This window comes from Planktotalea sp. (assembly GCF_018607995.1).
Lineage (GTDB): Bacteria > Pseudomonadota > Alphaproteobacteria > Rhodobacterales > Rhodobacteraceae > Planktotalea.
This window is the reverse complement of the sequence record NZ_JABBAL010000015.1, coordinates 184,137-240,434: the sequence shown is the minus strand read 5'-3', so window position 1 is coordinate 240,434 and position 56,298 is coordinate 184,137. Positions and strand designations below refer to the sequence as shown.

The 56,298-nt window shown below is 55.0% G+C and carries 59 protein-coding genes and 1 riboswitch (2 of these 60 running past the window's edge); of the genes, 36 read left to right on the top strand and 23 right to left on the bottom strand.

From position 1 onward, the window contains the following. Window positions 1-1,200, bottom strand: the 5' portion of a protein-coding gene (locus QZ280_RS05195) for an acyl-CoA dehydrogenase family protein (RefSeq protein ID WP_293441516.1). 36 nt of this gene lie to the left of the window's left edge; the window shows 1,200 of its 1,236 coding nt (coding positions 1-1,200); the start codon lies at window positions 1,198-1,200; its stop codon lies off the left edge, out of view. Window positions 1,201-1,299: 99 nt separating this feature from the next. Between QZ280_RS05195 and QZ280_RS05190 the strand changes: the two genes are divergently transcribed. Continuing rightward, complete coding sequence (locus tag QZ280_RS05190) at window positions 1,300-2,310, top strand: phosphotransferase family protein (protein WP_293441515.1); 1,011 nt, start codon at window positions 1,300-1,302, stop codon at window positions 2,308-2,310. On the opposite strand, the gene meaB is transcribed toward QZ280_RS05190, so the two are convergent. Beyond that, complete coding sequence (meaB, locus tag QZ280_RS05185) at window positions 2,307-3,284, bottom strand: methylmalonyl Co-A mutase-associated GTPase MeaB (protein WP_293441514.1); 978 nt, start codon at window positions 3,282-3,284, stop codon at window positions 2,307-2,309. The genes QZ280_RS05190 and meaB overlap by 4 nt on opposite strands. Window positions 3,285-3,370: 86 nt before the next feature. Between meaB and hrpB the strand changes: the two genes are divergently transcribed. The 5 genes from hrpB to QZ280_RS05160 all read left to right on the top strand — a co-directional run bounded on the left by hrpB (window position 3,371) and on the right by QZ280_RS05160 (window position 8,860). After that, complete coding sequence (hrpB, locus tag QZ280_RS05180) at window positions 3,371-5,800, top strand: ATP-dependent helicase HrpB (RefSeq protein ID WP_293441513.1); 2,430 nt, start codon at window positions 3,371-3,373, stop codon at window positions 5,798-5,800. Between the two features lie 68 nt (window positions 5,801-5,868). After that, on the top strand, window positions 5,869-6,327 hold the full coding sequence (locus tag QZ280_RS05175; RefSeq protein WP_293441512.1) for an NUDIX hydrolase: 459 nt from the start codon (window positions 5,869-5,871) through the stop codon (window positions 6,325-6,327). Between the two features lie 110 nt (window positions 6,328-6,437). Beyond that, window positions 6,438-7,919: an inorganic phosphate transporter gene (locus QZ280_RS05170; RefSeq protein WP_293441511.1), complete on the top strand. Its 1,482-nt coding sequence runs from the start codon at window positions 6,438-6,440 to the stop codon at window positions 7,917-7,919. Window positions 7,920-8,147: 228 nt separating this feature from the next. After that, window positions 8,148-8,423, top strand: a complete 276-nt coding sequence (locus QZ280_RS05165; protein ID WP_293441510.1) for a hypothetical protein — start codon at window positions 8,148-8,150, stop codon at window positions 8,421-8,423. Continuing rightward, window positions 8,420-8,860, top strand: a complete 441-nt coding sequence (locus tag QZ280_RS05160; protein WP_293441509.1) for a transferrin-binding protein-like solute binding protein — start codon at window positions 8,420-8,422, stop codon at window positions 8,858-8,860. Before QZ280_RS05165 ends, QZ280_RS05160 begins: the two co-directional genes overlap by 4 nt. A gap of 14 nt (window positions 8,861-8,874) precedes the next feature. Here QZ280_RS05160 and argF read toward each other — a convergent pair whose 3' ends face one another. Together argF and QZ280_RS05150 are read right to left on the bottom strand one after the other, a co-directional pair. Further along, window positions 8,875-9,801 (bottom strand): ornithine carbamoyltransferase, encoded by a 927-nt coding sequence (gene argF / locus QZ280_RS05155; protein ID WP_293441508.1) that lies wholly within the window; start codon window positions 9,799-9,801, stop codon window positions 8,875-8,877. Between the two features lie 80 nt (window positions 9,802-9,881). Then, on the bottom strand, window positions 9,882-11,057 hold the full coding sequence (locus QZ280_RS05150) for an aspartate aminotransferase family protein (RefSeq protein WP_293441507.1): 1,176 nt from the start codon (window positions 11,055-11,057) through the stop codon (window positions 9,882-9,884). A gap of 265 nt (window positions 11,058-11,322) precedes the next feature. Here QZ280_RS05150 and QZ280_RS05145 point away from each other — a divergent pair, with 265 nt between their 5' ends. Next, the gene (locus QZ280_RS05145; protein WP_293441506.1) at window positions 11,323-12,207 is read left to right on the top strand and encodes a DMT family transporter; all 885 of its coding nucleotides are present in this window, start codon (window positions 11,323-11,325) and stop codon (window positions 12,205-12,207) included. Here the strand turns inward: QZ280_RS05145 and QZ280_RS05140 are convergent. Then, on the bottom strand, window positions 12,197-13,015 hold the full coding sequence (locus tag QZ280_RS05140) for an ABC transporter permease (RefSeq protein ID WP_293441505.1): 819 nt from the start codon (window positions 13,013-13,015) through the stop codon (window positions 12,197-12,199). The two genes, QZ280_RS05145 and QZ280_RS05140, sit on opposite strands and share 11 nt — an antisense overlap. A 131-nt stretch (window positions 13,016-13,146) precedes the next feature. Between QZ280_RS05140 and QZ280_RS05135 the strand changes: the two genes are divergently transcribed. Continuing rightward, window positions 13,147-13,722, top strand: coding sequence for a GcrA family cell cycle regulator (locus QZ280_RS05135; protein WP_293441504.1), 576 nt, complete (start codon window positions 13,147-13,149; stop codon window positions 13,720-13,722). 52 nt (window positions 13,723-13,774) lie between these two features. Here the strand turns inward: QZ280_RS05135 and aspS are convergent, their stop codons facing one another. Then, on the bottom strand, window positions 13,775-15,550 hold the full coding sequence (gene aspS / locus QZ280_RS05130; protein ID WP_293441503.1) for an aspartate--tRNA ligase: 1,776 nt from the start codon (window positions 15,548-15,550) through the stop codon (window positions 13,775-13,777). A gap of 198 nt (window positions 15,551-15,748) precedes the next feature. On the opposite strand from aspS, the gene carB reads away from it, so the two are divergent. Continuing rightward, the gene (carB, locus tag QZ280_RS05125; RefSeq protein ID WP_293441502.1) at window positions 15,749-19,084 is read left to right on the top strand and encodes a carbamoyl-phosphate synthase large subunit; all 3,336 of its coding nucleotides are present in this window, start codon (window positions 15,749-15,751) and stop codon (window positions 19,082-19,084) included. Between the two features lie 70 nt (window positions 19,085-19,154). Here carB and QZ280_RS05120 read toward each other — a convergent pair whose 3' ends face one another. The 3 genes from QZ280_RS05120 to QZ280_RS05110 all read right to left on the bottom strand — a co-directional run bounded on the left by QZ280_RS05120 (window position 19,155) and on the right by QZ280_RS05110 (window position 20,414). After that, the gene (locus QZ280_RS05120; protein ID WP_293441501.1) at window positions 19,155-19,319 is read right to left on the bottom strand and encodes a DUF465 domain-containing protein; all 165 of its coding nucleotides are present in this window, start codon (window positions 19,317-19,319) and stop codon (window positions 19,155-19,157) included. A gap of 107 nt (window positions 19,320-19,426) precedes the next feature. Further along, window positions 19,427-20,221: a methyltransferase domain-containing protein gene (locus QZ280_RS05115; RefSeq protein ID WP_293441500.1), complete on the bottom strand. Its 795-nt coding sequence runs from the start codon at window positions 20,219-20,221 to the stop codon at window positions 19,427-19,429. Continuing rightward, window positions 20,199-20,414 carry a DUF2007 domain-containing protein gene (locus QZ280_RS05110; protein WP_293441499.1) on the bottom strand — a complete coding sequence of 72 codons (216 nt, stop codon included), beginning with the start codon at window positions 20,412-20,414 and terminating at the stop codon, window positions 20,199-20,201. Before QZ280_RS05110 ends, QZ280_RS05115 begins: the two co-directional genes overlap by 23 nt. A gap of 55 nt (window positions 20,415-20,469) precedes the next feature. Between QZ280_RS05110 and QZ280_RS05105 the strand changes: the two genes are divergently transcribed. Continuing rightward, window positions 20,470-21,471: a polyprenyl synthetase family protein gene (locus QZ280_RS05105; RefSeq protein ID WP_293441498.1), complete on the top strand. Its 1,002-nt coding sequence runs from the start codon at window positions 20,470-20,472 to the stop codon at window positions 21,469-21,471. On the opposite strand, the gene QZ280_RS05100 is transcribed toward QZ280_RS05105, so the two are convergent. Beyond that, window positions 21,464-22,291: a 4-(cytidine 5'-diphospho)-2-C-methyl-D-erythritol kinase gene (locus QZ280_RS05100; RefSeq protein WP_293441497.1), complete on the bottom strand. Its 828-nt coding sequence runs from the start codon at window positions 22,289-22,291 to the stop codon at window positions 21,464-21,466. The genes QZ280_RS05105 and QZ280_RS05100 overlap by 8 nt on opposite strands. Beyond that, the gene (locus QZ280_RS05095; RefSeq protein WP_293441496.1) at window positions 22,281-23,990 is read right to left on the bottom strand and encodes a tetratricopeptide repeat protein; all 1,710 of its coding nucleotides are present in this window, start codon (window positions 23,988-23,990) and stop codon (window positions 22,281-22,283) included. Before QZ280_RS05095 ends, QZ280_RS05100 begins: the two co-directional genes overlap by 11 nt. A 414-nt stretch (window positions 23,991-24,404) precedes the next feature. On the opposite strand from QZ280_RS05095, the gene QZ280_RS05090 reads away from it, so the two are divergent. Both QZ280_RS05090 and QZ280_RS05085 read left to right on the top strand, forming a co-directional pair. Then, entirely contained in the window at window positions 24,405-24,875 is a 471-nt protein-coding gene (locus QZ280_RS05090) for a hypothetical protein (RefSeq protein ID WP_293441495.1), read from the top strand. After that, window positions 24,876-25,010: a hypothetical protein gene (locus QZ280_RS05085; RefSeq protein WP_293441494.1), complete on the top strand. Its 135-nt coding sequence runs from the start codon at window positions 24,876-24,878 to the stop codon at window positions 25,008-25,010. A gap of 143 nt (window positions 25,011-25,153) precedes the next feature. Here the strand turns inward: QZ280_RS05085 and QZ280_RS05080 are convergent, their stop codons facing one another. Further along, window positions 25,154-26,791: an electron transfer flavoprotein-ubiquinone oxidoreductase gene (locus QZ280_RS05080; protein WP_293441493.1), complete on the bottom strand. Its 1,638-nt coding sequence runs from the start codon at window positions 26,789-26,791 to the stop codon at window positions 25,154-25,156. Window positions 26,792-27,056: 265 nt separating this feature from the next. Between QZ280_RS05080 and greA the strand changes: the two genes are divergently transcribed. Beyond that, window positions 27,057-27,527, top strand: a complete 471-nt coding sequence (greA, locus tag QZ280_RS05075) for a transcription elongation factor GreA (RefSeq protein WP_293441492.1) — start codon at window positions 27,057-27,059, stop codon at window positions 27,525-27,527. A gap of 33 nt (window positions 27,528-27,560) precedes the next feature. After that, window positions 27,561-28,577 carry a hypothetical protein gene (locus QZ280_RS05070; RefSeq protein WP_293441491.1) on the top strand — a complete coding sequence of 339 codons (1,017 nt, stop codon included), beginning with the start codon at window positions 27,561-27,563 and terminating at the stop codon, window positions 28,575-28,577. On the opposite strand, the gene QZ280_RS05065 is transcribed toward QZ280_RS05070, so the two are convergent. From QZ280_RS05065 to QZ280_RS05045, 5 genes are read right to left on the bottom strand one after another with little or no spacing between them, the layout of a single operon-like run. Beyond that, the gene (locus QZ280_RS05065; RefSeq protein WP_293441490.1) at window positions 28,574-28,957 is read right to left on the bottom strand and encodes a VOC family protein; all 384 of its coding nucleotides are present in this window, start codon (window positions 28,955-28,957) and stop codon (window positions 28,574-28,576) included. The genes QZ280_RS05070 and QZ280_RS05065 overlap by 4 nt on opposite strands. Window positions 28,958-28,972: 15 nt before the next feature. Then, entirely contained in the window at window positions 28,973-30,232 is a 1,260-nt protein-coding gene (glp, locus tag QZ280_RS05060) for a gephyrin-like molybdotransferase Glp (RefSeq protein WP_293441489.1), read from the bottom strand. Beyond that, a complete protein-coding gene (mobB, locus tag QZ280_RS05055; RefSeq protein WP_293441488.1) occupies window positions 30,225-30,719 on the bottom strand; it encodes a molybdopterin-guanine dinucleotide biosynthesis protein B in 495 nt (164 codons plus the stop codon). The genes glp and mobB overlap by 8 nt, the downstream gene beginning before the upstream one ends. Continuing rightward, window positions 30,716-31,324 (bottom strand): molybdenum cofactor guanylyltransferase MobA, encoded by a 609-nt coding sequence (gene mobA, locus QZ280_RS05050; protein WP_293441487.1) that lies wholly within the window; start codon window positions 31,322-31,324, stop codon window positions 30,716-30,718. Before mobA ends, mobB begins: the two co-directional genes overlap by 4 nt. Next, complete coding sequence (locus QZ280_RS05045; RefSeq protein WP_293441691.1) at window positions 31,321-32,154, bottom strand: formate dehydrogenase accessory sulfurtransferase FdhD; 834 nt, start codon at window positions 32,152-32,154, stop codon at window positions 31,321-31,323. Before QZ280_RS05045 ends, mobA begins: the two co-directional genes overlap by 4 nt. A gap of 120 nt (window positions 32,155-32,274) precedes the next feature. Here QZ280_RS05045 and QZ280_RS05040 point away from each other — a divergent pair, with 120 nt between their 5' ends. Together QZ280_RS05040 and QZ280_RS05035 are read left to right on the top strand one after the other, a co-directional pair. Next, window positions 32,275-32,982, top strand: coding sequence for an AzlC family ABC transporter permease (locus QZ280_RS05040; RefSeq protein ID WP_293441486.1), 708 nt, complete (start codon window positions 32,275-32,277; stop codon window positions 32,980-32,982). After that, window positions 32,979-33,305, top strand: a complete 327-nt coding sequence (locus QZ280_RS05035) for an AzlD domain-containing protein (protein WP_293441485.1) — start codon at window positions 32,979-32,981, stop codon at window positions 33,303-33,305. Before QZ280_RS05040 ends, QZ280_RS05035 begins: the two co-directional genes overlap by 4 nt. Before the next feature lie 75 nt (window positions 33,306-33,380). Here QZ280_RS05035 and smc read toward each other — a convergent pair whose 3' ends face one another. After that, window positions 33,381-36,836 (bottom strand): chromosome segregation protein SMC, encoded by a 3,456-nt coding sequence (gene smc / locus QZ280_RS05030; RefSeq protein ID WP_293441484.1) that lies wholly within the window; start codon window positions 36,834-36,836, stop codon window positions 33,381-33,383. Between the two features lie 205 nt (window positions 36,837-37,041). Next, a riboswitch (cobalamin riboswitch) is annotated at window positions 37,042-37,265 on the top strand. 37 nt (window positions 37,266-37,302) lie between these two features. Here smc and QZ280_RS05025 point away from each other — a divergent pair. Together QZ280_RS05025 and QZ280_RS05020 are read left to right on the top strand one after the other, a co-directional pair. Then, window positions 37,303-37,473, top strand: a complete 171-nt coding sequence (locus QZ280_RS05025; RefSeq protein WP_293441483.1) for a CbtB domain-containing protein — start codon at window positions 37,303-37,305, stop codon at window positions 37,471-37,473. A 33-nt stretch (window positions 37,474-37,506) separates the two neighbouring features. Beyond that, complete coding sequence (locus tag QZ280_RS05020) at window positions 37,507-38,178, top strand: CbtA family protein (protein ID WP_293441482.1); 672 nt, start codon at window positions 37,507-37,509, stop codon at window positions 38,176-38,178. A 4-nt stretch (window positions 38,179-38,182) separates the two neighbouring features. On the opposite strand, the gene QZ280_RS05015 is transcribed toward QZ280_RS05020, so the two are convergent. Further along, window positions 38,183-38,512: a DUF1636 family protein gene (locus tag QZ280_RS05015; RefSeq protein WP_293441481.1), complete on the bottom strand. Its 330-nt coding sequence runs from the start codon at window positions 38,510-38,512 to the stop codon at window positions 38,183-38,185. Window positions 38,513-38,546: 34 nt separating this feature from the next. Here QZ280_RS05015 and cobW point away from each other — a divergent pair, with 34 nt between their 5' ends. Then, window positions 38,547-39,626, top strand: a complete 1,080-nt coding sequence (gene cobW, locus QZ280_RS05010) for a cobalamin biosynthesis protein CobW (protein ID WP_293441480.1) — start codon at window positions 38,547-38,549, stop codon at window positions 39,624-39,626. Beyond that, window positions 39,623-40,087: a GNAT family N-acetyltransferase gene (locus QZ280_RS05005; RefSeq protein ID WP_293441479.1), complete on the top strand. Its 465-nt coding sequence runs from the start codon at window positions 39,623-39,625 to the stop codon at window positions 40,085-40,087. Before cobW ends, QZ280_RS05005 begins: the two co-directional genes overlap by 4 nt. 2 nt (window positions 40,088-40,089) lie before the next feature. Here QZ280_RS05005 and QZ280_RS05000 read toward each other — a convergent pair whose 3' ends face one another. Beyond that, window positions 40,090-40,317, bottom strand: coding sequence for a hypothetical protein (locus QZ280_RS05000; protein ID WP_293441478.1), 228 nt, complete (start codon window positions 40,315-40,317; stop codon window positions 40,090-40,092). A gap of 3 nt (window positions 40,318-40,320) precedes the next feature. On the opposite strand from QZ280_RS05000, the gene cobN reads away from it, so the two are divergent. The 9 genes from cobN to QZ280_RS04955 all read left to right on the top strand — a co-directional run bounded on the left by cobN (window position 40,321) and on the right by QZ280_RS04955 (window position 49,051). Beyond that, window positions 40,321-44,013, top strand: coding sequence for a cobaltochelatase subunit CobN (gene cobN, locus QZ280_RS04995; protein WP_293441477.1), 3,693 nt, complete (start codon window positions 40,321-40,323; stop codon window positions 44,011-44,013). Beyond that, window positions 44,010-44,360, top strand: coding sequence for a CidA/LrgA family protein (locus QZ280_RS04990; protein WP_293441475.1), 351 nt, complete (start codon window positions 44,010-44,012; stop codon window positions 44,358-44,360). Before cobN ends, QZ280_RS04990 begins: the two co-directional genes overlap by 4 nt. Continuing rightward, complete coding sequence (locus QZ280_RS04985) at window positions 44,357-45,070, top strand: LrgB family protein (RefSeq protein WP_293441474.1); 714 nt, start codon at window positions 44,357-44,359, stop codon at window positions 45,068-45,070. Before QZ280_RS04990 ends, QZ280_RS04985 begins: the two co-directional genes overlap by 4 nt. Window positions 45,071-45,081: 11 nt before the next feature. After that, window positions 45,082-45,687: a cob(I)yrinic acid a,c-diamide adenosyltransferase gene (gene cobO, locus QZ280_RS04980; protein ID WP_293441473.1), complete on the top strand. Its 606-nt coding sequence runs from the start codon at window positions 45,082-45,084 to the stop codon at window positions 45,685-45,687. 565 nt (window positions 45,688-46,252) lie between these two features. After that, the gene (locus QZ280_RS04975; protein WP_293441471.1) at window positions 46,253-46,600 is read left to right on the top strand and encodes a Lin0512 family protein; all 348 of its coding nucleotides are present in this window, start codon (window positions 46,253-46,255) and stop codon (window positions 46,598-46,600) included. Next, window positions 46,597-46,941 carry a Lin0512 family protein gene (locus QZ280_RS04970; RefSeq protein WP_293441469.1) on the top strand — a complete coding sequence of 115 codons (345 nt, stop codon included), beginning with the start codon at window positions 46,597-46,599 and terminating at the stop codon, window positions 46,939-46,941. The genes QZ280_RS04975 and QZ280_RS04970 overlap by 4 nt, the downstream gene beginning before the upstream one ends. 110 nt (window positions 46,942-47,051) lie before the next feature. Beyond that, the gene (locus QZ280_RS04965; RefSeq protein WP_293441467.1) at window positions 47,052-47,828 is read left to right on the top strand and encodes a FadR/GntR family transcriptional regulator; all 777 of its coding nucleotides are present in this window, start codon (window positions 47,052-47,054) and stop codon (window positions 47,826-47,828) included. Then, window positions 47,825-48,571: an SDR family oxidoreductase gene (locus tag QZ280_RS04960; protein ID WP_293441466.1), complete on the top strand. Its 747-nt coding sequence runs from the start codon at window positions 47,825-47,827 to the stop codon at window positions 48,569-48,571. The genes QZ280_RS04965 and QZ280_RS04960 overlap by 4 nt, the downstream gene beginning before the upstream one ends. Window positions 48,572-48,727: 156 nt before the next feature. Continuing rightward, window positions 48,728-49,051 (top strand): N-acetyltransferase, encoded by a 324-nt coding sequence (locus tag QZ280_RS04955; RefSeq protein WP_293441465.1) that lies wholly within the window; start codon window positions 48,728-48,730, stop codon window positions 49,049-49,051. Here the strand turns inward: QZ280_RS04955 and QZ280_RS04950 are convergent. The 3 genes from QZ280_RS04950 to QZ280_RS04940 all read right to left on the bottom strand — a co-directional run bounded on the left by QZ280_RS04950 (window position 49,048) and on the right by QZ280_RS04940 (window position 50,505). Further along, complete coding sequence (locus QZ280_RS04950) at window positions 49,048-49,521, bottom strand: tRNA (cytidine(34)-2'-O)-methyltransferase (protein ID WP_293441464.1); 474 nt, start codon at window positions 49,519-49,521, stop codon at window positions 49,048-49,050. The two genes, QZ280_RS04955 and QZ280_RS04950, sit on opposite strands and share 4 nt — an antisense overlap. 118 nt (window positions 49,522-49,639) lie before the next feature. Then, window positions 49,640-50,104 carry a GNAT family N-acetyltransferase gene (locus tag QZ280_RS04945; RefSeq protein ID WP_293441463.1) on the bottom strand — a complete coding sequence of 155 codons (465 nt, stop codon included), beginning with the start codon at window positions 50,102-50,104 and terminating at the stop codon, window positions 49,640-49,642. A 77-nt stretch (window positions 50,105-50,181) separates the two neighbouring features. Next, window positions 50,182-50,505, bottom strand: a complete 324-nt coding sequence (locus QZ280_RS04940; protein ID WP_293441462.1) for a metalloregulator ArsR/SmtB family transcription factor — start codon at window positions 50,503-50,505, stop codon at window positions 50,182-50,184. A gap of 220 nt (window positions 50,506-50,725) precedes the next feature. On the opposite strand from QZ280_RS04940, the gene QZ280_RS04935 reads away from it, so the two are divergent. From QZ280_RS04935 to QZ280_RS04905, 7 genes are all read left to right on the top strand, one after another. Beyond that, entirely contained in the window at window positions 50,726-51,055 is a 330-nt protein-coding gene (locus QZ280_RS04935) for an AtpZ/AtpI family protein (protein WP_293441461.1), read from the top strand. Window positions 51,056-51,058: 3 nt separating this feature from the next. Next, window positions 51,059-51,802 carry a F0F1 ATP synthase subunit A gene (locus QZ280_RS04930; protein ID WP_293441460.1) on the top strand — a complete coding sequence of 248 codons (744 nt, stop codon included), beginning with the start codon at window positions 51,059-51,061 and terminating at the stop codon, window positions 51,800-51,802. Between the two features lie 72 nt (window positions 51,803-51,874). After that, window positions 51,875-52,099, top strand: coding sequence for a F0F1 ATP synthase subunit C (locus QZ280_RS04925; RefSeq protein ID WP_005981269.1), 225 nt, complete (start codon window positions 51,875-51,877; stop codon window positions 52,097-52,099). 85 nt (window positions 52,100-52,184) lie between these two features. Then, window positions 52,185-52,730 (top strand): F0F1 ATP synthase subunit B', encoded by a 546-nt coding sequence (locus QZ280_RS04920; protein WP_293441445.1) that lies wholly within the window; start codon window positions 52,185-52,187, stop codon window positions 52,728-52,730. A 4-nt stretch (window positions 52,731-52,734) separates the two neighbouring features. Beyond that, complete coding sequence (locus tag QZ280_RS04915) at window positions 52,735-53,295, top strand: F0F1 ATP synthase subunit B (protein WP_293441443.1); 561 nt, start codon at window positions 52,735-52,737, stop codon at window positions 53,293-53,295. Window positions 53,296-53,401: 106 nt separating this feature from the next. Continuing rightward, a complete protein-coding gene (locus tag QZ280_RS04910; protein ID WP_293441690.1) occupies window positions 53,402-55,444 on the top strand; it encodes a CocE/NonD family hydrolase in 2,043 nt (680 codons plus the stop codon). A gap of 128 nt (window positions 55,445-55,572) precedes the next feature. Next, a protein-coding gene (locus QZ280_RS04905) for an ABC transporter substrate-binding protein (RefSeq protein ID WP_293441441.1) crosses the window boundary here: on the top strand, window positions 55,573-56,298 show its 5' portion. 858 nt of this gene lie beyond the right edge of the window; the window shows 726 of its 1,584 coding nt (coding positions 1-726); it begins with the start codon at window positions 55,573-55,575; the stop codon falls past the right edge of the window.

Here is a 56,298-nt window from a genome sequence, read left to right as displayed (position 1 = left end):
CCGCGCAACTTGACGGCGATGCACTGCATCCGGCCCATCAGCAAAGCGCAAGGCACGCTGCCATGTCCATGCCATCGCAAGCGGCGTGTCCTGCGAAATCCCTTGTGCGCCAAACATTTGCACCGCTTGGTCAATCACTTTGAGCGCCATATTCGGGGCCACAACTTTGATCTGCGAAATATAGGGGGCGGCGGAACGGCCATCGCCCTTATCCATCATCCAAGCCGCTTTTAGACACATCAAACGCGCTTGTTCGATCTCCATGCGGCACTCTGCGATTATATCGAAATTCGCGCCTAACTGCGCCAATGGTTTGCCAAAAGCCTCGCGCGCCAGCGAGCGTTTGCACATCATTTCCAGCGCTGATTCCGCTTGGCCGATAGAGCGCATGCAATGGTGAATACGCCCTGGCCCCAGCCGACCTTGCGCAATTTCAAATCCACGACCTTCGCCCAGCAACAGGTTCTCAGCTGGAACGCGCACATCGGTAAATCGAATATGCATATGTCCGTGCGGCGCATCATCATGGCCGTAAACCTGCATAGGTCGCAACACTTCGATACCAGCACTCTCGGCATCCACAACAATCATCGAATGGCGCTGGTGTTTGGGTGCATCCGCCGCACCTGTATTTACCATAACGATGTAGACCTTACACCGCGGGTCGCCTGCCCCGCTGGCCCACCATTTTTCACCGTTCAACACGTACTCATTCCCATCGCGCACGCACGACAGCGAAATGTTGGTCGCATCAGAACTGGCAACATCCGGCTCCGTCATCAAATAAGCAGAGCGGATCTCACCCGCCAAAAGTGGCGTTAACCACCGCTCGCGCAGCGCATCCGTGCCATAGCGTTCAAAGACTTCCATGTTGCCCGTATCAGGCGCAGAGCAATTAAACACCTCTGCCCCAAGCGGGGTGCGGCCCATTTCTTCGGCGAAATAGGCATAGTCTACTGTGGATAGGCCAAACCCGCGCTCACTATCCGTTAGCCAGAAATTCCAAAGACCCGCAGCCTTTGCTTTGGCCTTCAACCTCTCGAGGATCTCCGCTTGCCGCGCCGTGTAAGTCCAGCGATCATCCTTGCCGATCTCCGCGTGATATTCGTCTTCGAGCGGCATCACCTCATCACGAATCATTTCGCGCACGCACTGCAAAAGCGGTGCATGCACCTCGTTCAAGCCTAGGTTCATGCTCATATCGGCGGCATCCTTTCGCAAGGTAACAGTTGTGGGTTTGGCGAAAGGATTGCTTACTAAGAGGAAGCTTGTCCATGCCCACTGACGGAACGTAACGCGATGCACATATATGATCACGACGACCTACAACGCTATTTACAAGAGCATCTGGAGGATTTCGGCCCTCTAAAAAGCGTTGAAAAGTTTTCAGATGGGCAGTCCAATCCGACATATTTGCTAAGTTCGGGTGCGTCGAAATATGTTCTGCGCGCGAAACCACCAGGGAAATTGTTGAAATCGGCCCATGCGGTTGATCGTGAATTCCGCGTTATGCAAGCCCTAGCGGGCACGAACGTACCTGTTCCAAAGATGTTGCACCTCTCGGGCGATGAAAGCCCGATGGGCACGCAGTTCTTCGTGATGGAGTATCTCGACGGTCGCATCTTCTGGGACCCCGCTTTGCCAGAGCTCGCCCTGCATGATCGCGCCGCGATTTATGACGCGATGAACGCCACTTTGGCAGCGCTGCATTCGGTTGATCCTGCGAACATCGAGCTTAACGATTACGGCAAACCGGGCAATTATTTTGAGCGACAAGTATCGCGGTGGGGCCAGCAATACAAAGCGGCGGAAACCCAAACCCTCGACGATGCGGATTACGTAATGGACTGGCTAACCGCCAATATGCCCGACGATGACGGGGCCAGCGCAATTGTGCATGGCGATTACCGCATCGACAATATGATCTACGCGAAAGACAACCCCCAGATCCTCGCGCTGCTTGATTGGGAGCTGAGCACGCTTGGCCACCCCCTCGCCGATCTAGCCTATCAATGCATGCATTGGCGTTTGCCGAATGCGGCGGAGTTCAAGGGGCTCGCAGGCATGGATCGCGCGTCAATAGGGCTTCCGACAGAAGAAGAATATGTGACGAGATACTGTGACAGACGCGGCACGCAAGTCCCTGACAATTGGAACTTTTATCTGGTGTTTTCCTACTTTCGCTTTCTCGCGATTGTGCAGGGCGTGCTGAAACGCGCACGGGATGGGAATGCGTCAAACCCCAAGAACAACGATATGATTGCAGGGTTTGTCGCACTGCTCGCACGGGATGCGCGCAAGCTCACCTAACGAAACAGCAAGTCCTGCATCTGTTTCGCGGCCAAGGCGGATGTCACATCGCCGCGCGCAACCGCATCGCCCAAATCCGACATCGTATCACGCAGCGGTCCAACCTTGGTGAGCCGCGAAAGCAGGGCTTGGCGCACGTCCTCTTCAAACCAGAACCGTGCTTGCTCTGCGCGCGCGCGATCAAAGAAACAGTGTTCGCGCCGCCATGCGATCAATGTGCTCATTTCATCCCATGCGGTTTGCAACCCGTTCTCTTCCAACGCGGACACCGCCAAAGCCTTGGGGAAATCCTCTGGATCTTGCGCGCGCTTGCGAAGAAGCCGCAAAGCCCCTGCATAATCCGCCATCGTGCGTGTGGCCGCAGGTTTCAAATCGCCGTCCGCCTTATTGATCAAGATCAGATCCGCCATTTCCATGATGCCGCGTTTCACGCCCTGCAACTCGTCCCCACCTGCTGGGGCCAGTAAAAGCACGAACAAATCCGCCATTTGCGCCACCATCGTTTCGGACTGACCAACCCCAACAGTTTCGATCAAGACCACATCGAACCCAGCCGCCTCACACACGGCCACCGCCTCGCGCGATCGGCGCGCAACACCGCCCAAATGCGTTTGAGAGGGGGAAGGTCGAATAAACGCTTCAGGCACACGCGACAAACGATCCATGCGCGTCTTATCCCCAAGGATGGATCCGCCCGAACGGGTCGAACTGGGATCAACTGCAAGCACAGCCACACGCATACCCTGCGCAATCAAGCTCATCCCGAAGCTTTCAATGAAGGTCGATTTACCGACACCAGGCGTTCCAGACAGACCGATACGCAGGGCTTGTCGTCCGCCCAACGATAGCAGTTCCAGCAGTTCGGCCGCTTGCGCACGATGATCTGCACGCACACTTTCAACCAGCGTGATCGCACGCGCCAAAGCACGTCTTTCACCTAACTGGACAGACTGTGCAAGCGCGTGAATATCCATAATGGGACCTTCCGAAAATTGATTGGCCTTTTTTCAACGAGCATGCAGGCGTTGTCTAGCCCCGCGCTTTGAACGATAGAGGAAACATGCAAACCAAATTGCCCATTGATGCTGTCCTTCCTGAGTTGCTAAGTGCGCTCAAGTCCCATGGCATCGCGGTTCTGCAAGCGCCGCCCGGTGCAGGCAAAACTACGCTAGTGCCTTTGGCCGTCTTGGAGGCAGAGCTAGCCCGCGGCAAAATTATCATGCTCGAACCCCGTCGTTTGGCAGCACGTGCGGCGGCGGAGCGGCTTGCAAGTCAGCTTGGGGAAATGGTCGGTGAAACAGTGGGCTACGCCATGCGCGGCGCACGCAAATCCGGCCCCAACACGCGGATCGAAGTCGTCACCGAGGGCATTCTCACCCGCATGATCCAAACCGATCCTGAACTCGCGGGCATCAGCACCGTTATCTTTGACGAATTTCATGAACGCTCCCTCAATGCGGATCTTGGCCTTGCGCTTTGTATCGAGTGTCGCACGGCCCTGCGCGAGGATCTCAGCCTTATTGTTATGTCCGCCACGCTTGACGCAGCCCCTGTTGCGGCCCTCCTGGGGGACGCCCCTGTGATCACCTCCGAAGGGCGCAGTTATCCTGTAGAGCCTATTTTTCTCGCACGACCAACCCTTAAAGATCGCCACTTCGAAGCGAACATGGCTGATCTGATCCTAACCGCGCTGAATGAAACTCAAGGCGGCATCCTTGCCTTCCTCCCTGGTGAGGGTGAAATTCGCAGGACCGAAGCGCTTTTGGCAAAAAGCATCACCAAAGACGTCAATCTACGCCCCCTGTTTGGGGCCATGAAGTTCCAAGATCAACGCGCAGCGATCCAACCTGAAACACAGGGACGCCGCAAAGTTGTGCTTGCTACGTCGATCGCTGAAACTTCGCTAACAATAGAAGATATTCAGGTAGTTGTGGACAGCGGCCTTGCGCGTCGCACACGCTTTGATCCGGGCACAGGCATGTCGCGTCTTGTAACAGAACGCGCCTCGCGCGCAGAGGCGACCCAGCGCGCAGGCCGTGCAGGCCGTGTCGCGCCGGGCACCGCTTACAAACTTTGGGCAAAGGGCGAAAACGGCGCGTTGCCGGCTTTCGCCCCTGCTGAAATCGAAACCGCTGATCTGACAGGCCTGGCGTTAGAACTCGCGCTTTGGGGCGCGCCGCCTGAAGATCTACCGTTTCTCAGCCCGCCTGCCCCAATCGCGATGAAAGAAGCGCAGGGCCTTTTGCAAAGCCTTGGCGCATTGGACTTTGCGCGACGCATCACTGCGCATGGCAACGCGCTTGCGCGACTTCCCCTACATCCACGCCTTGGCCACATGTTGGCCCACGCGGGTCCGCAATCGGCGGAACTGGCCGCGATCCTGAATGAACGCGACGCTATGGGGCGCAGTACAGGCAGCGATCTTTTGCTGCGCGTGCGCGCTTGGCGAGATGGCCGTGTCCCAAAAGACTATGCGAGCCGCGTCAAACAGGAAATCACTCGCCTTAAAAAGCTTGCGCCATCCACTCAAAGCGATCCTTTGAGCCTTGGTGCGATGGCAGCACTCGCCTATCCGGATCGCATCGGACAAAGACGCAACGGCGATGTGCCGCGCTATATTCTGTCAGGTGGCAAAGGCGCTGTGATGGAGCCCAGCGATGTTTTGGGCAATGCGCCCTACATCATTGTCACCGACACGGACGGCAATCCGCGCGAAGCCCGCATTCGCCAGGCTGTCCAGATCGAGCTTAGCGAAATTCGCACGCTTTGTGACGATCAAATCAGCTGGATTGATGAATGTGCGTGGTCCAAGCGCGACAAGCGCGTGATTGCTTATCGCCGCGAAAAACTTGGGGCGCTGGTCCTCGACGAACGGCTTTGGAAAGATGTGCCTAAAGAGACAATCGCGCAGGCTATGCTTGAGGGAGTGCGCGCGCTCGGGATAAGCCTGTCACCCGATGAAGAACGTTTTCGCACGCGCGTCGCATTGCTGCGTAGCGCGGGAGAAGACTTACCTGACATGTCTGACGACAGCCTGCTTTCATCCGCGCAGGAGTGGCTATTGCCCTATCTTGGTGGGATCAAAACCGCGACCCAATTCAAAGCGCTCAATCTGCTTGAGCCTTTGAAATCCTTGCTGAGCTGGGAGCAATTACAACGGCTTGAACAGGCCGCGCCATCACATGTGGAAACGCCTTTGGGGCGGCGGGTTGCAGTAAATTATGAATACGGCACGCCTGAAATAGAGCTGCGTTTGCAAGAAATGTTTGGCACGGTTGTGCATCCGATTGTTGCCGGCCAAGCACTGCGCGTGACGCTTTTGTCGCCAGCTGGGCGACCTGTGCAAACCACTACGGATATTCCCACGTTTTGGGATACATCCTACGCCGATGTGCGCAAGGATATGCGCGGACGTTATCCGCGTCATCCTTGGCCAGAAAACCCTCGCGAGGCAAATCCAACCCTGCGTGCAAAGCGGCGTTCGCGCTGAAAGTTGAACATTTTCAATGTTCTGTTAGAGTTGTCATCATAAAAACAAAAAGTGGGTGGCAGGGTAAAATGGTTAACATGCTTAAAAAGGCTTGGACTGAAGTGGTGAAGCCGATGGTCCAACGCCCGGATCGGGTTCAAGTGGCTGCAATTTGCTTCAAAGGTACGGGCGCAGATCGCAAAGTGCTATTGATCACCAGTCGCGACACCAAACGCTGGATTTTGCCAAAAGGGTGGCCCATTGACGGGCTGGAAGCAAATGCTGCTGCGGCGCAAGAAGCTTGGGAAGAAGCGGGCGTTAAGGCTGCGAACATCAATCCTGAACCACTTGGCTCTTACGATTATGATAAGCGCATGGACGGCGGCGGAATCGTATCCTGCGCAACACAGGTTTTCGCGGTCGAAGTGGATCACCTCGAAGATAGTTTTCCAGAGGCGCAAGAGCGCACACGCAAGTGGGTAAAACCAACGGAAGCTGCAGAAATGGTGGACGAACCTGGCTTGCAAGCAATTCTAAAGCAGTTTTGATCACGGCGAATCCTGCATAAAAGCAGCGTCTTGCGTAATGAATCACTTGTCTTGAATCGATTTCGCAATTAATCGCTTTGCATCATTACAGTTTGCGAAAGAGATCGAGCATGGCGGAGAACCCCTTAGGCAGCCAGTGGAAAACACTGGACCGCGATCTTAATCGGATTGGTCAACTTGAAATGGCGACCAATTACGTGGCCCGCCCTATGGTCGGCCTCGGTATTGCCTTTGCCTTCATTCTTTTGGCGTTTCTTATTGCCGTTATCTGGTTCGGGGGCACCGAAGGTTCCCTGATCGTCGCTGCTGCCGCTGCTGTTGGTGCCTATATGGCGATCAACATTGGTGCGAATGACGTCGCAAACAATATGGGCCCCGCCGTTGGCGCGAACGCATTGACCATGGGTGGCGCGATTGCGATTGCCGCTGTGTGCGAAAGCGCAGGCGCACTTTTGGCAGGTGGTGATGTGGTTTCGACCATCTCCAAGGGAATTATCGACACGAAAGCGGTAGAAGACGGCCAAGTCTTTATGTGGGCCATGATGGCCGCGCTGATCAGTTCCGCGCTTTGGGTCAACCTTGCGACCTATGTCGGCGCACCGGTTTCCACGACGCATTCTGTGGTCGGCGGTGTCATGGGCGCGGGCATTGCAGCCGCTGGCATGGCGGCCGTGAATTGGCCAACGATGGGCACAATCGCTGCAAGCTGGGTGATTTCACCCGTCTTGGGCGGCCTAATCGCTGCCATGTTCCTTGCCTTGATAAAACACAAGATCATCTATCGCGAAGATAAGATTGCAGCAGCCCGTGTTTGGGTGCCGATTCTTGTCGGGATCATGGCGGGCGTATTTGCGACCTATTTGGCGATGAAAGGCCTCAAACGGATCGTCAAAATTGACCTGCAGACAGCGCTTCTCGTCGGAGCTGCGATAGGTGTGGCGACTTATTTCATCACTAAGCCTTTGATCCTCAAGCAGTCACAGGGCCTCGAAAATCGCAACAAATCGCTCAAAGTTCTATTCGGCATTCCTTTGGTGTTCTCTGCAGCCCTCCTGAGTTTCGCACATGGTGCCAACGATGTTGCGAACGCGGTTGGTCCGCTGGCAGCAATTGTACATGCCTCGGAGTTTGGCGACTTTTCATCCAAAGTCGCGATCCCGATGTGGGTGATGATCATTGGTGCCTTTGGTATCTCTTTCGGCCTGTTTCTCTTTGGCCCCAAACTCATCCGCATGGTGGGGAGCCAGATTACGAAACTGAACCCGATGCGCGCCTATTGCGTTGCTTTGTCGGCTGCGATCACTGTGATTGTGGCAAGCTGGTTGGGCCTTCCCGTTAGCTCTACACACATCGCGGTTGGTGGCATTTTTGGTGTTGGATTCTATCGTGAATGGCATATGGAGCGCCGTTTGCGCGGTCTGAAGGGCCCCGTGCCTGCAGCGAAAACCATCGCCCCGATTGAACGTCGTCGTCGCAAGCTCGTGCGTCGCTCGCACTTTATGACCATCGTTGCGGCTTGGGTCATCACCGTGCCTGCAGCCGCTTTGATGTCAGCGGGTATCTTCAGCGTCCTATATTGGTTCGCGATCTAAGCGCGATCCCCCCCGGAGCACCAAATACAGCTTTGCAATGCGCCCTTTCTTGTTAAGCTAGGGCGCATGTTTGCTCTTGTCTTCAAGCCCCACCGCCCCGTTGCGCATGCGCTGCAATCGCGCTTATCGGCGCTTTAACTGCGTGTAATTCTGTTGATAGCGGCACCAGTGGCGCAAACCTAAGTCCTAATTACGAGCACCTCGCTAGCGAAGCGAAGAAAACCAGCGTTGGAGGATGTCGCGATCAAGCTGCAAGCGATCCCCACAAATGCCACGCTCAGCACCTCCTCGGGCACGATAGTGCACAGCACAGGCGCTACCACGATCAACGACAGTACCTATAAGCTGGTTGATCCTGAAGGCTATACCGCAAACGGGTTGTTGACGGATGGGACCTGGACACTCATGTCGACCCTAGCGCAAGGCTTCACAAGAAATTATGACTATGTGTGCGCCTATCCTCATTCGTATTTCGTAAACACCGTGCCTTATGTGGCGTCGTGACAGCAACGGCAGATATGCCCAGCACAGGCAGCGCTGTCTTCAAAGGCGAAGCGCAAGCGAGCTATTTCAACACCACCAGCAATTTTGATCTTGGTGAAAGAAATTCAAAGGTCACCGCGAATTTTGCTGATGACACAGTTAATGTTGAGGTAGACAGCTTCACGATCACCAACCGCGAGACCAAAGTCTCCGCAAATGTTGGTTTCAACTGCGTGAAGATTAGCGGGATGCGAGTGTTTGGTAATCAGTTCTCAGGCGGCACAATCACGACTGAACGCAATGGCGCAGAGGTTGCAATCATCGAAGATGACACACAGCAAAGCGCGATTGGTCGCTTCTTCGGCCTAAAAAATGACGGCGTTCCTGACGAAGTTGGAGGGATTGGTTACCTTAAAGGTGATGATGGCACGCTGACGACGATCTTTATTGCCGATTGACCGCCGTCACTGGGCTATTTACCAAGGCACCACCGCATGATCGCCTTTTGCGCATGAAGCCGGTTCTCGGCCTCATCAAAGATCACCGAATTCGGCCCGTCCATGACAGCGCTCGTTGCTTCTTCCTCACGGTGTGCTGGCAGGCAATGCATGAACAACGCGTCTGGTTTGGCGTGTGACATCAGCTCTTCATTCACTTGATAAGGACGCAGCATATTGTGGCGGCGTTCCTTCGCAGATTGGCTGTCATGCATCGACACCCATGTATCCGCAACAACAAGATCCGCGTTTTCGACGGCCTTTTGCGCATCGCGTTCGATACTAACGCTGACACCTGCGTTGTGGGCAAGACCGATGAATTCGTCCTCGGGATCAAGCTGTTTGGGGCCCGTGAAAACCATATCAAACCCGAACTGCCCTGCTGCGTGTAAGAAAGACGCGCAGACGTTGTTGCCATCGCCGCACCACACAACTTTCTTACCTTTGATTGGTCCACGATGTTCTTCAAACGTCATCACATCCGCCATGATCTGGCAGGGGTGCGTGCGGTCCGTTAGACCGTTGATCACAGGCACATCCGCGTATTCGGCCATCTCAAGCAAGACACTTTCATCAAAGGTGCGGATCATGATCAGATCAACATAGCGCGACAGAACGCGGGCTGTGTCAGCGATGGTTTCACCGTGCCCAAGCTGCATATCAGAGCCGGAGAGCACCATCGTTTCTCCACCCATCTGACGCACACCAACATCAAAGGAAACGCGCGTGCGCGTGGAGGGTTTTTCAAAGATCAAAGCAACCATGTAGCCCGCAAGCGGTTGATCCACGTCAAGCGTGGCCTTGGGCAATCCAACGCGTGCGTCCTTCATACGGCGCGCATTGGTGATGATACCCGAGAGCGCGGAAGTGTCTGTTTTGTGAATGTCTAGAAAATGGTTCATATGTTTATACTTTTTGCTAGAGTCGGTGCGAGGGGCCGGCCCCTCGCGCTCCCCGAGGTATTTAAGGACCGAAGAACCTGTTAAGCTTTCTCGATTTGGGAGGCGGCAGCGCTTAGACGTTTGGCCGCTTCAGAAATATCGTCTTCCGTTATGTTGAGGGCAGGAAGCAGGCGGATCACATTTTCTGCGGCGGGGACTGTGATGACCTCATTGTCGTAGCCTGCATTCACGATATCCATGTTGGTTGCCTTGCATTTAAGACCAAGCATCAGGCCCGCACCTCGCACGCTTTCAAACACATCTGGGTGTTGCGCAATAAGCCCTTCTAGACTTTGGCGCAGCGCCCCTGCACGACGTGAAACATCCGCGAGGAAATCAGGCTCGGCAACTGTTTCAAGAACAGCGCAGCCCACCGCGCAGCCCAATGGGTTACCGCCGTATGTGGAGCCATGCGTACCCGCAGTCATACCACTTGCCGCGTTTTCTGTCGCAAGGACCGCGCCGAGCGGGAAGCCACCGCCAATGCCTTTGGCAACATTCATGATATCAGGTTCAATCCCTGCCCATTCATGTGCAAACAGCTTGCCTGTGCGACCCACACCGCATTGTACCTCGTCCAAAATCAAGAGAATACCGTGTTCGTCGCACAGATCGCGCAGGCCTTTCAGACATTGATCGGGCAGCGGGCGAATACCGCCTTCACCTTGCACCGGTTCGATCATAATCGCAGCGGTTTGATCCGTGATGGCCGCTGTCAGGGCCTCATGATCGTTCCAAGGCAGATGTTTGAAGCCACCAAGCAGAGGTCCAAACCCCTTGGTCATCTTTTCAGAGCCCGCCGCCGCAATACCTGCAGAGGAGCGCCCATGGAAAGAGCCCTCGAATGTAATGATTTCAACCCGCTCCGGCGCGCCTTTTTCATACCAGTATTTGCGCGCCATCTTCACCGCCAACTCGCAGCTTTCCGTACCGGAGTTGGTGAAAAAGACGGTATCCGCGAATGTCAGTTCTACCAACATATCTGCCAGCTTTTGCTGTTGCGGAATTTGGTAGAGGTTGGACACATGCCAGAGCGCATTCGCTTGATCCGTTAGTGCCGCGACCAAAGTCGGGTGTGCGTGGCCAAGTGCGTTCACCGCAATGCCCGCACCAAGATCAAGAAAACGTCGCCCGTCCGCTTCGATAAGCCAGCTACCCTCGCCTTTGACGAAAGACATGGGTGCACGTGAATAAGTCGGCAAAACAGAAGGGATCATGGAAGTATCCTTGGAAGTCAGAGGCCCCGTGAGTGCCTGAGCGGCAGGGCCAAGTCAATATTTTGGATGAAGCATGAAAGTTTGAGCCGTCATACACGGCTTGATCACACGCAGTTAAGCGCGGCGCATGTGTCGTCGGCGACGTTTATGAGCGATGGAGATCATTCCTTTTTCATACAGCCGCCACAGCATTACGCAAGCCCATTTGTATCGGATGTCAAATGGCAGCTTGCGCAACGTCGGTTTTGGGATCAGGTCTTGACGCATGAGCACTCTGCCCGAAACCAACCCACGCCTTGCTATTGTGCTGATGATTTGCGCGACCGCTTTCATCGCGGCGACCACGTTATTGGCCAAGGCGCTCGGCACTGGCACGTTAGGGGAACCACTGCATCCCTTGCAAATCACGCATGCTAGATTTTTGTTCGCGGCGCTGACGCTTGGCACTGCTGCGCTGATCATGCGACCCAAGTTTGGCACGGTAAATGTGAAACTGCACATGGTGCGAACGCTGTGTGGTGCGGCGGGCGTCACGCTGATGTTTGCGTCAGCTGCCTACATTCCCTTGTCGGATGCGACTGCGATTAGCTTTCTCAACCCTGTTTTTGCGATGATTTTCGCGATTTTTCTACTGGGTGAGAAGGTCGGCATAGTGCGGTGGAGCGCGGCAGGCATTGCAATGATCGGTGCTCTCATTCTTTTACGCCCCGGATCTGGGACAATCGCGCCTGGCGCGTTGCTGGCGCTTGGGGCGGCCTTGATTTTGGGGCTGGAAATCATCTTCATCAAGCGCCTGTCCAAACGCGAAGCCCCATTTCAGATCTTGCTTGTGAACAATGCGATTGGCTTAGTGATCGCCACGCTGGCCGTGATCTTTGTGTGGCAAGCACCGACGATGATGCAATGGCTCGCCTTGGCGGGGGTCGGAAGCCTTATGGCCGCCGCGCAAACCTGTTTTTTGAACTCACTCGCGCGCGCGGATGCGTCGTTTGTCGTGCCATTCAGCTACGGCACACTTTTGTTTGCAACCCTCTATGACGCTGCGATTTTTGGCGTCATTCCGACATCGGTGTCGCTTCTTGGTGCAGGTATTATCGTCGCGGGCGCCGCTCTATTGGCGTGGCGCGAAACAAGGCTTGCTAAGGCTTAAGGCGATATCCTGTGCGGAACATTTGCCACGCGATCCCTGCCACGATCAGGACGGAAACAGTGCAAATCAACATGCCAGACCACGGGTTACTGTCAGACACGCCAATCACCGCATAGCGCAGCCCATCAATCAAATAGAAAATCGGGTTGAAATATGTGATCTCTCGCAAGATCGGCGGCAAAACCGTGACGGAATAAAACGTACCCGAGAGCATGGCGAGCGGTGTCACGATGAAATTCGTGATCGCCGCCATTTGATCGAACTTGTTGGCAAACACACCTGCGATGATGCCAAGCCCACCTAGAAACGCGGAGCCAAGCACAACAAAGATCAACGCCATGATCGGATGTTGTACGCCAATGCCAAGGAACAAGAGCAAGCCCAGCCCAATCGCTATCGCAACAAATACACCACGCCCGATTCCGCCTGCGAGATACCCAATCACCATCTCAAGCGGCGACAAAGGCGGCATCAACGTATCGACAATGTTACCTTGCACTTTAGAGATCACAATCGAAGAGGTCACGTTTGCGAAGGCATTTTGGATGACAGTCATCATCAAAATACCCGGTGCGATGAAAGTGATGAAAGACACGCCCGTTACCTCGCCACGTCGCGGTCCAACGGCGAGGTTGAAAATCAGCAACAAAAGCCCAGCTGTCACAAGCGGGGCCAGCAGGGTCTGTGTCCAAACCGCAAGAAAGCGACGGGTTTCACGATGGATCAAAGTTTGTAAGCCCAACCAATTCACACGCCCAAAACGGCGCGCGCCCATCTGCGGTGTGTCCAATGCGTTGTTTTGTGTCATAGGTGACTAAAGCCTTTTGGAAGTGATTCGTCTGACTTGTATCTCAGGCGAGGCTGATTAGAATAGAGGCAAGCACCAAGATACCTAAAGCGGCACCAATGCGGGCCGATTTTTTCAATAAGGAAGCCGCAATGTCCTGGACAGATGAACGCGTTGAGACCCTAAAAAAGATGTGGGGCGAAGGCCAATCCGCAAGCCAGATCGCTAAAGAGCTGGGTGGCGTGACGCGCAATGCTGTGATCGGCAAAGTGCACCGTCTCGGCCTGTCGAACCGCACGACAACAAGCACCGCAAAAGCAGACGCAAAACCAAAAGCTGCGAAGGCGGAGCCGAAACAGAAGGTCGCGCCAAAGGCAGATGCAGCTCCTAAAGCTGTGACACCGATTGCAGAGCCGATGACGCCGACACCGCCACCCTCTCGTGCGAGGCGCGCGATTATTCCCGCAGGCCAACCTTTGCCACCGCAGCCGTCTGCTAACGAGATCAGCCCAGAAGCGCTCGCCAAGGTTTCTGAGGTCGAGAAAAAGTCAAAGAAGATCAGCTTGATGGAATTGACTGAGCGCACATGCAAATGGCCCGTAGGCGATCCTGCAACGGATGACTTCTGGTTTTGCGGATTGCCCGTGAAAGCCGGCAAGCCTTATTGCGAAGCCCATGTTGGCGTGGCGTTCCAACCGATGTCAGCACGCCGCGATCGTCGCCGATGATTAGAAGTAGAGTACAGTCGCCCCGTGTGCTGACACACAGGGCGACCTGAGCTCAGACCTGCGGGATAACGCGCAGGCCCAGTTCCATCATCTGATCGCTCATCGGCTCTGAGGGCGCGTTCATCATCAGATCTTCAGCGCGCTGGTTCATTGGGAACATAATAACTTCGCGAATATTCGCCTCGTCCGCCAGCAACATCACAATCCTATCGATTCCCGCAGCGCAGCCACCGTGGGGTGGAGCACCGTATTGAAACGCGTTGACCATGCCACCAAAACGCTTTTCGACTTCGTCCTTACCATAACCCGCAAGCTCAAACGCTTTGAACATGATGTCAGGCTGGTGGTTTCGGATAGCTCCCGAAATCAGCTCATAGCCATTGCACGCAAGGTCATACTGGTACCCAAGCACATCGAGAGGATCGCCATTCAGCGCCTCGAGTCCGCCTTGAGGCATCGAAAACGGATTGTGCGAGAAATCAATCTTGCCTGTCTCTTCATCCGCTTCATACATGGGGAAATCGACGATCCAAGCGAAGGCGAAACGATCTTCGTCAATCAACTTCAACGCTTGGCCAATCTCGTTACGCGCACGACCAGCTACGCTTTCAAACGCGCTTGGCTTACCGCCGAGGAAGAACGCTGCATCACCGACGCCCAGACCCAATTGTTGGCGGATCGCCTCTGTGCGCTCAGGTCCGATGTTCTTGGCCAACGGTCCTGCCGCCTCCATGCCCTCTCCCTGATCGCGCCAGAGAATATAGCCCATACCGGGCAGACCCTCTTTCTGAGCAAACGCATTCATGCGGTCACAGAATTTGCGTGACCCACCTGTCGGCGCTGGGATCGCACGGATCTCTGTACCTTCTTGCTCCAACAATTTCGCGAAGATCGCAAAACCGGAGCCAGCAAAATGCTCGGATACAACCTGCATTTTGATCGGATTGCGCAGGTCGGGCTTGTCGGAGCCATACCAAAGTGCCGCGTCTTTGTAGGAAATTTGCTCCCAAGTTTGGTCAACCTTACGGCCACCACCGAACTCTTCAAAGATGCCACCAACCACAGGTTGGATCGTGTTGAAAACGTCTTCCTGCTCCACAAAGCTCATCTCAAGGTCGAGCTGGTAGAAATCAGTGGGCGAGCGATCTGCGCGCGGATCTTCATCACGGAAACACGGCGCGATCTGGAAATACTTGTCGAAACCAGAGACCATGATCAGCTGTTTGAACTGCTGCGGTGCCTGCGGAAGCGCATAAAATTTACCAGGGTGCTGACGAGACGGCACAAGAAAATCGCGCGCGCCTTCAGGGCTGGATGCCGTGATGATCGGCGTTTGGTATTCGCGGAACTGGCGATCCCACATACGACGGCGCATCGACGCGACAACGTCTGAACGCAAAGTCATGTTGCGCTGCAATTTCTCACGGCGCAAATCGAGGTAGCGATATTTAAGGCGCGTTTCCTCTGGATACTCTTGCTCACCAAAAACCATCAGTGGCAATTCAGACGCGGTGCCCAGCACTTCGATATCGCGAATGAACACTTCAACTTCACCCGTTGGGATCTTCGGGTTTACTAAGCTATCATCACGCGCCATCACATTGCCATCAATGCGGATACACCACTCAGAGCGCACTTTTTCGATCTCAGCAAACACAGGGCTATCCGGGTCGGCCATGACTTGCGTGATACCGTAATGATCGCGCAGATCGATAAACAGCAAACCACCGTGATCGCGCACACGGTGTACCCAACCAGAGAGGCGCACGTTTTCGCCTACGTTAGATTTGTTCAGGTCGGCGCAAGAATGGCTACGATAGGCGTGCATGGCAAAGTTCCTTCGGAAAGGGCTATAAGTTTGGGCCGATACACCGCGCGTGGGCGCGAAAGTCAAGGGATGCTTGTGTGTAGGCCCATATGCCCCTTGAACCTGCGCCTGTCCTGTCTATAACCCACGGCAATTTGCACGCTGCCGCGACTCAGGGGTTTGCGCCCTTTTTGTGCGCGCTGAAAAAAGAGGTCTGCCATGCCCAAACGTACTGATATCTCATCCATCATGATCATCGGCGCGGGGCCAATTGTCATCGGGCAAGCCTGCGAATTCGACTACTCCGGCGCACAGGCTTGCAAAGCTCTGCGCGAAGAAGGTTACCGCGTCATATTGGTGAATTCGAACCCTGCGACGATCATGACTGACCCAGGCCTTGCGGATGCCACCTATATCGAACCGATCACGCCTGAGATTGTCGCCAAGATCATCGAGAAAGAACGCCCAGATGCGTTGCTGCCAACCATGGGTGGTCAAACGGGTCTGAACACATCCCTCGCACTTGAAGAAATGGGCGTGCTTGAGAAATTCAACGTCGAAATGATCGGTGCAAAACGCGAAGCCATTGAAATGGCAGAAGATCGTAAGCTGTTCCGCGAAGCCATGGACCGTCTTGGCATCGAGAACCCGAAAGCCACAATTGTTACTGCGCCAACGGATGAAAACGGCAAAGCCGACCTGAATGAAGGTGTGCGCCTTGCTCTCGAAGACCTTGAGGAAATCGGCTTACCCGCAATTATCCGCCCTGCATTTACCATGGGCGGCACAGGCGGCGGCGTTGCATATAACCGCGAAGATTACGAATTCTTCTGCCGCTCTGGCATGGATGCCTCACCGGTTAACCAAATTCTCGTCGATCAATCCCTGCTCGGTTGGAAAGAATTCGAGATGGAAGTCGTGCGCGACACCGCCGACAACGCCATAATCGTATGCGCGATTGAAAATATCGACCCTATGGGCGTGCACACAGGCGATTCGATCACGGTCGCCCCTGCCCTGACGCTGACGGATAAAGAATACCAAGTGATGCGCAACCACTCCATCGCGGTTCTGCGCGAGATTGGTGTCGAAACAGGCGGTTCCAACGTGCAATGGGCAGTGAACCCGGCGGATGGCCGCATGGTCGTTATTGAGATGAACCCACGCGTGTCACGTTCCTCGGCGCTTGCCTCCAAAGCAACGGGCTTCCCAATTGCAAAGATCGCAGCGAAACTAGCGGTTGGCTACACGCTGGATGAGTTGGACAACGACATCACCAAAGTGACCCCCGCGTCGTTCGAGCCAACTATCGACTATGTCGTCACCAAAATCCCAAAATTCGCGTTTGAAAAATTCCCAGGGTCCGAGCCTTACCTCACCACAGCGATGAAGTCCGTCGGCGAAACTATGGCGATTGGTCGTACAATCCACGAGAGTTTGCAAAAGGCACTCACCTCGATGGAGAGCGATCTCACAGGTTTCGACGAGATTGAGATCGAAGGCGCGCCAGAGAAATCCGCAGTTATCAAAGCCATTTCCAAGCAAACCCCGGACCGCATGCGCACTATCGCGCAGGCGATGCGTCACGGGCTTACGGACGATGAAATCCACGGCGTTACGGTGTTTGACCCATGGTTCTTGGCGCGTATTCGCGAGATTGTTGATGCGGAAGCTGGCGTGCGCGCCAATGGCCTTCCAAGCGACGAGGCAGGTTTGCGTCACCTCAAAATGATGGGCTTCACGGATGCGCGCCTCGCTAATCTGACAGGCTTCAAAGAAAAAGACGTGCGCAAAGCGCGTCACGCAGTTGGTGTAAAAGCCGTGTTCAAGCGCATCGACACATGCGCCGCGGAATTCGAGGCGCAAACGCCCTACATGTACTCCACATATGAAGCGCCTGCATTCGGCGAAGTAGAGTGCGAAGCGCGTCCCTCTGATCGTAAGAAGGTGGTCATTTTGGGTGGCGGTCCAAACCGCATCGGTCAGGGTATCGAGTTCGATTACTGCTGCTGTCACGCTTGCTACGCGCTGACGGCCGCGGGCTATGAGACGATTATGATCAACTGCAACCCCGAAACGGTTTCGACAGACTACGACACCTCTGATCGCCTTTATTTCGAACCTTTGACGTTCGAACACGTGATGGAAATCCTGCGCGTAGAACTAGAAGATGGCACGCTTCATGGCGTCATCGTTCAGTTCGGCGGGCAAACACCACTTAAACTGGCAAACGCACTCGAAGCAGAAGGTATTCCAATCCTCGGCACTACCCCTGACGCAATCGACCTCGCCGAAGATCGTGAGCGTTTTCAAGCTCTTGTGAATCAATTGAACCTGAAGCAACCCAAGAACGGTATCGCCTCTACAGACGCAGAAGCGCTCAGCATTGCAGAAGAAATCGGCTTCCCACTGGTCATTCGCCCATCCTACGTCTTGGGTGGTCGCGCGATGGAGATTGTGCGTGATATGGCGCAGTTGGAGCGCTACATCGCTGAAGCCGTGGTCGTTTCCGGCGACAGCCCTGTTTTGCTTGATAGCTACCTTTCTGGCGCGGTTGAGCTAGATGTTGACGCGCTCTGCGATGGCAAAGAGGTCCATGTCACAGGCATCATGCAGCATATCGAAGAGGCGGGCGTTCACTCCGGTGATAGCGCCTGTTCCTTGCCGCCTTATGCCTTGGCTGATGACGTCATCAAGCGCATTGAAGAACAAACACACGCACTGGCTTTGGCCCTCAATGTGGTCGGCCTGATGAACGTGCAGTTCGCGATCAAAGACGATGAAATCTACCTGATCGAGGTCAATCCGCGGGCCTCGCGCACAGTGCCTTTCGTCGCTAAAGCCACCGATTCAGCCATTGCCTCTATCGCTGCGCGCTTGATGGCGGGTGAGCCGCTTAGCAACTTCCCAAAGCGCGGTGCTTATCCAACCGATGCGATCCCCGGCTCGCAACCTATGCCGGATCAAATGACCTTGGCGGATTACAAAATGCCATGGTTCTCTGTGAAAGAGGCGGTTCTGCCCTTCGCGCGGTTCCCCGGTGTCGACACTATCCTCGGCCCTGAAATGCGCTCTACGGGCGAAGTCATGGGCTGGGACACATCCTTCGCGCGCGCCTTCCTCAAAGCACAAATGGGCGCGGGCGTGACATTGCCAAGCAGTGGAAAAGTATTCGTGTCGATCCGCGATGACGACAAGACCAACAAAACCTTAGAAGCGGCGCAAAAGCTTGCAGCACTTGGATTTACGTTCACAGCAACCCGCGGCACGCAAAGCTGGCTGTCTGCGGCAGGCATTACATGTGAGGTGGTCAACAAAGTCTATGAAGGACGTCCGAACATCGTCGACAACCTGAAGAACGAAGAGATCGCATTGGTGATCAACACCACGGAGGGCGCGCAAGCGGTGGAAGACAGCCGCGAAATCCGCTCTGTCGCGCTTTATGGCAAGATCCCTTATTTCACGACAGCGGCCGGCGCACAGGCCGCCACCCTCGCAATCGAAGCCCAAGTAAGCGATGACCTGGCGGTCATGTCGTTGCAGGGTGTTGGCTAGGTCCATTAAAAAACCAGCGGTGGGGATATCCTCAGCGCCGGTTAAAGTCACTTAAACTTCAGATCGCGCATCAACTCGAAAGGCGCGTAATCTCTTGTTTAAGTTGAAGTTTCTGTTTTTTGAGCTCTGCGATGTGAAGATCTTGCGTACCAGGGGCGCGTTGTGCGGCCTCCACTTCGGCAGACAGGTTGGAGTGTTTCTTCTTCAGTTGTTCCAGATGCGAACTCAAGCTCATCGAGGTCCTCCTCAGGTTAGATGTGCAAATCCACAGCAGCACAGAAAGATTCCTGTGTCACGCTGCAGTTGCATCATCTGGTTAGCAAAGGGTTAGATTTCGCAGGTTTAGAGAGTTCCACCAAAGGGTAAACCAGCACCACGGCGCAGGACCGCTTCGATTATCTCATTGTAATTCTTAGAATTCTCATCGTGACGTGGGCCCACATGCATCACAATTGGGGCATGTAAGCAAAAATCTGCCCGTCCCAATTTTTTTCCCCGCACCAGCACCAAATGAGCCGCACGCCCTCTGCGCGCGCAAAGCGGCTGCACCTCGATAGAGCCAAGATGCGCGTGAACCGCTGATAGCAAGTCCGCCAAACGATCTGCGCGCTGCACAAAATGCGCCTGCCCTTTCGGGGCCAAACGCTTGGACGCAACAGCGACCCATTTCTTCAAGGGCGTGTCTCCACCAAGCCCAGTTTCACGCCCTTTGTCTTGCGCAGGGACACTGTGCGCGCGGTCGTAATAAGGAGGATTTGCAAACACATGATCAAAGCGTTGGTCAAGAACTTCGAACGGAAGCGCGTTAATGTCTGCGTGCACAACGTTTAGATCAAGCGCGTTGCGCTCCGCATTGCGGCACGCCAGATCTGCATAGTTTTCTTGAAGCTCGACGCCCATCTGCGTCAATCCCGCCACACGCCACGCCAGACAGAGGGAGGCCACACCGCCTCCACACCCCAGTTCCAACACCGTCTCTCCCACTTTCGCGGGAATGCTCGCGGCCAGCAAAACCGGATCAACGCCACCACGATACCCCTTCAAGGGCTGGGCGATTTTCACTAAACCACCAAGGAAGTCATCGACGCTCAGATCGGCATCGTCAAAACGATCACTAATGGGGGAGTTCAACTTCATTGTCCGACAGTATCCGCATTACGCGATCATAGTCACGTTCCGCGACCATCACACGGCGCGGCAAAATGCCTATGGAGCCTTCGAGAACGCTCATATTTACGTCTAACTCAAACATCGGTATACCCGCCTCGTCAAGGAGGGCACGAACCAAGGCCGTCAGGGTTATATCATTGGTGCGCATCAATTCTTGCATACCAAACGAATTAAGCGCGGTGCCTTCAAATGTCGAGAGCAGGAACGAGAGTGTGATGAGTTTGGACGAGAATTCAATAAAACCGCATGATGCTATGGCTGCCTATTTGGCCGATGATTTTGACGCGGTGAATGTGTTGATTCGGCAGCGTATGGCTTCTGAGCATGCGCCCCGCATTCCAGAAGTCACGGCGCATTTGGTCGAGGCTGGCGGCAAACGTTTGCGTCCCATGCTCACGCTCGCCACGGCGCATTTGTGTGGCTACGACGGTCTCTATCATGTGCATCTGGCCGCGACGGTTGAGTTTATTCACACGGCGACGTTACTGCACGATGATGTAGTTGATGAAAGTGGCCAGCGCCGTGGTCGCCCGACAGCGAACCTCTTGTGGGACAACAAGTCTTCGGTTCTTGTGGGTGATTATCTCTTTTCGCGCGCGTTCCAATTGATGGTTGAAACCGGCTCCATGCGGGTGCTCGACATCCTCGCAAATGCATCTGCCACGATCGCGGAGGGAGAAGTTTTGCAGCTGACGGCCTCGCAGGATCTGTCCACGACGGAAGCCATCTATCTTCAGGTGGTGCGCGGCAAAACTGCAGCGCTTTTCTCAGCGGCGACAGAGGTTGGTGGCGTGATCGCAGGCGCAGATGAAGCCCATGTGAAAGCCCTGTTCGATTACGGGGATGCTTTGGGCATCGCCTTCCAAATTGTGGACGATCTGCTGGATATGTCGGGGGATGCAAGTGCAATCGGTAAAAACATCGGCGATGATTTCCGCGAGAAAAAATTGACCTTGCCGTTGATCAAAGCGATTGCAAAAGCCGACGCGGAAGAGCGCGCATTCTGGGAACGCACAATTGAAAAGGGCCGTCAGGAAGACGGTGATCTGGAAACTGCGATTGTCCTGCTTCACAAGCACGGTGCGCTGGATGATACACGTGATGAAGCGCTAGCATGGGCAGAAAAAGCGGTAAACGCGATAGATCACCTGCCCGCACATCCCGTGCGCGAAATGCTGCGTGATTTGGCGGACTACGTTGTGGCCCGGATCAACTAAATGTCGTCGCGACAACCCACCAATTAGGGTGCTCTGCGCGGATCTGTGCGGCCAATATCTCTGCCTGCTTTGCACTTTCACAAAGCCCAAAACAGGTAGCGCCAGATCCTGACATACGCGCAAGCAAAGACGGGTTTAACGCATCTAAAGCTTGCTCAATCACAGGTGCCAATTCAATCGCGGCCGCTTGCAAATCATTGCGTTGCATTGCGCACCAAGCCACGAACTCGCGCGCATCACGCCACTCTGGCATCTCACTCAGACCTGTATTATTTTTATTTTTCAATGCCTTGAAGACTGGAGGTGTTTCGACCGCGACGCGTGGATTGACCATCACAGCCCAAAGCGGCGGAAGCGGCGGAACGAGGGATAGATCTTCGCCAACTCCGCGCATGCGCAGCGCGATCGGGGCGAGACACACAGGCACATCGGCCCCCAATTGCACTACATTGTCGGGGATCGGCAGGTCCCAAAGCTCTGCCAACGCGAGCAAGGCAGCCGCCGCGTCTGCTGATCCACCCCCGATGCCAGCCGCATTCGGCAGGTTCTTCGTCAGGGTTATCGTTGCACCTTCTGGATGTTCGAAAAGCTTCGCAGCTTTCAGCACTAAATTGCGCCCATCTGTTGGAACACCTTCGCTTAACAGGCCATCAACATGCAGGCTCAGATGATCTGCAGGTGCGACATTCAACACATCCCCCACATCCGCAAAGCAGACCAGACTGTCCAATAGGTGATAGCCGTCCGCGCGCTGGCCCGTCACATGTAAGCACAGGTTTATCTTCGCGCGCGCGTGCCGCGTGACTACTTTAGCCGTCATCAGCCAGTCTAAGGGGGTCCGCGCCCTCTTCTTCCAGCACTTGATCAAGACCAACTTCCAATTTTCGACGTATCCGATCTGGATCAGCTTCTTGGCTGGCGTCGCCAAAATCGACGAAGGAAAGGGCGCGCTTCCATTGGAATTCTGCTTCTAGAAAGCGACCAACGGACCAGTAAACATCGCCCAAGTGGTCGTTCACAATCGGATCAATCGGCATCAATTCTGTTGCGCGCTCCATTGGGGCGACGGCTTCATCATAACGCCCCAAACGGAACAGGACCCAGCCCAAACTATCGACGATATATCCACTGTCAGGACGTGCAGCGACGGCGCGCTCGATCATATCCAGAGCCTCATCAAGCTTCACCTGCTTTTCGACCAACGAGTACCCGAGATAATTCAACACCTGAGGCTGTTCCGGGTTCAATTCCAACGCTTTGCGGAAGTCTGCCTCGGACTCTTCCCATTTATTCAAACGCTCATGTGAGATACCGCGCGCGTAGTAGATGAACCATTGGCCGTTCACCTCCTCTTCATACTGCGCGAGCGCTGTGTCATAAGCCCCTACGGCCTCTTCAAAGCGCTCCATCTGGCGAAAAGCATCCCCGAGTGAGGAATGCACCATCGCAAGGCTGCTGTGGGTTTGTGCGAGATTTTCAAGCACTTCAATCGCTGCATCCGGCTTTCCACTGCGTCGCAACGCTTCCGCGCGTCCAAGTTCAGCGGCATGAAATGCAGGATCGCCACGTCCGACTTTCTTGTAGGTTTGCGTAGCCAGTTCAAACCGCTCCATCTGTTCAAGCAAGCCCGCTGAAAGCAGGGTCGCATCTGAATGAATGGGATTTAGATACTCCGCGACGCGGGTGTAGAGCAGCGTGTAATCTTCGCTTGCTTCATTGCGCAGAGCACTTCCAACGGTAAAGAACACCTCGGCCATGCCGTCGCGCGCAGTTTTTACTTGAGTGAAAGAAAGCTTTCCGCCCTCCGCAAGCGTCGTACGCATGCTTTGGAGCTTTGGATTAAGATCAGAACCAAAGGATTGATCAAGCATACTCAGCGCTTCGTCCGTGCGATCCAGCAGGCTAAGCACTTCGATATGGGCAATGGCACCGCGTCGGGTTTGACGCAACGCACCTGCTTCTTGCATGGCGAATATCGCGTCAGATCCTTCAAAATCACCAACCATCGCAAAGGCCAACGCCTTGTGATAGAGCGCAAACCCTTGTAGCCCACGTTCCTCACCGACTTTGTCAAAATTGCTCAGAGCGGCGGTGACTTCGCCGATCCCGACTTGTGCCCAAGAGCGCAGCAAACCATCCACTAGCGGCCCGACACCTTGGTTTTCAAGAATTCGCGCAAGCACATCAGGATAGTTTTCTTCACCTGCTTTTTGCGCCAAGACGGCCATTTGCGCCACTTGACTGTTTTGCCCATCCGCAAGCAATTTATTACCTACGACGGCCGCTCGATCAATGTCACCAAGCGCGAGCAACGCAAAACTCGCGTTTTCCAGAATTTCAGGATTAGACGGATCCCGTGCCAAGGCTTGTGCGTAATACCGCGCAGCTGCGTCATAGTCGCCCGTGACCGCCGCAGATCGCGCTGCTAGATAGGAGCCTGCGGGTTCCGCAACAAGCGGCATTCCGAGAATGGCAAGAACCACGGCAAAGCTAATTTGCCGTAAAACGCGTATGGTCACGTGGCATGCTCCTTTATGTGCACTGCTTTTTTCGAAGCTAGGGCGTCGTCTCGTGTAAAGCAATGTTTGCACACGATATGGTGAGTGCAAGATGTGAATATTTTTGTGTATTGCGCCATTCACTTGCAAGCCATGAAAAAAAGGCGGTGCACATGCATGCACCACCTTCCAGAACATTTGAAAATATTAGTCTTAAATTGCAGCTCACGCATAATGTAAGGGGGCGTGCGCCGCTTCACTCACGTTTACGACCTTTAGTCATTTTGCTTTTTTCGAAGCCCTTCTGCGTGTAGCACTATGTGTCTTCGCAAAATTATCAGAAATGCAATTACACGATGCGTGAAACTGCCAAGCAAAGCCGAGCAGATCAACGCATCGTCGTCTTCGCCCTGGCCATTTTCATTTGCGTTTTTTTTGGGTCCTTTCGACACCGGTGATGATATTGGGTTTTGGGATCGCGTCGTCTTTTGGTCCATCTCGATCAGCGTCGTTCGCGTCTTTATGGAATTCTGTATCACCGCAGCTATCGAGAGCCGTTGGTTGCGCACAATCCCATCGCTCTTTCAGGTTGCCACAGGCTCGGCAATCGGCAGCGTACCAGGAACGGCATTTGTGGTCACTTTGAACAAAGTGTTCCGGCCAGACCATTTGATTGATGCGGTCTTTCCAGCGCTCTCACTGCAAGTCACAATAATGGCCATTTTGATCGCAGGCCTTGCCCATCTTGTGGCCTCTCGCGGCGGAACATCCGCATCGGAAGAACCAAGCGAGGCAACCCTCGAAGATGTGCCCCCGATAGCGCTTCAAACCGCACGGCTCGCGCAGCGCCTGCCAACTCGTTTGCGCGAGGGCCAGATCATTTCCATGTCCATGCAGGATCACTAAGTGAACGTCACAACCACCTTGGGAAGCGAGATGATCCTGATGCGCATGGCCGATGCGATTGATCTGCTAGATGGCATCGCAGGTGTTCAAACCCACCGCTCTCATTGGGCCGCGCAGGCCCATTCAACGGGCTGACCCGCGTTGCACGGCGCCATACACTTCCGCTGTCTGATGGCGGCTCGATCCCCGTGAGCAGCAGTCACAGAAATGCGTTCGAGCAGATGTTGAACGAAAAGGGGCAGGCCTACGCCTGCCCCTTAATTAAGAAACAGCCCAATTCACATGTTCGGATAATTTGGCCCGTCGCCCCCTTGAGGTGTGACCCATGTGATATTCTGGCTTGGATCCTTGATGTCGCAAGTCTTACAATGCACGCAGTTCTGGAAGTTGATGACAAACTTCTCGTCAACGACTTCGTAAACGCCAGCAGGGCAATAGCGTTGAGCAGGCTCCGCATATTTCGGCATGTTGATAGACATCGGGACAGACGGATCAGTCAGCTGTAGATGCGCTGGCTGGCTTTCTTCATGGTTAGTAAAGCTGAACGCGACATTAGTAAGGCGATCAAAGCTGAGCGTGCCGTCCGGCTTTGGATAATCAATCGGTTCATGCTTGCTTGCGTCTTCAGTAGACTCAGCGTCCGTCTTGCCATGCTTCAAAGTCCCGAATGGCGAGACCTTGAAGATCGTTTGGAACCACATATCAAAACCGCCAAACGCCATACCACCCAGCGGGCCAAAGCGTGCATTCAAAGGCGCAACATTGCGCACTTTCTTTAGATCCTGACCGACAACGCCCTCTTTCAAGGACGCCGTGTAATCCTCGAGCGTATCGCCAGAGCGCCCTGCTTCAATCGCCGCAAACGCCGCTTCCGCAGCTTCAATTCCAGAATGCATTGCGTTGTGATTGCCCTTGATGCGCGGCAAATTCACAAGCCCTGCAGAACACCCAAGCAACGCGCCCCCGGGGAAGGCTACTTCTGGAATCGACTGGAAGCCGCCCTTCGTCACCGCACGCGCACCATAAGAAATCCGCTTACCGCCTTTCAGCAGCTCCGCAACTTTTGGGTGATGCTTGAAGCGCTGGAACTCCATGTAGGGGAACATGTAGGGGTTTTTGTAATTCAGATCGATGATGTATCCGACGTAAACCTGATTGTTATCGAGGTGATAGATAAACGAACCGCCACCATTCTTGAAACCAACAGGCCAGCCCAATGTGTGGGTCACTTCGCCCTCATTGTGCTTTTCGGGATCGACTTCCCAGATTTCCTTCATGCCGATGCCGAACTTGGCAACGTCACAGCAGGAATCCAATTTGAACTTCTCGATCACTTCTTTGCTGAGCGATCCCCGCACGCCTTCAGACAGGAACACGTACTTACCACTCAAAACCATGCCAGGCTCATAAGATGGGCTGGGGGTGCCATCGGCGTTCTTGCCAAACTCGCCCGCGACAACACCGCTGAGTTCGCCGTTTTCACCGTAGATGAGTTCGGAACAAGCCATGCCAGGAAAAATTTCCACACCCAATGCTTCAGCCTGCTCGGCCATCCAGCGGCATACGTTGCCCATGGAAACGATGTAGTTTCCGTGGTTGTTCATCAAAGGCGGCAAGATGAAGTTAGGAATACGGATATGGCCCGCTTCACCCAACATGTAAAAATTGTCTTCTTTGACAGGCACATTCAACGGCGCGCCTTTTTCGTTCCAATCTGGGAACAAACGGCTCAAACCTGATGGATCCAGAACTGCACCAGACAGAATATGTGCACCAACTTCGGAGCCCTTTTCAAGAACAACGACCTCCAGATCGGCGTTCAATTGCTTCAGACGGATCGCCGCGGACAGGCCCGCAGGGCCAGCGCCCACGATCACAACGTCGTACTCCATCGCTTCGCGTTCGACTTCGGACATGATGGCTCCTCTCGTGAGCATGAAATAAAGTTGCGCTGAGGCCTAGCAAGCCATGCCTAATGTGGTCAATCGCAACGACGCGTAAATCGCTTCGAAAGGTGCGAAAAACCATACTCGACGCACGAATGCGAACTGAACTGCATCATTGCTTGCAATTCCCCATACGCTCGGGGCACTCTCAGACTTGAAAAGAGTAAGGTCCACAGCGCCGGCACGTCCGGTGCTTTTTTGTGTATCAAGAGCGTAGAGAACGGCGGGGTTGCCCATGGAAAAGATACCGATGACCAAATCGGGACACACAGCGGTTGAAGTTGAGTTAAAAAACCTCAAAACCGTTGAACGCCCCGCAATTATTGCGGCCATCGCAGAGGCGCGTGAACACGGCGATTTGTCTGAGAACGCCGAATATCATTCAGCGCGCGAGAAACACAGCTTCATCGAAGGCCGTGTGAAGTTGCTAGAAGGCATTTTGTCCTTGGCCGCTGTCATTGATCCCGCGACGCTGAACGGCACGATCAAGTTTGGCGCAACGATCACCTTGGTGGACGAAGACACCGACGAAGAAAAGACTTGGCAGATTGTGGGCGAGCACGAGGCGAATGTGGAGGCCGGATTGCTCAATATTAAATCCCCGATCGCGCGCGCTTTGATCGGTAAAGACGAAGGTGATAGCGTAGAGGTGCGCACCCCCGGTGGCAGCAAGTCCTATGAAGTGCTAAAGATCGAATATATCTAGACCAACGCCAAATTAAGCGCGGAAGAAGTGAGCATGGCTGACGGCTCTGACGGAAAATCAACCCCTTTGGGCATCTACGACCGCCCTGGCAAATTCCCGATCACGGAGATCGAGATGATTGCGATTGCGCTCAGCCTTGTGTGGTTGTTGGGCGCTGCGATCTTTTTCATCATGCTCCCGAGCGAAGCCGCGCCCGAGGGCACCGGCAGCTTGCATTTCTTGATGACAATGCTTGCGATCTTAATGCCCGTTGCGATGATTTGGGTGGCTGCGACTGCGGCGCGGTCCAGCCGTTTGATGCGTGAGGAAAGTCAGCGTTTACAAGCCGCTATCGAGGGTATTCACCAAGCCTACGTTGCGCAAAACCAAGGCCGTAACATGGCCGCGGAACCCTCTGTGGTCCGCAAGCTCGATGAAATTGCCGCTGCGCAGCGCAAGACCGAAACGACCCTCGCAACCTTCTCAACCAAGCGCGATACATCCCCTGTTCGTAAGCCTGCACCCATCGAGCCAGCCAGCGCAGACCCATCCGAGCAACCCAGCCTCGCGCTTGGCACGCAAGCCGCCGAGATGGAGCCGCCGCTTGAGCGCGAAGCACTTATACGCGCCTTGAACTTCCCCGAAAACGCGGAAGACAAAGCTGGCTTTGATGCGCTGCGCAAAGCGTTGAAAGACCGCAAAGCTGCGCAATTGATCCAAGCCGCGCAGGACGTTCTAACCCTGCTTAGCCAAGACGGAATTTACATGGACGACCTGCGCCCCGATGCGGCGCGCCCTGAAGTTTGGCGTAGTTTTGCTGCAGGCGAACGCGGTCGCGCAATTGCCGCTCTTGGAGGGATCAGAGATCGCTCTTCTCTCGCACTATCTGCCGCGCGAATGAAGCAAGACACGATCTTTCGCGATGCTGCACACCACTTTCTGCGCCGCTTTGATAAAAGCTTTTCAGAGTTTGAAGAAATCGCATCGGATTCCGAAATCGCAGCCCTGTCTGGAACACGCACTGCACGCGCTTTCATGCTTTTGGGCCGCGTTGCAGGCACGTTTGACTAAGCTGGTTTCGCTGTAAATTCGGTCAGAGATAGGGTGTTGCCGCAAGGATCTTTGAACCAAGCGATCTTGTTGCCATCAGGCGTCGTCCATATTCCCAATGCGTCCTGATCCATCTGCCCAAACGTCAGAAACTCAACATCTTTGGAAATTAGATTTCTGATATCTTCTAAAACATCAATGACTTCCCAACCATGTACCGTATGTGCGGTCGGAACCAGATCCGCAACAATCTGAACACGCAGCGTATTTTCGCCGTCTTTGAAAACCAAGGCGAAAGGCGATGTTTCGACCAGATCAAGACCAAGGATATCACGATAAAAGACCGTCGCCGCTTCAGGCTGTTGTGCCGCCACAAATGAGACGGGTTTGCGGGTTTGCATCCTCTCGCACCTCCTTCAAAACAGATCGTAAGGAATGTAGCGCACAAGCGTGTCTTGCGTGATTTCAACGTTGCCATCGGGCAGCTCGACCAAACCCTCAGCCCAGCTTAATCCACTGATCCGGCCAGAACCTTCGGACGCGAACGTTTCCACACGCCCTTCACGGATACGCGCGCGCAAGAATTCACGGCGCCCTGCCTTTTTACGTTTTTCAAAAGCGGCGGGCACCATAAACCCTTGCCGTTCTGTCCAGCCCGCGCCTGCTAAGGCATTCAAAGCAGGCCGCGCGAAAATCAAGGTGCAAACCAGTGCAGCGACAGGATTCCCCGGCAATCCGAACACAGGCACCCCGCCCCACATGCCCAGCGCCAAGGGTCGTCCTGGTTTCAATGCAATGCGCCACATCGCGAGCGAACCGGTCTCTTGCAAAAGCGCGGACATGTGATCTTCATCCCCCGCAGACGCCCCACCGGATGTCAGGATCGCGTCACAGGATTGTGCAGCCTCATCCAGCATATCGGACAAAACCACGCGCGTGTCGGGGGCTTTGCCAAGATCAATCGCCTCAAAACCCCAACGGCGCAATTGAGCAAGCAACATGGGACGGTTCGCATCATAGATCTGACCAGCTTCAGCAATCTCGCCTGCCTCGACCAGCTCGTCCCCCGTGGACAAAACGCCAACCTTGAGTGTGCGAAACACTTGCACCTGCGCCACGCCAACCGCGCTGAGCAGCGCTGTGTCTGCAGGCGTTAAACGGCGACCTGTGTGCAAGATCGTCTCGCCGCGTTGCACGTCCTCGCCACCTTTGCGTGCATTGCTACCTGCTTTGATCGGACCGTTGAATGCTATAGCTAGCCCATCGCTGTTCATGTCTTCTTCCAGCACGACCGTGTCGACCCCAGCTGGCAGCGCTGCCCCAGTCAAAATACGCAAAGCCGATCCTTGAGGGACAGAGCCAGAAAACGGACCCCCCGCCGCGGCACGACCTTGAACAAGAGGCAGTTCGTAAGGGCCATCGCCTTGCAATGCCGCATGCGCAAAGCCATATCCGTCCACTGCAGAATTTGCGTCCGGCGGATGCGCACGCATAGCAACAACGTCGCGGGCTAGGATCAAATCACAGGCCTCTGACACCGCACAGCCTTGCTCTGGCGCGACGGTCTTGAGTCTGTCGCGCAACATCGACAGCGCTGTGTCCACAGGGGTCCAATCCACCCCCGCAGGCAATGCGAAGCAATCATTAGTGAGCTTGGGTGCGGTGAGTTTAGCCAACCCGCATGCCCAAATCAGCCAATATAAAATCTGCGATCTCACCCGTCGCGTTAAGATCAAACACAGGGCGGTCTACCTCAAGCGCGCAATCGGCTGCGAAAGCGCGCACGGTTTCACCGGCGATCAATGGATTGCCAGTCTCGCTTCGGTGCGCTTCGATCTTAGCGTGTGCGTCACGCTTGTACCCCTCGACCAGAACCAGATCGACAGGCGTGAGCTTGCTGAGCAGCTCTTCTAAGGTCGGCTCATCCTCCTCGCTGAGTTCATGCATCAAGGCAAAGCGATTGCGCGAGGCAAGCAAGACCTCGCGGGCGCCAGCCGCACGGTGGCGATAGCTATCTTTGCCCGCATGATCCACATCAAAGCTATGGTGCGCGTGTTTGACGGTCGACACAGACAAGCCCCGCGCTGTCATCTCGCTGACGAGACGCTCCATCAGGCCGGTTTTGCCTGCATTCTTCCAACCAACAATGCCGTAGATATTCATATAAGCCTCTCTGCGCGCGCAAGATCTTCAGGCGTGTTCACATTGAAAAACGGATCAAACGGCGTGTTTGGAAACATCGCTTCGCGGCCGCCGTGCTGATCGCTCCAAAGCACGACTTTGCGCAAGCCACCATTCAATGCGGCACGTAAATCATCGCGCAACGCGACGGGCCAAAGCCCAAACGTCGGATGCCTATTGCGCCCGCACTCGCTATCCGGTGTCGCCGCGAGGACCAAAGGATGCCCCATTCCATCCGCTTCAAATATCAGGCGCGGTACGAGATCACAAGGAAAGAAAGGCGTATCAGCGGCCGCTGTCACAATGGTGTCCGCACCTAGCGTTGCCGCCCAATCAAGCCCCGCCAGAACCCCCGCCAAAGGACCGACGAACCCCTCAATACTATCGGGCAGAACAGACAACCCTGTATCAGCGAAACGCGCCGCATCACCATTCGCGTTCAGCGCAATGCCGGCGACCTGCGGCTCCAAACGCTCGATCACGTGATCAAGCAGACTGCGCCCATCAAGCATCAAACGCCCTTTGTCACCACCACCCATGCGCCGTGCCTGTCCGCCTGCAAGAATTACGCCAAGAGGTTGTTTCATGAAGCTTTCCGTCCACTCTTCTTCGGCTCATCTTTAACGTTGGCGAGGTCCGCATCCCAGACAATACGCTCCGCGCCCGCCAAGCATTGAAACCGCTTGCCGCGCATGCGCCCTATCAAAGTCAGCCCAACTTGCTGCGCCAATTCAACGCCCCAAGCCGTAAAACCTGAGCGCGAGACAAGCGCAGGGATCCCCATATGCGCGCATTTGATCACCATTTCAGACGTCAAACGGCCTGTCGTATAAAGGATCTTGTCGCCCGCACGCGCACTGTTTTGCATCATCCAACCCGAGACTTTATCAACCGCATTATGCCGACCCACATCTTCCATATACACCAATGGCTGATCTTTCGCGCACAACACGGTTCCATGGATCGCACCCGCACTCAGATACAACGATGGCGTTGTATTTATCTGCGCCGCAAGCGCGTAAAGCCAGCTCGTGCGCAGCTTCGCTTCGGGCAAACGCAGACCGTCCAGCCCTTCCATCATATCACCAAACACAGTGCCAACCGCACAACCCGACGTGCGCGTCTTCTTCTTAAGTTTTTCTTCGTGATTGGTCGCGTGCTCTGTGCGCACAACAACGACGGCCAGCTCGTCGTCATAATCAATCCGCGTGACCGCACCGGCCCCTTCAAGCATCCCTTGATTGCGTAAAAATCCAAGCGCTAGGTATTCAGGATAATCTCCAATAGTCATTGCTGTGACGATTTCTTGCGCGTTCAGATAGATTGTCAAAGGACGCTCTTCGACCACATCCTGCTCAATCGCAGCGCCGGATTGATCTACACCGACAACGCGCCGCGTCAAAGAAATCCGCGTCATATCTGGGGCAATGATGTAACCTGTCACGTCGTGGTCTCTCCCATTCGCAGCAGTGCATTGATTGCAAAACCGCCCGCCTCAAGATAGCTGCATCTGGCGCGCACAATGTAAAGGCAGCTAATGACATCCACTAGCGTCAAATCAGCCTACAAACAGGGATTTCGCGACGGTGCACCGTTTATTCTGGTGATCGTCCCGTTTTCGATGCTCTTTGGCGTGCTCGCAACCGAGGCGGGCCTCAGCATTTTCGAGACACTCTCCTTCTCCGTGGTCGTTATCGCGGGGGCAGCTCAATTCACGGCGCTGCAATTGATGGGGGAAGATGCGCCGACCTTGGTTGTGCTGGCCTCCGCGTTGGCTGTGAACTTGCGCATGGCGATGTATTCCGCCTCCCTGAGCCCGCATATTGGTGGCGCGCCGCTCTGGCAACGCGCGATTGCGGCCTATTGCACGGTTGATCAAAGCTATGCGGTCTCAATAACCAAATACGAGCTTACCCCAGAGATGAGCCCTCGTGAAAAGATATTCTATTTCTTTGGTACGGTCACACCTGTGATCCCGATGTGGTGGATTTTCACATTAGTTGGCGCATTGATCGGGGAGACGATACCAGCTTCTCTTGCGCTCGACTTCGCGGTGCCCATAACGTTCCTGGCGATCGTTGCGCCTGCGTTGCGCACCCGCGCGCATGTGGGTGCAGCGATCACCGCTGCAATCCTGTCGCTCATGTTCTTCACGATCCCCTATAACCTCGGCATCTTGCTTGCAGGGATCGGTGGCATGATGGTCGGTGCGCAAATCGAAGCACGCAGAGAGGCCTCCCAATGATCGACAGAACCGAACTTTGGATTGTTATCATCTGTCTCGGTATCGGCAGCTTCGCACTGCGCTTCGCCTTTACAGGCCTCGTGGGGGATCGCGAACTGCCTGATTGGCTGATGCGCCACCTACGCTACACAGCCGTGGGCATCTTACCCGCGATCATTGCCCCCGCTGTGCTTTGGCCTGCAGCAACGGGTGGCAATTACGATCTCCCACGCATATGCGCGGCCATCGTCACGCTCGCACTTGGCCTTATTTGGAAAAACGTCGTCGGTGCGATCTTGGGCGGTATCGCCACACTCTACACACTGCAATACCTACTGTCTTAAACCCCTTCTTCGGTCCCTAAGCACCTCGGGGGTTTGGGGGCTGGCCCCCAAGACTTAAGCTGCTCCTAAACGAGCCTAAGCCACCAAAGTTTCAGCGCTCTTCAGATCGACAGACACAAGCTGGCTTACTCCCTGCTCTCCCATGGTCACACCAAACAAGCGATCCATCCGCGCCATGGTCACGGCGTGGTGCGTGATGATCAAGAACCGCGTATCGGTGCGGCGACACATCTCGTCCAGCAAATCACAGAAGCGCGTGACGTTCGCATCATCCAATGGCGCGTCAACCTCGTCGAGTACACAGATCGGCGCAGGATTTGCCAAGAATACTGCGAAAATCAACGCCATTGCAGTCAAAGTTTGCTCGCCGCCCGACAATAGCGACAGGGTCGACAGTTTCTTACCGGGTGGCTGACACATGATCTCCAGACCAGCCTCAAGCGGATCATCGCTTTCGACCAGAACCAAGTTCGCTTCACCCCCACCAAACAAATGCGTAAACAAGAGCGAGAAGTTGCTATTCACCTGCTCAAATGCCGTCAACAATCGTTCGCGACCTTCGCGGTTCAGGCCGGCAATACCACCGCGCAAAGTCTTGATCGCTTCTTCTAAGTCCGCCTTCTCGCCCACAAGCGTGTCATGCTCAACCTGAACCTCTTTGGCGTCTTCCTCTGCACGCAGATTCACCGCACCCAATGCGTCACGCTGGCGTTTCAAACGGTTCACATCCGCTTCAATCACGCCAGAGGCGGGCATTTTATCGACGTCCACCTCAAGCGTTTCTAGCAGTTCCACAGGGCTCGTTTCCATCTCTTCAGAAATACGTTCGGCAGCATAAACGACGGTCTCGCGCGCTGCATCCGTGCGCGCTTCGGAACGCGCGCGCGCTTCGCGAGCTTCCGAGGCCGCGCGCTCCGCTTCGCGCTCACTTTCAACAGCAGCGCGCAGCTGTGTTTCCGCAGCGGCCAGAGCATCGCCCGCTGCACTGCGTCGCATTTCAGCGGTTGAAATCGCATCACTTAACTCTTCGCGTTTCGCGACAATCTCGGCAGGCGCGGCACTCGCATCGCCCAGATCAACTTCTGATCCGGCTTTGCGCTCCGCCAATTCCGCGATGCGTTTCTCTGCGGTTTCCAAACGGTGCCGCCAGCCGCTGACCTCTTTCGTGACCTCTTGCGAACGTTTCAGACGCGCATCACCTTCGCGACGCAATTCATCATGCTGAGAGCGTCGCGCCATCATCGTGATCCGTGACGCCTCAACAGCCATCTTTACATCTTCCACGCCTGCACGCGCTTCTTCCAAATCGCCAAGACTCGCAACAACTTGCTCGCCCTCGACCACCTGTTTGCGCGCAGCCATAGCGTCTTCTTCATGGCGTGTGACGGCCAAACCAAGGCTTTCCAACTTACCTTCCGCAAGATTGCGATCCGCTTCCGCACGACTCAAAGCGCGCGCAGCATCATTGACCAAACGATCCGCATCCTTGCGTGCCTCACGCGCATCACGGTCTGCGCCAGTCAACTCTGCCAAGCGATTTGTCAGCGTTTCATGGGCGCGCTGCGCTGCTTCCACACGCGACGTAGCGCGCTCCATTTCCTGTTTGAGAACTTCCAAACGGTTGAGTTGTTCAAGGCGTAAAGCCGCAGCAGAGGGCGCATCTTCAGCCCATGCGCGATAGCCGTCCCAACGCCACAAATCCCCCTCAAGCGACACAAGTCTCTGACCAGGCTTCAGCTGAGCCTGCAAGCGCTGGCCGTCATCTGCATCAACCAAGCCAATCTGGCTTGCACGACGCTCTAGTACATCCGGCACAGACACGTGCCGCGCCAAAGATGTCACGCCTTCAGGCAAATGTTGGCGATCCTCATAGCTTGGCAAAATACGCCAACCTGAGGGACCATCACTCTCCACTTCAGGGGCGCGTAAATCATCCGCCAAAGCCGCGCCCAGCGCTTTCTCAAAGCCCTGTTCTACTTGCAGGCGATCCAAAATCTGACCGCCTTCTGCCGTGTCGCGCTCGAGCAGCTTTGCCAAGGCCGTGACCTCCGCGCGCAGCGCGTTGGCTTCGCCCTCGGCCTCAGATCGCTCCGCGCGTGCGTCCGCCTCGCGCGCTTGCGTTTCAGTACGCGCAACTTCCGCCGCAGCCAGCGCCGCTTCCGCGCGCTCTGCCGTTGCAATCGCGTCTTTCTCTTTGCCCGCCGCCGTCTGCATATCGCTTTCAGCTTGACCCAACGCAGTGCGCGAGGCTTCAACCGCGACACGCGCGCGATCTGCTTCGCCTTCGCTGCGTTCCAGCATTTTCCGGCTATCGGTCAAAACGCGGTAGGCCGATTGATGGCGCGCAGCCAAACGCGCCACATCTTCTGTGCGCTCGGACAGATCCGCTTCGCGATCTTGCAAAATCGCAGCGGCAGAGCGCGCTTCCTCAGCGGCAGCCTCGAGGCGGTCCTCATGCCCCTCAGAGGCTTTACTCAATTCGCGCGCTTCCCATTCCAAACGCTCAATCGTTTCGCCCGCATCGCGGTTTAGTGAGCCTTCCCGCTCCATGTCTTTATCAAGCTGCACGATCCTGTTTTTCAACGTCTCAATCGTTTGCAAGGCGCGGGCTTCGTCGTCATTTAACGTATCGCGCTGAACCTGCAAACGCTGCAAAATCGCAGCGGACACAGCTTCTTCTTCGCGTAAAGGTGGCAAGAGACCTTCCGCCTCCAAACGTGCTTTCGCAGCTTGACGCGCAGCACTTTCAGCCTGTGCCGCAGCCGTGGTGCGACCACGCAATTCTTCTTCGGCCTGCAAACGCGCGTCATCCGCTTCACGCCAACGACGATAAAGCAACATGCCCTCCGCTTGACGCAACTCATCCCCGATCGCGCGATACCGCGACGCCTGCCGCGCTTGACGGGCGAGCTGGCTCATTTGCGATGCCAATTGTTCAATCACATCATCAACGCGGGCAAGGTTGGTTTCTGCCCCTTTCAACTTCAGCTCCGCCTCGTGACGGCGTTGATAGAGGCCCGAGATACCCGCCGCTTCCTCAAGAATACGACGACGGTTCTTAGGTTTGGCGTTGATCAGTTCGGCAATCTGGCCCTGCCGAACCAACGCAGGGGAATGCGCACCGGTTGAGGCATCCGCAAACAACATCTGCACATCGCGCGCACGCACATCTTTACCGTTGGTTTTATAGGCACTACCCACATCGCGGGTGATGCGTCGAACCACGTCCAAAGTGTCGAGATCATTGAACCCCGCAGGTGCGAGCCGCTCGGAGTTATCTATCTGTAAACTCACCTCCGCGAAGTTGCGCGCAGGTCGCGTGGCTGCACCTGCGAAGATCACATCCTCCATCCCGCCGCCGCGCATCGCGGTAGGGCGGTTTTCGCCCATCACCCAGCGCAACGCTTCAAGAAGGTTGGATTTGCCACAGCCATTCGGGCCAACGACACCTGTCAAACCATCCGCAATGATGAGATCCGTGGGGTCCACGAAACTCTTAAAGCCTTGCAGTTTGAGTTTTGAAAAGCGCACGTCTGCTGCTCTCGCCGTTGATTCTTTGGTGCCTGACTTTGAACAGAGGAACGGCACGAGTCAACGCGACGCCCCTTTATATGCACTTCAAATCGGACTTATCCACAAGATATTGCGTTTTGAGGCGGATTTCCGCGCGGACCAGCAGTTCGCTAAACTCCTACGCGATGTCGCTATCGACCTTGACGGCTGGGGCGATTCAGGGCCATCTGAACCCATGCATGGTACCCGATTAGTGACGCAAAGCGTCTACGGGTCAAATGGGAATGCGGAAATGGGGGATCCAATCAGGGACCCAAAGCCGCAGCCGCCCCCGCGACTGTAAGCGGCGAGCGTTTGGCACCAAGTCACTGGATCGCAAGATCTGGGAAGACGCCAAAATGCTTCGACCCGCGAGCCAGGAGACCAGCCTTGCATGTGAATGACCACATATGCCGTCGGGTGTGACGGCACGAAGGAGAAGACTATGACGACGAATGCAGCAACAATTGAACGCTCTGACAGCTCTGCAATGGGCCTCGCAATCGCAATGCTTGCAGGTGTGTTTTTGCTAATGGCATCTGGCATTGCTCAAGCAACAGTATTGCACGACGCGGCGCACGATCAGCGTCACGCGATGGCATTTCCCTGCCACTAAGCGCAGCGCTCTAACCAGCCAATGACAAAAAATTTGCTGACCAGCGCAGTGCTCGCTGGCGTTGCCGCAGGGCTGATTGCCGCTCTGTTGCAATTCACGTTTGTGATCTCTCATTTGATGGAGGGTGAGCTTTATGAAACAGGTGAGCGCATTCATTTCGCTACCGACGGTTCGACCCAGTCTGATCGTATTCAGCCCTCCATTGGCACAGATTTTGCGCGCCACGGAATGACGCTTGCGTTTAACATGATTACCTACACGGGCTACGGGCTAATCCTGCTCGCGCTGATGGTTTTTGCCAATGGCAAAGGCCACGGCATTACGCCACGCATCGGCCTTATCTGGGGCGTCGCTGGCTTTGTCGCCGTACAGCTTGCGCCTGGTATTGGCCAACCGCCCGGGCTTCCAGGTACAATCGGATCCGAAGTGGGCCCTCGTCAAGCATGGTGGGCGATGACGATTATCGTAACAGCAATCGCGCTGGCTTTAATCGCGTTCAGCAAAAGGTGGACAGCCCTTCTGAGCGTGCCCCTATTGCTCGCCCCTCACCTCATCGGCGCGCCTTACTTGGACACATATTTCGGCGTGGCACCGCCAGAGCTTTCTGCACGTTTCGCAGCACTCAGCTTCGGAACTGCTCTCGCGGGTTGGTCCAGCCTTGGTTTCCTGTGCGCATGGTTCTGGACAAAGGCCGATGCAGCCTAGCGCGCTAGCGCGGCACACGCGCCGTCAGGCAGTGCCGCAAACGACCCGCAGGGCGGGCATCTTCAATGGTGCCCCCTTGCAGAACCCGATACAGCTCTATCAATGCCAAGGTAGCGTCCAAATCCTGTGCGGGATCGACGGAATGAAACAAATAAATGTCCTTTCCCTCTTCACGCAACGCCAAGGAGATAGGCGTATCGCACTGGTTCATGCACGACGTCGTTTCAACAGAAACATCATCGCCCACGCGTTGACGCAAATCTTGCGCAAATGCTTCCCCTTGCGGAGCCTCGCCCGCAGCGGCACATGTATCGCAAATAATGACGCGGGTCATATCTCGCACTTTTTCGTCCAATCGGAGACCTCACATGCCTGCTAAAATTCCTGCCACTGTCATCACTGGTTTTCTCGGCGCAGGCAAGACTACGCTGATCCGTCACATGCTCGAAAATGCCGAAGGCAAGCGCATTGCGCTTATCATAAATGAATTCGGCGACCTTGGCGTAGATGGCGACATCCTCAAAGGGTGCGGTGATGATACTTGCACAGAAGATGACATCATGGAGCTGTCCAACGGCTGCATCTGTTGCACCGTCGCGGATGATTTCGTCCCCACCATGGAAAAGCTTCTCGCCCGCGAGAATAAGCCAGATCACATCGTGATCGAAACCTCTGGTCTCGCTCTGCCGCAACCTCTCATCCGCGCGTTCAATTGGCCAGAGATTTCCACACAAGTCACTGTAGATGGCGTTGTAACTGTGGTTGATGGCAAAGCCGTGTCTGAGGGGCGTTTCGCCCATAACGTTGCGGCCGTCGATGCCCAGCGCAAAATGGACGAGAACCTTGATCACGAGACACCGCTGTCCGAGCTGTTCGAGGATCAAATCGCCTGTGCGGATATGATAGTCGTCAACAAGTCCGATCTCTTGGGCGCAGAGGCATCTGATGCCCTCGCCAAGCAACTCAAATCCGAGAGCCGCGATGGCGTGCAGGTCGTCAAAGCCTCCATGGGTGCTTTGCCTGTTGATGTTCTGCTCGGCAAAGGCATCGGCGCAGAAGGTGACATGGAAGCGCGCCACGAAGTACATCACCACCATCATGATCACGACGACGAGCATTACGATGATGATCATCATGACGATCACCACCATCATCACGATCACGACGCTTTCGAGAGTTTCGTCGTCGAGCGCGGTGAAATCGCCGATGCCACTACTTTTGCAGAACAAGTCGCCGATGTGATCCGCACCCATGATATTTTACGTCTCAAAGGCTTCGCCGCGGTGAGCGGCAAACCCATGCGTCTTACGTTGCAAGCCGTTGGTCCACGTGTCGACACCTATTTTGACAAGCCTTTCGGCACTGATCCTCGCATCACGCGTCTCGTTGTGATTGGTCAGGCTGGCCTCGATCATGCAGCAATTTCAGCAGCTCTAATAGCATCATGATCGTCGTTGAGCCCACATCCCCACGCGCCTCTGGCACGCAAGATTTGCTGGAAATGAGCCACGCACTGATGCTGTCGCTCTTCTCCCCTAAGTCCTGCCATTTCTTGGACTTAGACGCGCTAGAGGCCGACAACATCCACTTGTTCGCCGCGCGTGAGGGCCAAGAAACTCTGGGCACAGGCGCGCTGGCAATCAAAGACGGTTACGGTGAAGTGAAATCGATGTTCACGCTTGAAGCCGCGCGCGGCAAAGGTGTCGCCGCCGCACTCCTGCGCCAAATTGAAGACTCAGCACGAGAGCACAATCTCACCGCACTCAAGCTCGAAACGGGGGACACGCTCCACGCAGCCCACCGTCTTTACGAACGTAACGGCTTCACATTCTGCGGATCTTTCGGAGACTACGTTGAAGCCCCCGAAAGCCTGTTCATGGAAAAAACGCTCACGGGTTCGACCCCGTGAACTTATGCCTTATCAGCCGCGTTCTTCTTTATTTGCTCAAGCATCTCTTCCTTGGTCAAACGTTTCTTACCGCGCGCACGACGCGGCGCATGGCCCTTATGATCGTCATGTTTGTTGTACGTATTCGTGCCGAATTTCGGCGCATCTGGGTTCTTCGTGTTCATCAAATTTTCCTCATAGCTTGCCCCCCAATGCACCAAGCGCGACACGCGCACAACTCGTAAGGCCACACCATGCACCTGCTCGCCGCTACCCCCGGTTCCATAGATGATGGCAAAGAGCCCGTTGATCTCGGCCAGACCCCAGCGGATGTGGTGATCATTTCGGCGGCTGACTCAGAACTCGCAGCGCTTTCAGATGCGCGCGGCCAGCTCGAAAACCCATCAACACTCCGCCTTGCGTCGATGATGCACTTGATGCACCCAATGTCAGTTGATCTGCACATCGCCGAATGCGCATCCAAGTCAAAACTCGTCATCGCGCGCGTGCTAGGCGGCGTCGGATATTGGAAATATGGCGCAGAGCAATACGCGGCCCAACTCCATACCGCATGCGTTCCGCTCGCCCTTCTCCCAGGCGATGATAAACCCGACGAAGAACTGCGCCGCCTCAGCACAGTCAGCGATGCAGACTACGATGCACTCTGGGCCTACTGCGTCGAAGGCGGCCCAGACAACGCGCAAAACCTCCTCCGCTACGCCAAATCCATGCTCGATAACTCAGAGAAACCCAGCGCCGCAGCCCCACTCCTGCGCGCGGGCGTCTATTGGCCGGGCGCGGGTATCTCCAATCTCGACGCAGCGCAATCTGCGTGGACCAAAGACGCGCCCATTGTTCCCATCATTTTCTACCGCGCCCTTGTCCAAGGCGCGGGCCTGCACCCGATCAACCGCCTCACCAAAGCGCTAACGAAAGCAGGTTTGAACCCGCTCCCGCTTTTTGTGGCTTCCCTCAAAGATCCTGTCAGCGTCGCCACACTCGAACAAGTCTTCACCACCGCACCACCTAGCGTGATCCTCAACTGCACCAGCTTCGCCGTCGGCTCACCCCATTCAGGCGACAACGCACCGAGCAACCCGCTCACCATGCCTGCCGCCAACAACGCACCGATCTTTCAAGCCGTACTCGCAGGCTCAACCGAAGAGGCGTGGGCGGGCGGTCTCACAGGTCTTTCCGCGCGCGACATCGCGATGAACGTGGCACTACCCGAAGTCGATGGACGCATTCTGTCGCGCGCGATCTCCTTCAAAGGAGAGGCCTATTTCGACGACGCAACCGAGTGCCCCATAGCGACCTATCGCGCGCAAGGAGATCGTATTGCATTCGTGGCAAAGCTCACCGCAAATTGGGCCAGGCTCCGCAAAACGTCCTTTGAAAACCGCCAAGTCGCATTGGTCCTCGCCAACTACCCCAACAAAGACGGTCGTCTCGCCAATGGCGTCGGGCTCGACACCCCCCAAGCGACGGTTAACACACTGCACGCTCTCGCCGATGCGGGCTACACTGTTGAAGATGCGCCGAGCGATAGCGACGTGCTGATGAGTACAATAATGTCCGGTCCCACCAATTGGCTTACGGATCGCGCTGAGAAGTCTGGCGGCGAAACACTGCCGCTCGATATTTACAAACACCACTTCAACGCGCTGCCCTTCGATGCCCGCGAACAAATCACCACACGCTGGGGCGCACCAGAGGAGGATCCTTTCTTCACCGGCAAGGGCTTCAAGCTCTCCATCTTCACCTATGGCAACGCAGTCGTTGGCGTGCAGCCCGCGCGCGGCTACAATATTGATCCGACGGACACATACCATTCCCCCGATCTTGCTCCGCCGCATAACTATCTCGCCTTTTACATCTGGCTGCGTCACGTCCAAGGTGCGCATGCGATTGTACATATGGGCAAACACGGCAACCTCGAATGGCTCCCCGGAAAAGCCATCACGCTGTCTGAAAGTTGCATGCCCGAGGCCGTCTTTGGCCCAACGCCGCACATCTATCCCTTCATCGTGAACGACCCGGGCGAAGGCACCCAAGCCAAACGTCGCGCGCAGGCTGTGATAATCGACCACCTCACCCCACCACTGGGGCGCGCTGAAACATATGGCCCCCTGAAAGACCTCGAAGCGCTGGTAGACGAATACTACGAAGCCGCTGGCGTCGATCCGCGCCGCATTGAGTACTTGCGCCGCGAAATCCTGAGCATGACCTCCAGTACAGGCCTCGACAAAGACGCGGGGCTTTCGGGAGAGGATGAAGATAGCGATCTGGCCAAGCTAGACTCCTATCTATGTGAATTGAAAGAAGCGCAAATCAGGGACGGATTGCATATCTTCGGCAGCTCGCCAGTGAATGACTTGGAACGCGATTTGGCGATTGCTTTGGTTCGTGTCCCACGCGGCACAGGCGTGCATGGCGATGCGTCGTTGATCCGTGCTTTAGCCAGCGATTGCGACGTTGATATTGATCCGCTCGATTGCGAGATGGGGCAGGCTTACAGGGGCCCGCGTCACGCGATGCTGGAAGCCATTAGCACTGACACATGGCGTTCAAATGGGGACACGGTTGAGCGCCTAGAACTGCTCGCGATGGAGGCGATCAACTGGCAAAAAAAGCCTGAGAAATTCATCGAAACCGCCCCTGTTCTAGACGAGCTTCACAAGACCGTTCTCCCCAATCTACGTACGTGTGGCCCTTCCGAAATGAACGGTCTTTTGACCGCACTCGACGGAAAATTCGTCCCGCCCGCTCCGTCCGGCGCACCAACCAGAGGTCGCCTTGATGTACTCCCAACAGGGCGCAATTTCTTCTCCGTCGATAGTCGCGCAGTGCCGACACCAACCGCTTGGGCCCTCGGGTGGAAATCAGCCAATCTGCTGATTGAAAAGCACCTACAAACCCATGGGGATTGGCCGCGCACGATGCTGCTGACTGCTTGGGGCACGGCCAACATGCGCACGGGTGGCGACGACATCGCGCAAGCGCTCGCACTTATGGGCGTAAAACCAAAATGGGACAGTGCCAATCGCCGTGTGACGGGTTTCGAAGTCCTGCCCGAAGGCGTGCTTGGTCGCCCTCGCGTGGATGTCACACTGCGCATTTCCGGCTTTTTCCGCGATGCGTTTCCACAGTTGATCTCGCTCGTTGATAGCGCCGCCAAAGCTGTCATGGCGCTGGATGAGTCTGAAGCTCAAAACCCCGCCGCCGCACGCGCCAAGCGAGAGGGCAACACGTCACGCGTCTTCGGTTCCAAACCGGGAGCATATGGTGCAGGGTTGCAAGCGATGATCGACGAACGCCTTTGGGCCGACAAATCCGACCTCGCCGAAGCCTACCTCGAATGGGGTGGCTACGCTTATGGCGCGGGTGTTGAAGGCAAGCGCGATCGCGCGGGGTTTGAAACACGCCTCAAGCAAACCGAAGCGATTGTGCAAAACCAAGACAACCGCGAGCATGACATACTCGATAGCGACGACTACTATCAGTTCGAAGGCGGCGCTGCTGCAGCCGTTTCAACACTGCAAGGCCATGATCGCCCAATTTATCACAACGACCATTCGCGCCCCGAACGCCCAGTTATCCGCACGCTCGACGAAGAAATCGGTCGCGTTGTGCGTTCACGCGTGGTGAACCCAAAATGGATCGACGGCGTCAAGCGCCACAGCTACAAAGGCGCGTTTGAGATGGCGGCGACGGTCGATTACCTCTTCGCCTTTTCCGCGACGACAGGCGCAGTAAAAAACCATCACTTTGATCTGGTCGAAAGCGCATTCTTAGAAGACGACGACACCCGCGAGTTTATTGCGGAGCACAATGCGCCTGCGCTGCTCGAAATGGCGCAGCGTTTCCAAGAGGCGATAGATCGCGGGCTTTGGACTCCCAAATCCAACTCCGCCCGCGCGCGCATCTCTGGATTGCTGGAGCAATGATCGCGCATGTCGCCCTTTTACTTTCGCTCCAATTGGTTGGCGAAGTTATCACACGCGCGCTTGGCTTGCCCATCCCCGGACCTGTTCTGGGCATGGCGCTTTTGCTTGCTCTGCTGTTCGCGCGCCCAACACTGGTCGATAAAATCGCACCGACAACCACTGAATTACTCAAACATATCAGTCTCTTATTCGTACCAGCAGGGGTTGGCATCATCATGCATCTAGACCGCCTCGCCGAGTCGGGATTGGGCCTGATCGCAGCCCTCATCCTTAGCACATGGGCGGCACTGATCGTGGGCGCATGGACTTTCATTGGCCTCGCAAAACTCAGCGGGAGCAAGCCATGACAGAACTACCCAACATTTGGAGCTACCTTAGCTCTGAACCGCTCGCTTGGCTGACTGCGACGCTCATCGCTTATCTCATCGGCGATTGGTGCGCGCAAAAGACAGGGCGCGGGCCGCTGGCCAATCCTGTGCTGATCGCAGTGATCCTGCTCGGCACGGTCTTGGTGCTGACAGACACCCCCTATCAACCCTATTTCGAGGGCGCGCAATTCGTACATTTCATGCTTGGCCCTGTGACTGTCGCCCTTGCTGTTCCCCTCTATCAGAACCGCACTTTGGTGCGCAAAAGCTTGCTTCCCATGGCAGGTGCACTGCTTGCCGGCTCGTTGACCGCAATCCTGAGCGCCCTGTTTGTTGCCAAAGCGATGGGTGTCAGCGGCGCTGAACTCATTTCCCTCGCGCCCAAAAGCACCACCGCCCCTGTCGCCATCGGCATCGCTGAAAACATGGGGGGACTTCCGACTTTGACCGCAGTTCTTGTCATCCTCACCGGTATCATCGGCGCAATTACAGTTACCCCCCTTATGAATGCGATGCGCATTACAGATTGGCGCGCACGCGGCTTTGCTGTGGGCGTCGCAGCGCATGGCATCGGCACTGCGCGCGCCTTTCATGTGAACCAAACCGCGGGCACATTCGCAGGCATTGGCATGGGCCTCAACGCCCTTCTCACCGCGCTGATAACACCCTATATCTTAATAAACATTTGAGGAGGCACCCCATGAGCGATTCAGAACGCCACGCAATAAAGATGGCCAAAAAGAAAGCCGCGCGCGATAAAATCATGGCCACGAAGACCGATGAAAAGGGTCTGATCGTCATTCATACGGGCAAGGGGAAGGGCAAAAGTTCAGCCGCTTTTGGGATGATCTTCCGCCACATCGCCCATGATATGCAATGCGCCGTGGTGCAGTTCATCAAAGGTGGGATGAGCACGGGCGAGCGTGATCTGATCCTCGGAAAATTCAGCGATATCTGTAGCTTCCACACGATGGGCGAAGGTTTCACCTGGGAAACCCAAGACCGTGATCGAGATACCGAAATGGCGCAAGCCGCTTGGGAAAAAGCCAAAGAGCTGATCCGCGACGAGAGCAACAAAATGGTGCTGCTCGACGAAATCAACATCGCGCTGCGCTATGATTATATCGACGTGAACGATGTGGTGACGTTCTTGGTGGAGGAAAAACCGCCGATGACCCACGTGGTGATGACGGGCCGCAATGCCAAGGATGACCTGATCGAGATCGCCGATTTGGTGACCGAAATGGAACTGGTGAAGCATCCGTTTAGGTCAGGCGTTAAGGCGCAGATTGGGGTGGAGTTTTAAATTAAAAAATATAGATAAAAGTGAGACAGTGATAGCTCGGATTCTATACGTGGTAATGGATTTCGGCCGTCAAAGCTCAGCTTTTGAGTTTAGCGAAATTGAACTTTCTTCGGATTTTTCTACTTACCGAGTAGTATGCTGCGACTGGTTAATTGACGAGGGCAGAGTCCGAGCGTCACAACATGCAAAGTATGCAAACGGGACTTCTAAACTACTCAACCCAGTTTTATCCGCATACGGCATTTCACTTTTAGGCACTAACCTTGGCCCCGTTGAGGATCCCAAATCGCTTGGTGATGCTACAGGCGAAGTTTCCAAACTCAAAGATAATACTCAGAGTTGGGAGACATGTTCGGCGGAGTTCTCGGTGGAATGATAAAGTTTCTAGGTTCCAAGAAAATTTTTCTATTATAGCCGTCAAGCCTGAGACACTTCCTGACGCGCGCCTTTCAAATCCTGAAACGTCGAGCTGATGAAACCCTGATACTGCTTTTCCATATCACTTGTCCTCAAATCAATTTGCTCCAAGATGTACATAACCTCAAGCAGAGACAAGGAACCAGATATGCCCAAAACCCGCCTCCTCACAGAATTCGGTCAAGGCGCGTCCTTGCGCCGCCGAGACTACACACAAGCCGCGAAACGCGCGTTGCAAGATGCGCTTTGGCACAATTCCATCAACCTTGCGGAACTCTTCGGTAAGGAGAAAGAAGCGATGCTGGTCGACGTCGAAGTCGGCGTGCAACAGCCATCTCAACTCGATACAAACGCACTCAAAAGCATCTTCCCTTACGGTCAGATAACCATCAACGCCACAAAGGGTGGCCTTGACGTCCCCCGCCCTGACGGCAATCCGACAGTCATCGCCACAGTGGCGATCAACGTGTCCCTCGATCTGGAGCCAACAGCATGAATGATCAACGCTTCATCATCGAAATGGGCTCCGGCAACGATCAATACGGGATGGATTACACCAAGGCCGCCGCTCGCGCGATCGAGGATGCGATCCGCCACTCAAGTATCCCCATGCTCGCCGCGCGCGGCATCCCGCATCAAGACATGCGCGTGCAGGTAACTATTGGCGTGCAAGAACCGGACAAGCTCGACACGGAGGCACTTAAAGCCGCTCTCCCGCGCGGCACCACAACAATCACAGCAACCCATGGCGGTCTCAACGTCGCGAACCGCAACACTGACAGCACAATCGTCATTGCCACCGCCGCTGTCGAAGCTTTCCTTCCAAAGCAAACATAAACTTCATCTTTCCAAATAAACTTCGGGGGTGCGGGGGCTGGCCCCCGTTCCAAGCTTGCCGCAAAGCGTTACTGGTCATATAAATTGACCAATCAGCAAGAAAGCGCCCCATGCCGTTTCGCCCCGTCGAGCCCGAAAAACTCTCCACTGCGGTCATTCGCCAGATCGAGGATCTGATCCTACGCGGCATTCTGCGCCCCGGCGAACGGCTCCCGTCCGAGCGTGAACTGTCCGAACGCCTCTCTGTGTCACGACCCTCTCTGCGCGACGCAATTGCCAGCTTGCAAAACGACGGCCTCCTGGCCAGTAAAGCAGGCGCTGGCGTTTTCGTCGCAGATGTCTTGGGATCCGCATTCTCACCGGCCCTAACCAGCCTTTTCGCACGCCATGATGATGCGGTGTTCGACTACCTGTCGTTCCGGCGTGACATGGAAGGGCTCGCGGCAGAACGTGCTGCCAAGCTCGGCTCTCAAACGGATCTGGATGTCATCAATACCGTTTTTCAAAAGATGCAAGCTGCGCATGACAAAAACGCGCCTGAGGAAGAAGCGCAGCTGGATGCGAACTTCCATCTTGCGATCATCGAAGCGAGCCATAACGTCATCATGCTGCACATGATGCGCTCTATGTATCAGCTCTTGCGGGAAGGCGTGTTTTACAATCGCCAAGTGATGTTCAAACAACGTATGACCCGCGACGCACTTTTGGAACAACACGCAAAGATCAATGATGCGCTTCAGGCCCGCGATCCTATCAACGCGCGCGCCGCCATCGTCACGCATTTAAGCTTTGTTGAGAGCGCATTGCGCGATGATGTAAAAGCGCAGGCCAATGAGTTGATCGCGCAGCAACGCTATGAACATGAAAAAACGAGAGGTCGCAAATGAAAGTCGCAATCGTCACAGGGGCCGCGCGCGGCATTGGACTGGCAACGACACAGCAATTCCTCGCCAAAGGTTGGCGTGTCGCGATGGTGGATTGGGATGGCGATGAGCTCGCGTTAAGCGCGAAGAGCCTCGAAAACGTGATCACGCTCACCTACGACATTTCCCAAACCCAAGACGTTGCTCGCATCGTGTCGCAAACCCTCGATACTTTCGGCCAAATTGATGCGCTAGTGAACAACGCAGGCATCGCGGATTTTGGCCCGATTGAGCAAACCGATTTTGAGCGCTGGCGCAAGGTCATGTCGATCAATCTCGATGGCACCTTTCTTATGTCAGAGGCCGCGACAGAGGCGTTAAAGAAAACCAAAGGCGCGATTGTGAACATCGGGTCCATCTCTGGCCTACGCGCCTCGACCCTACGGGTGGCCTATGGCACATCCAAAGCCGCGGTAATCCATCTCACCAAACAACAGGCTGCGGAGCTTGGCGAATACGGTATCCGCGCCAATTGCGTCTGCCCCGGCCCCGTGCGCACCAAATTGGCCATGGCTGTGCACACACAGGATATAATCGACAGCTACCATGACGCAATTCCACTCAATCGATACGGATCAGAGGACGAAATCGCATCCGTCATCACCTTCCTCTGCTCATCCGAAGCAAGCTATGTCACAGGCCAGATAATCGCATCCGACGGCGGGTTTGAGAGCACGGGCGTCGGCCTACCAGCACTGCGCACATGATTATCCGCCCAGAAACTCCCACAGATATTGATACGATATATGCGCTAACCGCCATCGCCTTCGCACCCCAACCGTTCAGCGAAGGATCAGAGCCTGACATCATCAACCGCCTGCGCGCTGCGCTTTTCGTTTGTCACAGAGCAGGACGGGCAGATCTTGGGGCATGTCGCGCTTTCGCCCGTTACGATAAACGGCCAAAGCAATTGGTTCGGCCTTGGCCCCATCGCTGTCATACCAGAGCGTCAAAAACAGGGGATCGGCACAGCACTGATAAAGCGCGCGCTTACTGAGTTGAACCAGATCATTGCGGGCGGCTGCGTTTTGGTTGGCAATCCAGACTACTACAGCCGCTTCGGGTTCATCTCCAACGGGGCGCTCACCTATTTCGACACGCCCACCCAATATTTGCAATTTACACAGCTCACAGGATCAGAGCTGCGCGGTGAAATCACCTATCACGACGCATTTGGCGGCGCTTAACCGCGCAATTGTGGCTTCATCGCCTGAAAAATCACAGCCGTCGCGACATTGGCAAGGTTAAGAGAACGGACCTTGTCGCTCAGCATCGGCAAATGAAACACGCGATCCTCAAGACCGTCCAACAATGACTTTGGCAAACCCGCTGATTCACACCCGAACACAAGATAACTGTCAGGATCATAATCGGGTTCATACAAGCTTTGCGCGCCGTGCTCTTCAAAAAAATAGAGCTGATCGCGCATAGGTTTGCGGGCCTCTATGAAGGCCCCCCAATCGTCATAAAGCGTAAGGTTTACATGCTTCCAATAGTCCGTCCCCGCACGGCGCACAGATTTTTCATCCAATGAAAAGCCCAGCGGTTTGATCAAGATCAGTTCAAGGTTCAGTGCCACACAAGTCCGCCCAATTGCGCCAGTGTTCCAAGGGATTTCCGGCGTGACGAGCACGATTTTCATGCGAGGGGTGTTCATCAAGGACTTGGCTTTCTCTCGTCAATCTTGGTTCGTCTGCAGACGCGGATACAATAGATTGAAAACTTTAAGCAATCTTATTCAAACGATTCAAATGACGATTTCCAGCTTTGCTCGTTTATTCTGTCCGAACAGCAATCCGCCGCTTTTGAAAACCCGTGCGTGATTGTTCAAACCCAGCGCTTTCATAGAAATCAAGAGTGGATGGTTTAGTAGAGCCTGTAGTCAAAATAATTTTGTAACAGTCATGCTCCCACGCGCGATTAGAAGCAGCATCTAGAATGAGCTTGCCGTACCCCAGGCCTCTATAATCAGAATGGGTCACTACGTTCTCAATAAGCGCAGAGGATGCGCCACCTCTAGTCAAATTTGGAACGATCACAAGAGTGCGCGATACTATAATAACGTTGTCGATTTCTCCCACCAACACACAGCTACCTTCGTATTGTGATAGCTTGACTAAGTTGCGTTTGGCTAGTTTGGTTGAATAGTTTACGTTGTCTTTAGAAAGATGCACATACAAGGCCTGCAAAGCGTCGATGTCATCGACCGTGGCTATTTGCAAACGCAGTTGATGGTTCATGATCGACAAATACTTGGACGTAAAAATTTCGCAACCTTCAAAGCCATTTCCGCAAAGCAAATCTACTCGAGGTTTCCTTACACCCCCAACTCCGTCTCCAAGAAACGCTCGAACGCGTCCATGTCTAGTTCTTCGAATTGACCAAAGCTTTGCATCCAAACGGACGCATCTTTCATCGCGTTCGGTTCAATCTTGCACCACTTAACACGACCCCGCTTTTCTTGAGAAATCAAACCAGCTTTTGTGAGTATCACCAAATGTTTGGACACCGCCGCTAATGACATCTCGAAAGGTTCAGCAACATCTGTGACGGCCATATCGTCCTCCAGCAGCATCGACAGGATTGCACGGCGGGTGGGGTCGGCAAGGGCCGCGAAGGTAGTGTCGAGGGATTGGCTCATACCGCCATAAACGCAAAGCGGAGTTGATCGTCAACCAAATGGTTGAACATGCAGCACCTTCAATATGCGTCGGTTTTGCCCCTGCGCCCAGCTGTCGCAGCCTAGATTTTATAAAAAAACTTCACTATAACAAAGGCTTAACTAAAACCCACATTCTATTGACTCCTATCTTCAGCGGCCTTAGCACAGCCGGTGAACCTCATTGGTGGGATTTGCTCCGTTGACCGAGCCTGACAATAAAGACCGTCTTAAGCAATTGGACGACCGGATCGCTCAGGTGAAAGCAACGCAAGACGGCGGCCCAGCAACCGAGGAACACTATAGTGCGGCCCAACAAGGGTGGCGCATGGTGACAGAACTAGTCGCCGGTCTTGGGATCGGTTTTGGCATCGGATACGGACTGGATGTGCTTTTTGGCACGCTTCCTGTCTTCATGGTGCTGTTTATTATGTTGGGTCTCGCGGCCGGTATCAAAACGATGATGCGCACCGCACAAGAGATCCAGGACAAACAAATGTCTGCTCAGGCGGACGCGCAGAAAGAGGACTGAAGCATGGCTGAGGAAAAAGGCGGACTAGTGTTCCACCCAATGGATCAGTTCATTGTCAAACCTTTGTTTGGGGATGGCGCGATTGGCATGTTCACGGTTACGAACATGACACTTTGGCTTGCACTGGCAGCGATCTGCACCATCGTATTGATGGTTTTCGGCACATCTGGCCGCGCAGTGGTCCCGGGTCGCGCGCAATCAGTCGCGGAACTGGCTTACGGTTTCGTCTACAAAATGGTCGAAGATGTGACAGGCAAAGACGGGATCAAGTATTTCCCCTACATCTTTACCCTATTCATCTTCATCTTGTTTTCCAACTTCCTCGCTTTGATCCCCATGTCCTTCTCGCCAACATCGCACATTGCGGTTACAGCAATCTTGGGCTTTGGCGTGTTCTTTGTTGTTACAGTCATCGGCTTCATCAAGAACGGCGTTAGTTTCCTTGGCCTCTTCTGGGTCGCAAGCGCACCTTTAGCTCTGCGCCCCGTTCTGGCCTTGATCGAGGTGATCTCTTACTTCGTGCGCCCTGTCAGCCACTCTATTCGTCTTGCAGGCAACGTCATGGCGGGCCACGCGGTTCTTAAGGTTTTCGCGGGTTTCGCAGCGCTCACAGCGGTCGCGCCGCTTTCGATCCTTGGCGTCATGGCGATCTACGGTCTCGAAGTATTGGTCTCCGCGATCCAGGCCTACGTATTTACTATTCTGACGTGCGTCTATCTGAAAGATGCGCTTCACCCGTCTCACTAACTAACGTCGGGCTGCGCGATTGGCGCGCACCCTACGCATCTATCTAAACTTCCAATCGTAAGGAGAAATACTATGGAAGGCGATCTCGCACACATCGGCGCAGGACTTGCAGCAATCGGTTCCGGCGCAGCCGCTATCGGTGTTGGTAACGTTGCAGGCAACTTCTTGGCTGGCGCATTGCGCAACCCATCCGCTGCTGCTTCGCAGACAGCAACACTCTTCATCGGCATCGCGTTCGCAGAAGCACTGGGCATCTTTGCATTCCTAGTCTCCCTTCTGCTTATGTTCGCAGTCTAAGCCGACTGATCTAATCCTTACGCGCGGGCGGCTTGGCAAACGTTCAGGCCGCCCGATGTAGAGAAAAGTTCCGACGGAGGACGACATGGCTACCGAAACAACAGGTGCCGTCAGCTCATGCGTGGATTCCCATGGTTCAGCCATTGGTATGCCGCAACTGTGCTTTGAATGGTTCCCAAACCAGATTTTCTGGCTCGTTCTCACTCTCGCAGTGATCTTTCTTGTCCTGTCCCGCATCGCGCTTCCGCGCATCGCTGCGGTTCTGGCAGAACGTCAAGGAACGATTTCAAATGACATCGCCGCAGCTGAAGCGTTGAGAAACAAAACAGCAGATGCGGAAGATGCGTATAACAAAGCCCTCGCAGATGCGCGTGCCGAAGCACAAAACATCGTGGCAGGTGCCAAAGCAGATATTCAAGCTGACCTCGACGTCGCTATCGCGAAAGCGGACTCAGAGATTAGCGCGAAAGCGGCTGAATCGGAGAAGGCAATCGCTGAAATCCGCGCAGGAGCTCTCGCAAGCGTTGAAGAAGTTGCCAAAGACACAGCGGCTGAGATCGTCTCGGCTCTGGGTGGCAAGGCTTCGGCAAAAGATGTGGGCGCGGCTGTCGCTGCCCGCTTGAAAGGATAAAGTCATGCGCATCAAAGCACTTGCACTCCTCCTGACAGTCTCGGCTCAGCCTGCCTTTGCAGCCTCTGGTCCATTCTTCTCGCTCGGCAACACGGACTTCGTTGTGTTGCTTGGCTTCTTGCTGTTCATCGGCGTTTTGTTCTACTTCAAGATCCCTGACCTTTTGGGTGGCCTTTTGGACAAACGCGCAGAGGGCATTCGCGACGAGCTCGACGAAGCGAAAGCGCTGCGTGAAGAAGCTCAAACACTTCTTGCCTCCTACGAACGCAAACAAAAAGAAGTCCAAGAGCAAGCAGATCGTATCGTGGAAGCGGCAAAAAAGGACGCAGCGCTTGCTGCGGAACAGGCGAAAGAGGATCTCAAAGCCTCCATCGCGCGCCGCCTTGCAGCAGCGCAGGACCAACTGGCCTCCGCCGAAGCAGGTGCAGTCAAAGAAGTGCGTGACACAGCCGTCACAGTGGCAATCGCTGCGGCAAACGATGTGATTGCGAAGCAGATGACAGCCAAAAATGGCGCTGCATTGATCGACGATGCCATCGGCGAAGTTTCTTCAAAACTGCACTAAGCACTTTTAAAAACCTAATTGAATTCGCCCGGCCATCGCGTCGGGCTTTTTCTTTTCTTAACCTTTCCTATTTCCTTAAATATCCTGGGATTTGGAGCAGCGGCTCATACAGCACGCCCATCTTGACTCCCAAACATCAAACCTCAACGATGCCTTCATGACATCAAATACGCTCCGCAAAATCACCGAAAACCCCGATCTCGACATCTCGATGCCCGACGGCACCCGCCTCTCCGCACGCACTTGGATGCCCGACAACGCACCAGACGCCCCCGTCCCTGCGATCCTTGAATTTTTGCCCTACCGCAAACGCGATGGCACCACAGCGCGGGACTGCCTCACACACCCCTATTTCGCGCGCCGCGGCTATGCCTGTATCCGCGTCGACACGCGCGGCAACGGCGATAGCGAAGGGCTGATGGACGACGAATATAGCCCCCAAGAACTCGCAGACGCGGTAGAAACAATCAAATGGCTCGCCGCGCAGCCTTGGTGCTCCGGCACTGTTGGGATGATGGGGATCAGCTGGGGCGGCTTCAACGCTTTGCAAGTCGCAGCGCTGCAACCCGACGCTCTCAAAGCGATCATCACGCTCTGCTCTACAGTGGATCGCTACGCCGATGACATCCACTACAAAGGCGGCTGTTTGCTCAATGAAAACCTCGGCTGGTCTGGCACGATGTGGTCCTATTCCTCGCGTGCGCCCGACCCAGCATTGCGCCCTGACAACTGGCGCGAAATTTGGCTAGAACGCCTCGAAAACGAACCCTTCCTTGCTGCGACTTGGCTCGATCACCAACGCCGCGACGCTTACTGGAAACACGGCTCAGTCTGCGAAGACTACAGCAAAATCAAAGCCGCCACACTCGCCATTGGTGGTTGGGGTGATGCCTATAAAAACGCACCTCCCGCACTCATAGAAAACCTCAATGCACCTGTAAAAGCGATCATCGGACCATGGGTGCACAAATACCCACACTTCGCCATCCCAGAACCGCGGATTGGCTTTTTGCAAGAATCCTTGCGTTGGTGGGATCGCTGGCTCAAGGGGATCGAGACTGGCGTCGAAGATGACCCTCTCTACCGCCCATACCTTATGGAGTCTGTGCCGCCGAAATCGTGGTACACCGAACGCGCAGGTTCATGGCTCGCTATCGCCGAAAAACCCTCAGATCTCCCGCGTGAGACTTGGCATTTTGGCGAAAACAGCCTTCAAGAATGCCCCGCAGCGTTCAGGAAAACCATTCAATCCCCCCAAACCTGCGGCGCACATTCAGGTGAATATTGCGCGATTTGGCTGGGGCCAGAATTGCCCGATGATCAGCGCAGCGATGATGCGATGTCGCTGGTGTTCACATCCGAACCAGTCACAGCGAAACGCGACATAGTTGGCGCGCCGCAAGTAACACTCACCCTCAGCTCCGGCACTGCGCAGGGTCAAATCGCTGTACGTTTGCTCGACATTCAACCCAACGGCGCAAGCGCACGCATCACTTATGGCGTTCTTAACCTCTCGCATCGCCATAACCACGCCAACCCTTCTGCAATGACGCCGGACAGCCCCGAAGAGGTCACACTCGATCTGGATCATATCGCGTATCGCCTGCCCAAAGGCCATCGCCTGGGTGTTGCTGTGTCGACCGCCTATTGGCCCCTGATCTGGCCCAGCCCGGAAGCAAGCAAATTAACCTTAACCGAAGGGTCGCTCAGCTTTCCATTGCGCGCCAGCGGCGACACTGATGAATGGACTTTCGAGACACCCGAAGGAGACGAACCATGGCAGGTTGAGACCATCCGCGAGGGATCAAACAGCCGCAAAACTGTGACAGATTGGGCCACAGGAGTCGTCACGCTTGAGATCCTTGATGATTTCGGCAAGGTCAAAGATAGTGATCACGGTCTCATCAACGGCTCCATCGCGCGCGAATGGTGGTCAATCCATCCCGATGATCCCCTTAGTGCTAAGGGCCGTACCCATTGGAGCGATGAGTTAGAGCGCGAGGGAATCACTCTTCGCACCGAAGCTACATCCGAGATGACCTCTGACGCCACGCATTTCCACCTCACAGCGCGCTTAGAGGCCTTTGAAAACGGTGACCTAATCTTCGAAAAAGACGTGCAGCGCAGCATTTTGCGCGACAACTTGTGAAAGCGTGATGGGGAAAAAGCAATTAACCCTTGCTGAGCGCGCCGCAATCCGCATTGTTAGCGTCACTAATATGAAAACCGCCTGCTTATAACGACGGCGGATCAAGATACCTAACTTGGAGACTTCAAATGCAAGATCAACTCGACTACCTCGCCAAACGTGCGAGCGCTGGTAAACTGTCACGCCGTGACTTCATGGGCAAAGCCTCCGCACTAGGCGTGAGCGCCGCAGCTGCAAGCACGGTGTTCGCGACAGCCGCGCAAGCGATGACACCCAAAAAGGGTGGCGATCTAAAGATTGGTTCCACCGGTGGCGAAAGCACGAATTCGCTCGACCCTGCGACATACGCAAGCCAAGTGCCCTATCACAATGGTCGTCAATTCGGTGACACATTGGTAGAAGTCTCTCCAACAGGCGAGATCGAACCACGCCTCGCGACGAGCGTTGAAAGCACGCCAGACGCGAAAACATGGATGTTCAAACTGCGCCAAGGCGTTGAATTCCATAACGGCAAGACAATGACTGGCGACGACGTCCTCAAAACAATGGAGCGTCATTCGAACGAAGATTCTAAGTCCGGTGCGTTGGGCGTTATGCGCAACATCGAGAGCATGAAGGTTGAGGGCGACACGTTCTCCATCACGCTCAAAGATGCGAACGCTGACCTGCCTTACCTGATGTCTGATTATCACCTGATCGTTCAGCCAAATGGCGGCATGGACAACCCTGCCGAAGGCGTTGGCACTGGCCCATATAAGATGGAAGTTGATGAGCCGGGTGTGCGTCACATGTACTCTAAGTTTGCAAACTATTGGGGCGATGACGGCCACTTTGATTCCGTCGAGATCCTCGCG

Bases quoted from the DNA above. Each gene is read 5' to 3' on its own strand.
- aspS (WP_293441503.1), bottom strand. From the start codon at position 15,550: ATGCACGCCTATCGTAGCCATTCTTGCGCCGACCTGAACAAATCTAAC.
- QZ280_RS05175 (WP_293441512.1), top strand. From the start codon at position 5,869: ATGGTTAACATGCTTAAAAAGGCTTGGACTGAAGTGGTGAAGCCGATG.
- argF (WP_293441508.1), bottom strand. From the start codon at position 9,801: ATGAACCATTTTCTAGACATTCACAAAACAGACACTTCCGCGCTCTCG.
- greA (WP_293441492.1), top strand. From the start codon at position 27,057: ATGGAAAAGATACCGATGACCAAATCGGGACACACAGCGGTTGAAGTT.
- QZ280_RS05120 (WP_293441501.1), bottom strand. From the start codon at position 19,319: ATGAGCTTGAGTTCGCATCTGGAACAACTGAAGAAGAAACACTCCAAC.
- QZ280_RS04915 (WP_293441443.1), top strand. From the start codon at position 52,735: ATGCGCATCAAAGCACTTGCACTCCTCCTGACAGTCTCGGCTCAGCCT.
- QZ280_RS05110 (WP_293441499.1), bottom strand. From the start codon at position 20,414: ATGCAAGAATTGATGCGCACCAATGATATAACCCTGACGGCCTTGGTT.
- cobW (WP_293441480.1), top strand. From the start codon at position 38,547: ATGCCTGCTAAAATTCCTGCCACTGTCATCACTGGTTTTCTCGGCGCA.
- QZ280_RS04920 (WP_293441445.1), top strand. From the start codon at position 52,185: ATGGCTACCGAAACAACAGGTGCCGTCAGCTCATGCGTGGATTCCCAT.
- mobA (WP_293441487.1), bottom strand. From the start codon at position 31,324: ATGAAACAACCTCTTGGCGTAATTCTTGCAGGCGGACAGGCACGGCGC.
- QZ280_RS05170 (WP_293441511.1), top strand. From the start codon at position 6,438: ATGGCGGAGAACCCCTTAGGCAGCCAGTGGAAAACACTGGACCGCGAT.
- QZ280_RS05190 (WP_293441515.1), top strand. From the start codon at position 1,300: ATGCACATATATGATCACGACGACCTACAACGCTATTTACAAGAGCAT.
- QZ280_RS04985 (WP_293441474.1), top strand. From the start codon at position 44,357: ATGACAGAACTACCCAACATTTGGAGCTACCTTAGCTCTGAACCGCTC.
- QZ280_RS05100 (WP_293441497.1), bottom strand. From the start codon at position 22,291: ATGACGGCTAAAGTAGTCACGCGGCACGCGCGCGCGAAGATAAACCTG.
- QZ280_RS05045 (WP_293441691.1), bottom strand. From the start codon at position 32,154: ATGACGCGGATTTCTTTGACGCGGCGCGTTGTCGGTGTAGATCAATCC.
- QZ280_RS04975 (WP_293441471.1), top strand. From the start codon at position 46,253: ATGCCCAAAACCCGCCTCCTCACAGAATTCGGTCAAGGCGCGTCCTTG.
- QZ280_RS04930 (WP_293441460.1), top strand. From the start codon at position 51,059: ATGGCTGAGGAAAAAGGCGGACTAGTGTTCCACCCAATGGATCAGTTC.
- QZ280_RS05025 (WP_293441483.1), top strand. From the start codon at position 37,303: ATGACGACGAATGCAGCAACAATTGAACGCTCTGACAGCTCTGCAATG.
- QZ280_RS04950 (WP_293441464.1), bottom strand. From the start codon at position 49,521: ATGAACACCCCTCGCATGAAAATCGTGCTCGTCACGCCGGAAATCCCT.
- QZ280_RS05080 (WP_293441493.1), bottom strand. From the start codon at position 26,791: ATGTCCGAAGTCGAACGCGAAGCGATGGAGTACGACGTTGTGATCGTG.
- mobB (WP_293441488.1), bottom strand. From the start codon at position 30,719: ATGAATATCTACGGCATTGTTGGTTGGAAGAATGCAGGCAAAACCGGC.
- QZ280_RS05040 (WP_293441486.1), top strand. From the start codon at position 32,275: ATGACATCCACTAGCGTCAAATCAGCCTACAAACAGGGATTTCGCGAC.
- QZ280_RS05005 (WP_293441479.1), top strand. From the start codon at position 39,623: ATGATCGTCGTTGAGCCCACATCCCCACGCGCCTCTGGCACGCAAGAT.
- QZ280_RS05070 (WP_293441491.1), top strand. From the start codon at position 27,561: ATGGCTGACGGCTCTGACGGAAAATCAACCCCTTTGGGCATCTACGAC.
- QZ280_RS05015 (WP_293441481.1), bottom strand. From the start codon at position 38,512: ATGACCCGCGTCATTATTTGCGATACATGTGCCGCTGCGGGCGAGGCT.
- QZ280_RS05140 (WP_293441505.1), bottom strand. From the start codon at position 13,015: ATGACACAAAACAACGCATTGGACACACCGCAGATGGGCGCGCGCCGT.
- QZ280_RS04940 (WP_293441462.1), bottom strand. From the start codon at position 50,505: ATGAGCCAATCCCTCGACACTACCTTCGCGGCCCTTGCCGACCCCACC.
- QZ280_RS04945 (WP_293441463.1), bottom strand. From the start codon at position 50,104: ATGAACCATCAACTGCGTTTGCAAATAGCCACGGTCGATGACATCGAC.
- QZ280_RS05035 (WP_293441485.1), top strand. From the start codon at position 32,979: ATGATCGACAGAACCGAACTTTGGATTGTTATCATCTGTCTCGGTATC.
- QZ280_RS04990 (WP_293441475.1), top strand. From the start codon at position 44,010: ATGATCGCGCATGTCGCCCTTTTACTTTCGCTCCAATTGGTTGGCGAA.
- QZ280_RS04965 (WP_293441467.1), top strand. From the start codon at position 47,052: ATGCCGTTTCGCCCCGTCGAGCCCGAAAAACTCTCCACTGCGGTCATT.
- cobN (WP_293441477.1), top strand. From the start codon at position 40,321: ATGCACCTGCTCGCCGCTACCCCCGGTTCCATAGATGATGGCAAAGAG.
- QZ280_RS05150 (WP_293441507.1), bottom strand. From the start codon at position 11,057: ATGATCCCTTCTGTTTTGCCGACTTATTCACGTGCACCCATGTCTTTC.
- carB (WP_293441502.1), top strand. From the start codon at position 15,749: ATGCCCAAACGTACTGATATCTCATCCATCATGATCATCGGCGCGGGG.
- QZ280_RS04960 (WP_293441466.1), top strand. From the start codon at position 47,825: ATGAAAGTCGCAATCGTCACAGGGGCCGCGCGCGGCATTGGACTGGCA.
- cobO (WP_293441473.1), top strand. From the start codon at position 45,082: ATGAGCGATTCAGAACGCCACGCAATAAAGATGGCCAAAAAGAAAGCC.
- QZ280_RS04925 (WP_005981269.1), top strand. From the start codon at position 51,875: ATGGAAGGCGATCTCGCACACATCGGCGCAGGACTTGCAGCAATCGGT.
- meaB (WP_293441514.1), bottom strand. From the start codon at position 3,284: ATGGATATTCACGCGCTTGCACAGTCTGTCCAGTTAGGTGAAAGACGT.
- QZ280_RS05145 (WP_293441506.1), top strand. From the start codon at position 11,323: ATGAGCACTCTGCCCGAAACCAACCCACGCCTTGCTATTGTGCTGATG.
- hrpB (WP_293441513.1), top strand. From the start codon at position 3,371: ATGCAAACCAAATTGCCCATTGATGCTGTCCTTCCTGAGTTGCTAAGT.
- QZ280_RS05065 (WP_293441490.1), bottom strand. From the start codon at position 28,957: ATGCAAACCCGCAAACCCGTCTCATTTGTGGCGGCACAACAGCCTGAA.
- QZ280_RS05105 (WP_293441498.1), top strand. From the start codon at position 20,470: ATGAGTTTGGACGAGAATTCAATAAAACCGCATGATGCTATGGCTGCC.
- QZ280_RS04970 (WP_293441469.1), top strand. From the start codon at position 46,597: ATGAATGATCAACGCTTCATCATCGAAATGGGCTCCGGCAACGATCAA.
- QZ280_RS05115 (WP_293441500.1), bottom strand. From the start codon at position 20,221: ATGAAGTTGAACTCCCCCATTAGTGATCGTTTTGACGATGCCGATCTG.
- QZ280_RS05135 (WP_293441504.1), top strand. From the start codon at position 13,147: ATGTCCTGGACAGATGAACGCGTTGAGACCCTAAAAAAGATGTGGGGC.